We start from the raw sequence: 56,761 nt of genomic DNA on the forward strand, positions 1-56,761 counted from the left end.
GTGGTTGTGCGACTCGACCTTGAAGGTGACCGCGTAACCCTGGCCGACGTCGACCACACCGGCGTTCTCGCCGATGCCGACGAGCATCGCGTCGGTCTCCGGCTTCTTCTCGCCGAACTGCTTCAGGTGGACCTTGGAGCTCTTGTACGAACAGTGCTCGGACCACATGACCGAGTACATGGCGAGTTCCGCGCCGGTCGGACGGCGGCCCAGAATCTCCCGGATCCGCGCGTACTCGTCCTTCTTGAGGCCGAGTTCGGCCCAGGGCTGGCCGGCGTCCGGGGTCTGCTCGGCGTTCTTGACGGTGTCGAGGCTCATCAGGCGTTCACCAGCTGCTTCAGGACGGAAGTGAAGAAGCCCAGGCCCTCGGTGGTGGGACCGGTGAGCGGCTCCACGGCGTGCTCGGGGTGCGGCATCAGGCCGACGACATTGCCGGCGGCGTTGGTGATGCCCGCGATGTCGCGGTACGAACCGTTGGGGTTGACGTCCAGGTAACGGGCGACCACACGGCCCTCCGCCTCCAGTTCGTCGAGGACGCGCTCGTCGGCGACGAAGCGGCCCTCGCCGTTCTTCAGCGGCACGACGATTTCCTGGCCGACCGCGTAATCCCGGGTCCAGGCAGTGCCGTTGTTCTCGATCCGCAGCTTCTGGTCGCGGCAGACGAAGTGCAGCGAGTCGTTGCGGGTGAGGGCGCCCGGCAGCAGGTGCGATTCACAGAGCACCTGGAAGCCGTTGCAGATACCGAGAACCGGCATTCCCAGCTTCGCCTGCTCGATGACGGTGTCCATCACCGGCGAGAAGCGGGAGATGGCGCCGCAGCGCAGATAGTCGCCGTAACTGAATCCGCCCGGCAGGACGACCGCGTCGACCTGGTGGAGATCCTTGTCACGGTGCCAGAGGGCGACCGGCTCGGCGCCGGCCAGGCGGACCGCACGACGGGCGTCGCGATCGTCGAGCGAGCCGGGGAAAGTGACGACGCCGACGCGGGTGGTCACTTCGCCTCCTCCTCGACGCGGACGGTGAAGTCCTCGATCACGGTGTTGGCGAGAAAGGTCTCGGCGGCTTCGCGGATACGGGCGAGCACGGCGTCGTCGACCGGGCCCTCCAGCTCCAGCTCGAAGCGCTTGCCCTGGCGGACGTCGGCGATCCCGGTGAATCCGAGACGGGGCAGCGCACGCTGCACCGCCTGTCCCTGGGGGTCGAGGATCTCCGGCTTGAGCATGACGTCGACTACGACGCGTGCCACTGGCACTCCCGGTGGTGTCTTCGTGAGGCGGGGGAACTCCAGACTACCGGGGGTTTCGGGCGGGATTGCTGGCCGGGCGGCGCGACGCGCGTAGACCCGAGACCCTTACGTCACAAGGGCTCCGGACGCCGGGCGCCCCCCGCACACCGTCCCATTTCGCCGGATTCCCGGACCCCAGCGAGAACACCCGAAGAGCACCCGAATACCGCCACTCCGGGACAGATCCCCCAACCGCGTGCCCGGGTATCCGACGCGGCGGCGAAGACACGTGAATATCCGGAAAAGAAAGCCGGACTCTTCGATTTCTCCCCGCTTCGGGTGCAGAATAGGGCCACCTGCCGCGGCAAGTGCTGCGTATCCGGCATGCCATCGGGCCTGCCCGTATGCGCTTGCGCGAGGGGTGCACATCAGGCCCCGGAGCGCACCCGCGCCCGGTCGGCCGAATTGCCCGAGAGGATTGACACCCATGGCTCAGCGTGTAGTTGTCACGCTCTCCGACGACCTGGACGGCGGCGCAGCCGCGGAAACCGTCCACTTCGGCGTCGACGGGAAGTCGTACGAGATCGATTTGTCCGTGGACAACGCGGAAAAGCTGCGGGAGGCCCTCGCTCCGTTCGTCGCGGCCGGCCGCCGCCAGAGCCGCACCGGGAAGTCCTTCCGGCGCACCGCGCTCACCCCGGACCCCGCCGCCGTGCGTGCCTGGGCCCAGTCCCGCGGCATGGAGCTGCCCGCCCGCGGCCGCATCCCCAAGCACGTCTACGAGGCGTTCGCCGAGGCGAACTGACCACCGCGGTACCCGGTCGTCCCGCCCAAACCCAAAGGGTGGGGCGACCACCCCGACGGATGCTGTAGAGTATTCCTCGTCGCCGCAACGGAGAGATCCGAAGAGGCGGAAGGTGCCCCACCAGGTACCGTGCGGACGTGGCTCAGTTGGTAGAGCATCACCTTGCCAAGGTGAGGGTCGCGAGTTCGAATCTCGTCGTCCGCTCGCAGTGCGCGAGCACAGCACAACTTCATATCTTTATCCTGCGGACGTGGCTCAGTTGGTAGAGCATCACCTTGCCAAGGTGAGGGTCGCGAGTTCGAATCTCGTCGTCCGCTCCATGACGAAGGGTCCTCTCGGTCGAGAGGGCCCTTCGGCGTTTCCGGCATTCGCCGGCGACCGCCCGCAGTACCCGGGCCCACCGACCGATGACATATGTCATGGCCGACCCGTGGATCCGCACCCCGTTCCCGTGAGGCCGCGCACTGTCCGCGGTGCCCCGGCGACGGGAGGCTTGGGACATGGAAACCAGCCAGCCCCTCCACGGCGACCACGTGATCGAGGTCACCGACCTGCACCGTCACTACGGCACCGGCACCACCCGCTACCACGCGGTCCGCGGCGTCGACCTGACCGTCGGCCGCGGCGAGCTGTTCGCCCTGCTGGGCACCAACGGGGCCGGCAAGACCTCCACCATGGAGCTGATCGAGGGCCTCACCGCCCCGAGCGAGGGACGGGTCCGCGTCCTCGGCCACGACCCGCACGGCGAGCGCAGCGCCGTCCGGCCGCGCATCGGCATCATGCTCCAGGAGGGCGGTTTCCCCGGCGAGCTCACCGTCGCCGAGACCGGCCGTGCGTGGGCCGGGATGACCAGCAACGCCCGCCCGCTCGACGAGGCACTGGACCTGGTCGACCTCACCCACCGCCGCAACGTCCGGGTCAAGCAGCTCTCCGGCGGCGAGCGCCGCCGGCTCGACCTGGCGATGGCCCTGCTCGGCCGGCCCGAGGTGCTCTTCCTGGACGAGCCGAGCACCGGCCTCGACCCGGAGGCCCGCGTCGCCGTCTGGCGGCTGGTCCGCGAGCTGCGCGCCCAGGGCACCACGGTGCTGCTCACCACGCACTACCTGGAGGAGGCCGAGGAGCTCGCCGACCGGCTGGCCATCATGCACGGCGGCCGGGTCGTCACCACCGGCACGGTGGCCGAGGTGATCGCCGGCCGGCCGTCCCGGATCTCCTTCGAGCTCCCCGAGTTCACCGGCACCTCGCTGCCGCCGCTGGCCGGCGCCACGGTGACCGCCGACGGCCGGAAGATCACCGTCCAGACCCCGCGGCTCCAGGCCACCCTCACCGACCTGCTCGGCTGGGCCGCCCACCACGGCGTCGAACTCGGCGCGCTCGACGCCCGCAGCGCCTCCCTGGAGGAGGCCTTCCTGGCCATCGCCTCCGAGGCCGCCGACCGGCCCCCGGCCGGGACCCCCGCCGCTCCCACCGCCCGCCGCCGCCTGATCGGACTCGCCCGATGACCACCGCCACCGCCTCCGCCACCACCGCCGGTCCCCGGAGCACCACCGCCCGTCGGCTGCTGGCCCTCGGCCGGGCCGAGGGCATCCTGCTGCTGCGCAACCGGACCGCCCTGTTCACCGCCCTGCTGCTGCCGCTGCTGCTCATCGGCGGGCTGAAGAGCGTGCTCGACCAGCAGGCCGAGACCACCCCCGGCCTCGACGTCGACTCCCTGCTGGTCAACGGCGCCGTCGGGATGGTGCTGGCCTTCGTCGTCTACTACAACCTGACCGCCGCCTACGTGGCCCGCCGCGGCGAGCTGGTGCTCAAGCGGCTGCGCACCGGCGAGGCCCGGGACATCGAGATCCTGGCCGGCACCGCCGTCCCCTCCGTGGCCCTGGCCCTGCTGATGTGCGCCGTGATCGGCATCGCGGGGGCCTCGGTCCTGAACCTGACCGCGCCGGTCAACCCGCTGCTGCTGATCGTCGGCCTGGTCATGGCCGTCGGCACCCTGATGGCCCTGGCCGCCGTCTCCAGCGCCTTCACCAGGACCGTCGAGAGCGCCGGCATCACCACCATGCCGGTCCTGCTGATCTCCCAGTTCGGCTCCGGCCTGTTCTACCCGCTGGAGGTCATGCCGGACCGGCTCGCCGACTTCTGCCGCCTGCTGCCCACCACCCCGGCGTTCCAGCTGATCCGGGTCGGCTGGTTCGGCACCGACGGCTCGGCCGACGCCACCGGCTTCGCCGGCACCTGGTCCACCGCCGCGCCGCACCTGGTCACCGGCGCCGTCTGGCTGGCCCTCGCGGCCTGGGGCGCCGTCCGCTACTTCCGCTGGGAGCCGCGCCGCTGACCGGCCCGGACCGGGAACCGGTGGCCCGCACCCCGCTGCACCTCTGATAGGAAGGCAGCAGCACGATCATGGCCGGACGGGGAGCGGAGCAGATGGGTGTCGTGAATCCGGTGCGCAGGTGGCGAGGCTTCAGCAAGCCCCAGCGCTCCGAGCTCTACCTCCGCTGGTCGCTCTACCTGATGGCGCTCGCCCCGCTGCCGGCCGCCCTGCTGAGCAGCACCTCCGCCCCGGAGACCCGGCACTACCCGGCCTCCGTCCGGGTCAGCCTGGTCGTGGGCCTCGCCCTGGTCCTGGTCACCCTGCGCGCCTACCGCACCTCGCTGGACCACTACCTGAAGCGGCCCGCGGACCACCCCCGCTGGCTCCTGATCACCGGAGCCGTCGCGGTGGCCGGCTCCTGGGCGGTCATGCTGATCGGCCCCCGGACCGGCGACGGCCCGGACGGCGCGCCGTTCACCGCCTCGATCGTGATCGCCATGCTCTTCTCCTCCTTCGGTCCGGCCGCCGTGGGGCTGGCGCCGCGCACGGCGGCCCTCGCCGGACTCGGGGCGCTGCTGGCCGTCGCCCCCGCGATCATGCTGGCCGGCGTGGACCTCGCCACCACCTGCGGGATGCTGGTGTTCACCGCGTCCGCCATGACCTTCATGGGCTGCAGCTGCCGCAGCTTCGCCTGGCTCCAGTCGGTGGTCTGGGAGCTGGACTCGGCCCGCGAGGCCCAGGCGCAGCTGGCCGTCGCCGAGGAGCGCCTGCGGTTCTCCCGCGACCTGCACGACGTGATGGGCCGCAACCTCACCACCATCGCGCTCAAGAGCGAGCTGGCCTTCCAACTGGCCCGGCGCGGCCGGCCGGAGGCCGCCGACCAGATGGCCGAGGTGCAGCGGATCGCCCAGGAGTCGCAGCGCGAGGTCCGGGACGTGATCCGCGGCTACCGCACGGCGGACCTGCACGCGGAGGCGATCGGCGCCCGCGCGGTGCTCCGCTCGGCCGACGTGGCCTGCGAGATCGACCTCGGCGAGCACGCCCACGAGCTGCCGGCCCCGGTCCAGTCGGTGCTCGGCTGGGTGATCCGCGAGGCCACCACCAACGTGCTGCGGCACAGCGAGGCGGCCCGCTGCTCGATCCGGCTCCGCCGGGAGGACGACCGGGCGTTGCTGGAGCTGGAGAATGACGGGGTGCCGGCCGTCCCGCTGCCCTCCCAGGGCGGCGGTACCGGGCTGGGCGGCCTGCGCGAGCGGCTCGCCGTCCACGACGGCGAGCTGACCCTGCCGGTCGCCGCGCCGGGCAGCTTCCGGCTGCTCGCCAGCGTCCCGATCTGAACCGCTCCACCGGAAGGCACCCCCGATGACCGACTCCGCGCCCGTCCGCGTCCTGCTCGCCGACGACGAGCACCTGATCCGGGGCGCGCTGGCCGCGCTGCTCGCGCTGGAGGAGGACATCGTGGTGGTCGCCCAGGCCGCCTCGGGCCCGGAGGCCCTGGCGATGGCCGAGGCGCACCGGCCGGACGTCGCGGTGCTGGACCTGCAGATGCCCGGGCTGGACGGCATCGAGGTGGCCACCCGGCTGCGCACACTGCTGCCGGACTGCCGCTGCATGATCGTCACCGGCCACGGCCGGCCGGGCTACCTGAAGCGCGCGCTGGAGGTCGGGATCCGGGGCTTCCTGCCGAAGACCGTCTCGGCGGCCGACCTGGCCGGGATCATCCGCACCGTGCGGGCCGGCGGCCGGTACGTGGACCCGGAGCTGGCGGCGGACGCGATCGCCGCCGGGGAGACCCCGCTGACGCCGCGCGAGACGGACGTCCTGGAGCTGGCCGCCGACGGCACCTCGATCGCGGAGATCGCCGCGCGCGCGTCGCTCTCCCAGGGCACCGTCCGCAACTACCTCTCCTCGGCGGCCGCCAAGCTGGGCGCGGAGAACCGCCACGCGGCGGTGCGGATCGCCCGCGAGCACGGCTGGATCTGAGCCGGAACCGGCCCGCCCCGCCCCGCCCCGCCCGCCCTGCCCTGCCCGCGGACGCCGCCGGGTCCGCCCGGGCGGGCGGACCCGGACGGACCCGGACGGTGGCCTCAGACCCAGCTGAGGCCGGTCAGCCGCTCGTAGGCCTCGACGTACTTGGCGCTGACCCGCTCGACGACCTCGGCGGGCAGCTGCGGCGGCGGCTGCTCGCCCTTCCGGTCCCAGCCGGAGGCCGGGGAGGTCAGCCAGTCGCGGACGATCTGCTTGTCGAAGGAGGGCTGGGCGTGGCCCGGCTCCCACTGGTCGACCGGCCAGAACCGCGAGGAGTCGGGGGTGAGGACCTCGTCGCCGATCACCAGCTCGCCGTCCAGCAGGCCGAACTCGAACTTGGTGTCGGCCAGGATGATGCCGCGGTCGCGCGCGATGTCCCGGGCCCGGGAGTAGACGGCCAGGGTGGTCTGCCGCAGCTGCACCGCCAGGTCCGCGCCGATCCGGCGGGCGGTCTCCTCGTACGGGACGTTCTCGTCGTGCTCGCCGACCTCGGCCTTGAGCGCCGGGGTGTAGATCGGGGCGGGCAGCTCGGAGCCGTCCTCCAGGCCCTCGGGCAGGGCGATGCCGCAGACGGTGCGGGAGTCGCGGTACTCCTCCAGGCCGGAGCCGGCCAGGTAGCCGCGGGCGACGCACTCGACCGGGATCATGTCGAGGCTGCGGCAGACCAGCGTGCGGCCCTTCCAGTCGGCGGGGGCGCCGGCCGGGACCTCGGTGGAGATCACGTGGTTGGGCACCAGGTCGGCGATCCGGTCGAACCACCACAGCGAGAGCTGGGTCAGGATGCGGCCCTTGTCCGGGATCTCGTTGGGCAGCACCCAGTCGTAGGCCGAGGTGCGGTCGCTGGCGACCATCACCAGCTCGCCGGACTCGGTCCGGTAGAGGTCGCGCACCTTGCCGGTGTGCAGGTGGACCAGGCCGGGCACCTGGACCGGCTCGGGCTTGGTGACAAATCCGCTCAAGGTCGTCTCAGTCCTCAGGGGTCGTTCGCGGGCGTGGGGCGCGAAAGGGGAGGTCACTGGGGTCGAGTCTGTCATGGCTCCCACCCGGACCCCGGAGGGGTCGGCCGCTCAGCCGTTCTTGCAGAGGTGGTCGAGCAGGTTGGCGGTGGCCCGCTGGATCCGCTCGTCGGTGAGGCCCGGGCGGTCCAGCGCGGGCGACCAGGCGAAGGTCCCGGAGGCGAAGACGTACGCGCCGCTGGGCGCCCGGTAGAGCGAGGTCTCCTGGTAGCGGGTGCGGCCGGCCAGGTCCCGGTACGGGGAGTGCGAGAGCAGCACCCGGTCGGTGTGGGCGGGCAGCGCGACCTTCGGGTAGTACCGGTCGGCCTCGCCGGCCACCAGACCGGGCAGCTCGTCGCCCTCCTGGACGCCGGTGCCCTCCCAGAGCCAGTGGCCGGTGTGCCGGGCGACCATCGGGACGGGCGCGGCGACCCGGCCGGAGTACTGCAGGCCGAGCAGGTGCTGCTCGGGCTCGCCGGCGTCGCGCCAGAGCGCGCTGGCGGCGCCGGGGGCGCCCGTGGCGGGGCTGCCCGGCTGGACCTTCTGGCGCTTGCGGCAGTTGAGCAGCCGGTTGGGCTCGCCGGAGGGCGCGGCGCTCAGCTCGACCCGCCAGTACATGGTGTTGGCGGACAGGAAGACCAGCGAGGTGCCGCCGTCCCGGGCCCGTTCGGCGGCCCGGCGCATCGGCTCGGACCAGTACTCGTCGTGGCCGGGGAAGACCAGCGCCTTGTGCCGGGCGGGGTCGACCAGCCCCGCGTGCAGGTCGGTGGCGGTGGCGTAGGAGAGGTCGTAGCCGTACCGCTCGGCCCAGCGGATGAAGTCGTAGGCGTGGCCGACGTGCAGCGGCAGTCCGGCGGTGGCGTGCGGGCGGTCGAAGGAGACGGTGACGGCCGCCTCGGGCTCGCCGACCAGCCGGCCGCCGCCGTCCCAGGCGTGGTAGAGGCTGGCGCCGCTGCGGCCGTCCTCGGGAAAGAGGTTGTACGCCTGCCAGGTCACGTCGGGGACCACCAGCAGCAGCTCGGCGGCGCGCGCCTGGTCCTCGAAGTCCCGGACGGTGAAGGGGATGTGGCTGCGGTGCAGCATGTCGGCGGTGGTCAGCACGGCGACGTAGGCACCGGGCCTCCAGTGGGCCGGGATCTGCAGCCGCCAGGTGTGCCACCAGTGGTGGCAGGAGACGGTCCTCCCGGCGACCAGCGGGGCGGGCTGGACCATGCCGGCGATCAGCGGGCTGGACGTCATGTGGTGGGCGCCGTCACCGGCGTAGTGGCCGATCCGGTAGACGTCGACGGTGAACTCGCGCGGCGGGTTGACGGTGACCCGGAAGTCCACGGAGCCGCCGGGGCGGACCACGCCGGCCGAGGCGAAGCCCTTGATCTGCTGCTCCTCGTCGTTGGAGCTGAGCGGGGTGCCGACCGGCGGCTTGCCCCGGAGGCCGGCGGACAGCCGCCGCTGTCCGGGGGCGTCCACCGAGACGTACCAGGGGACGGCGCCCTCGGCGCCCGCGAGGTACTGGTCCGGGCTGCGCAGCCAGGGCAACGGGCCCTGGCCGAAGGGATCGGAGACGCTGTGCGCGTGCGTCCCGGACTCCCAGCGGCGGTTGAGTTCGGTCCCCACGCGCGCCCCTCCCAGGTGCACCTACGCGGTTGGCATGTGCCTCCCGGATGTGCGTGCGGTCTAATACACCACACAGTGCTGGCGCTGCGTCACCCTACGGTAGCAACTAGTGGTGACGAATCTCCCGGCCGGGGCCCCGGAGGGCCTCCGGCCTGCGAAGACCCGGGGCGGCCGGCCGTTCCGGGGGCGCACATTCCGGGAGCACGCGCCCCCGGGTGCCGGTCGTCAGAGCCGGACGGGCTTCTCCAGCCGGACGCCGGCGGCGTCCAGCCAGGCCCGCAGCGGGCCGTCCTGGCCCTGCTCGACGGCCTGCGCGACCGGCTCGGCGAGGTCGGTGCGGCGGACCCCGCCGAGCTGCAGGACCGGGCCGTCCAGCCAGTCCAGGCCGGGAACGGCCCCGGCGGTGTCCACGGAGGCGCAGCAGACCATCGCCGTGACGTGGTCGACCAGCACGTCCCGCCCGGAGCGGACCGGTTCGAGCAGCGGCGCGGGTGCGGTGGTGCGGGCCAGCTGGGCGGTGAGCGCGGCGGCCAGCCGCTCGCCGTCGCCCTCCGCGAGCCGGACCAGCAGGCGGGTCAGCGTCGGGGCGCCGGGGCGGGCCTGCGGGGCGAGCCGGTCCAGCGCGGACTGCAGCTCCGCGGCCCGGGCGCGCCAGCCGGCGTCCACCACCTCGACCGGGTAGTCGGCCCACTCCAGCTCGCGCCAGGCGCCGGAGGCGGGCCGGCCGAAGAACAGCTCGGCGGCGAGCCGGGAGACCGCCGCGTCCACCGCGCCGGGCTCCTCCAGGAGGTCGCAGGCGGGGCGGTCGCCGAGCCGGCTGCTGTAGCCGTCGGCCAGCCGGTCGCGCCGGGACAGCTCGGTCAGCGCGGCGACCACACCCGCGTTCAGGTGCGCGGGGTGGCGGCCCAGCCGCCAGGCGGGCAGCGCGACCCGGGTGAGCAGCCGGTCCCAGCCCGCGTAGGCGAGGCCGACCTGCTCCTGGGCGGCGATCCGCAGGCCGTAGTCGACTTCGCGGGCCTGCTCGGACGCCCAGCCGGCGACGGCGCGTTCCAGTTCGGCGGCGTGCCCGCGGCAGGCGCCGAGCAGCCGTCGGGTGATCCGGTCGGTGAGCCCGGCCGGGCCCCGGCGGGCGGGCCGCGGGCCTTCGGGCGGGGCGCAGACCAGACCGGAGGCCGGGGCGGCGTCCAGGCTGGCGTCCAGGGCGCGCAGGAAGCGGCGTGCCGCGGCGATCTCGGGGTCGGCGGCGGCCGCGGTGCCGGCCACCACCGGGGCGAGGAGGGCGCGCAGCTCGCCGGCCCGCATCCACCAGAGGAACGGCGAACCGATCACCAGGACCGGCGCGGGCTGCTCGTGGTGGTCGGCCCGGCGGGACCGGCGGGCCGGGCGGGGCGGCGGGACGTCCTCCAGCCAGCTGTCGCAGTCCGGGGTGAGCGCGATGGCGGAGGGCGCGGGGACCTCCAGGCGGTCGGCCAGCTCGTCGATCAGCCGGTACAGCTCGGGGGCCTGTCCCCGGGCGATCGGGACGGCCGGGGTCTGCGGCGGCACGGCCCGGCGGTACGTCCGGGCGGCCAGCCCGGCCACCAGCAGGGTGAGCGCGGCGACCGCGCAGAGCACCCAGCGGGCGGCGTCCCAGCCGGCGGCGTCCGGGGAACCGGGGGCGCCGAGCCGGCCGGTGAACCGGCCTGCGAGCAGCACCGCCGCAGCGGCGGCGGGCAGCGCGGCGGCGGCCAGGGCGAGACCCCGGATCCGCAGGACCGCCTGGGCATGAGCGCGCGCGGTGTCGACAACGGCCATACGGTGCGGCACCCCCTTCGGAGCCCTCGGGCACCCGGTGACGGGGGTCCGAGCCGACTCGAACGATCAGTTCCGACCGGGGGACGGTGACGTCCGGTCCCCGGTAGTGCATGCTGCGTGGCGCTTCTGACATTCTCGACGCCCGTGTCCGGGTGGGTGTTCCGGATCGCCCCGGTTTCCACTCGTCCCGGTGACGCCGTCCGAATTCCGGACGACCGCACCCGGGCGTCGCACGAAGCGGCCCGGGCGTCCGACCCGGCCGGACGCCGTCCAGCATCCCCCCGCAGGACCGCCGCTACCCGGCGGCGGCCGGGAACGGCGCGGCCCGGGGCGCTGCGATCCAGCGCACCATAAGGCCGGGCGCCCGGCTGCGTCAGCCGGATGCGGCCGCTGTCACTCGATGGGCTGGATTCCGGCCGCCGAACGGTGCGGCGGCCCCGGATCCGCTCCGGCCCCTCCCGCCCCCGAAACGCCGGTCCGCGCTGCGGCCATGGGGGTTGTCCCGCCGCCCCGCCGGCCCAGCCGTCCAGCCGTCCCGCTCCGCCGGCCGACGGGCCGGGGACCGCGGGCCCGGGTCGGCGGGCGGGGCGGCCGGCCGGGAACGGCCCGGGCCCCCGGCGATCGCTCGCCGGGGGCCCGGGGGTGCCTGAGGGGGGAGCCGTCAGCCCGCCGCCTTCAGCGCGATGTCGGTCCGGTGCTGGCCGCCCTTGAGGGAGATCCGGTCGAGCGCCCGGTACGCCCGGTCCCGCGCCTCGGCGAGGCCGGTCCCGGTGGCGGTGACCGACAGGACCCGGCCGCCGGCGCTGAGCACCCGGCCGTCCTCGTCCAGCTTCGTCCCCGCGTGCAGCACGTACGCGGTGCCGTCGGCGGCCTCCGCCTCGGCCAGACCCTCGATCGGGTCACCGGTGCGCGGCGCCGCCGGGTAGCCCTCGGAGGCGATCACCACGGTGACCGCGGCGCCCTCGTCCCAGCGCAGCGGCTCCAGCTGGTCCAGCGTGCCGGTGGCCGAGGCGTGCAGGACGCCCGCCAGCGGGGTCCGCAACCGGGCCAGCACGACCTGGGTCTCCGGGTCGCCGAAGCGGGCGTTGAACTCGATCACCCGGGTGCCGCGCGAGGTCAGCGCCAGGCCGGCGTAGAGCAGGCCGGAGAACGGGGTGCCCCGGCGGTGCAGCTCGTCCACGGTCGGCTGCAGGACGGTCTCCAGGACCTCCTCCACCAGGCCCTCGGGGGCCCACGGCAGCGGCGAGTAGGCGCCCATGCCGCCGGTGTTCGGACCCTCGTCGCCGTCCAGCGCGCGCTTGAAGTCCTGGGCCGGCTGGAGCGGGAGCACGGTGGTGCCGTCGGTGATCGCGAAGAGCGAGACCTCGGGGCCGTCCAGGTACTCCTCGATGACCACCCGATCGCAGGCGGTGGCGTGGGCCAGCGCGGCCTCGCGGTCGGGGGTGACCACGACGCCCTTGCCGGCGGCCAGGCCGTCGTCCTTGACCACGTAGGGCGGGCCGAAGGCGTCCAGCGCCTCGGCCGCCTCCTCGGCGGTGGTGCAGACGTAGGAGCGGGCGGTGGGCACGCCGGCGCCGGCCATCACGTCCTTGGCGAAGGCCTTGGACCCCTCCAGCAGGGCGGCCTCCCCGGACGGGCCGAAGACGGGGATGCCGGCCGCGCGCACGGCGTCGGAGACGCCCGCGACCAGCGGGGCCTCCGGGCCGACCACGACCAGGTCGGAGCCGAGCTGCCGGGCGAGCGCCGCGACCTGCGCGCCGTCCAGCTGGTCGACCGGGTGGACCGTCGCCACCTGCGCGATCCCGGCGTTGCCCGGGGCACAGTGCAGCTCGGTCACGGCGGGATCTTGGGACAGAGAGCGGCACAGGGCGTGTTCGCGGGCGCCGCCGCCGATGACGAGGACCTTCACGCTGCGCAAGGGTAGCCGGTGGCCGGTTCGGGCCGCTCTCCGGTCCCGTCGGAAGCCACGAACGGAGGGCTCCGGTACACGCACGGCCCCGGAGGATCGTCCGATCCCGGCGCCGGACGGTAGGCGCGCAGTGCCCGGGTCAGGACAGCGGGTCACCGGGGCCTCGCTCGGACGGGTGAAATCTCGCCGACCGCCGCAACCCTCCCACCTCGGGATCCGGTGGCCGAATCCGGTAACGATCATTGGCGAAGCGGCCACACGGTCAGCCATTTGGCGGTAAGAAGTGCTGTTGGACCACTACCGGCCGCAGCCGGTACCGCCGCCCCGGGGCATCCGCGTCCGCCCCGGACCCGGCACGTGTCCGACGGTTCGACCGGTGTTTCACGGGCCGTCAGGCCGATGTCACGTCAGTCGGCGCACAGTCAGACCCAGCAGTCCGCCCGCCACAGGGAGCCCCACAGGTGAGCCAGCCGGAAATGCAGCCCGAGGAGAGTGCCTGGGGCAAGGAGATCGGCGAGGAGGACCCGCCGGCCGCGACCGTCGCGCGCCCTGCCTCCACCCGCCGCCGGTCCGATCTGAGCACCCGCCAGTTCCCCCTCGGGGACTGGGGCGAGCCCGCCGAGCGGCTGGAGGAGCTCTACCGCTGGTCGGAGGAGCGCGCGGTCGAGGCGATCGAGTGGTACCGGCGGGACCGGGTCTGGAAGCGCCGCTGGGCCCGGCTGCTGCGGTTCGGCACGGCCGGCTTCGCGATCGGCGGGGTGACCGCCCCGCTGGTCGACCTGACCGGGGCGGTGGCGAACGGCACCAGCTGGGGCTACGTCGGGCTGGCCCTCGCCGCCGCCTGCCACGGCGTGGACCGGGTGTTCGGCCTCACCTCCGGCTGGATGCGGGACGTCTCCACCGGGCAGGCGCTGCAACGCCGTCTGGAGGCCTTCCAGTTCGACTGGGCGTCGGAGTGCGTGCGGGAGGTGCTCGGCCCCACGGAGGGCACCGCGGGCGAGGCCGCCGAGCGGTGCCTCGGGGTGCTGCGGCGGTTCTGCGAGGACATCTCGGACATGGTCCGCACCGAGACCTCGGAGTGGATGCTGGAGTTCCGCGCCGGGATGACCCAGCTGCCCACCCAGGCCCCCGGGAGCTGGGGCGGTCGCACCGAGCCGGGCATCGGCGCCCAGGTGCGGGTGCTGCCGCCGCCGGGCACCCGGCCGACCATGCCGCGCCAGCGGCCGCCGGAGGGGCCGCTGCGCTAGCGGAGGCCGTACGGGCGGTTCCCGGGCGCCGCGCCGTGCGGCGCGTGAGCCCTGGGCGGCGTGAGGCGTGGGCAGCGCGGGCGGCGGGTGCCGAGCCGCCCCGTCAGGCGAAGACGATCATCGAGCCCTGGTGCAGGCTGCGGGTCGCCGCCGCGTACAGGCCCGCCCAGGCGTGCCGCTCCCGGGCGAACGGGTGCAGGTCGTCCAGCGGCGGGCCGAACGGCTGCTCCAGCCCGGTCGGGCCGAGCGGCCGGGTCGGGGCCGGCGGGTCGAACGGGTCGATGCCCAGCGCCGGGGCGACGGCCTGCAGCTCGCGCAGCAGCCCGTGGCTGGAGCCGAGCGGGCCGCCCGAGGCGAGCAGGGCCTCGTCCACCAGCGGAACGGCGAACTCGATCGGCACGTACGCGCCGGCGTGGTCGAAGTGCCAGACCAGGTGCGACTGCTCGGCGCTGCTCTCGAACATCTCCAGCAACTGCTCGTAGTCGCCGCCGAGCTCGTCGACCGGCGTGATGTCCAGACCGGTCAGACCCAGCAGGTAGGCCCGGCGCAGGAAGTGCAGCGAGTCGTAGTCGAAGGCGGCTATCGGCTCGACCGCCCCGCTGAGACCCGGTACGTAGTGGTACACCGGCACCTCGGGCAGGCCGTACGAGGCCAGCACCTGGTTGTAGAGCGCGAGGTCGTCCCGGAAGGGATTGTCGGGGCTGTGGCTCAGCACGTCCACCAGCGGGACGAGCCAGAGGTCGCAGGCCATGGGACGGCTCTTCCTCTCCGGGCATCGGGGGCCGGCCGCGCGGGGCGGCGGACGGCGAACGGGCGGGTCGGCGCCCGGGGCAGTCGGTCCGAGGACCGGCCGGGGCGGACGACCGCCCACCCTACCGGCCCGGCGCGCGATGCGGATCGGGCCGCCCCTCCGGCAGTTGGCCGGGCTGCGGTTCGGGCAGCCGGCGGCCGAACCGCCCGTACGGGACGGAGCGGGGCTGCGGCACCAGACCGAGGCCCAGGCCCAGTTCACGGCCCAGCTCGTGCTCCCGGCCGCGGGCGCCGCCGGCCGGCCGGACCGGCCCGGGGTCCCGGCCCGCCCCGCCCGGTCCGAGTTCGGCGTCGGCGCGCGCCGCCTCGCCCGGGACGGCCGCGCCGTCGGACGGGCCCTCCACCGGCGCGGCGATCCCCGGAGCGTCCGGCACACCCGCTCCGGCACCGCCCGGCGGGGCGTCCCCGGGAGCCGTCGGGTCCGGGCCGGTGCCCGGCAGGGCGGCACCGCCCGGCGGGACGGCCGCCCGCTCCGGCACCGGCCGACCGGCCAGCAGCGCCAGCACCCCCACCGACTCCACCGACTGCCCGGACAGCTCGGCCAGCAGCCGGACGGTGAAGAGGTTGTACTCGCAGACGATCCGGTGGACGGCCGCGAGGTCCCGGGCCTCGATCGCGTCCACCAGCTCGACGTGGCTGTCCCAGCAGACCCCGGACAGCTCGGGCATCGCCCGCAGGTGCGGCGCGGCGAACATCCAGGACTGCACCCGCAGCCAGTCCAGGTAGTCGGCGATCCGGCGGTTGCCGAGCAGCCCGGCGACCTCCTGCCAGAACCGGCGGTCGCACCCCACCATCACGTCGAGGTTCCCGGCGCGGGCCGCCCGCACCGCCGCGTCCGCACGGCGGCGCAGCGAGGGCAGCCGGCTCTCGTCCGTCGGTCCGGGACGCGCGGCCAGCTGCCGGAAGTAGCTGTCGGTGATCAGCACCCGGGACTCGAAGATCTCCAGGAAGTCCTCCCAGCCGAACTCGGGCACCGTGAAGCCCCGGTGGTGCTCGGCCCGGAGCAGCCCCTGCGCGGACAGGTCGACCAGTGCCTCCCTGGCCGGGGTCGCCGAGACCCCGTACAGCTCGGCGATCTCCTTGACGGTGAAGTTGCGCCCGGCCGCCAGGCGGCCGGCCATCATCTCCTCGCGCAGCGCGCCGGCGATCTGTTCGCGCAGGCTGTTCCGGTGGATCACGGGGCGGGAGTCGCCTGGGCCGGTGCCGAACATGCGCGCGACCTCCTCGGCGGGCTGGACGGCCTGACGGGGACAGACCGGCGGTAGAACGGCTGGTAACACGACGAAGGCTCATCTTCTCAAAAAGGACACCGACGTGTACAAGCCCCCCATACGCCCCGGGCGCGCCCCGCGCGCTCCTCCGCCGCCGCTACCTCTGCACGGGCGCCGGAATGCCCAGCAGACGGTCCCGGTGCACCGGGAACTCGGCGCGCGCCCTGGCCACCTCCGCCGGATCGAACTCCACGGTCAGCACCTCCTCCCCGGACCCCGCCTCGGCCAGCACCCGGCCCCACGGGTCCACCACGATGCTGTGGCCCGCCTGCTCCACCCCGCCGTGCGTGCCCGCCGTGTTGCAGGCCAGGACGTACGCCTGCTCCTCCACCGCGCGGGCCCGGTTCAGCAGCGTCCAGTGCTCCCGCCGCCGCTCCGGCCACGCCGCCGGAATCACCAGCAGCTGCGCACCCGCGTCCAGCAGGGCCCGGAACAGCTCCGGGAACCGCAGGTCGTAGCAGGTCGCCAGGCCCAGCGTGCCGAGGTCCGTCGTGGCCGTGACGATCTCCTGGCCGGCGCCCATCGCCACCGCCTCCCCGCTGTCGAAACCGAAGCGGTGGATCTTGCGGTAGGTGTGCACCAGCTCGCCGTCCGGGGCGAAGAGCAGCGAGGTGTTGTAGATCGGCCCGTCCGGATCGCGCTCGACGATCGAACCGGCGTGCAGCCAGACACCGGCCGCCTTCGCGGCCGCCGCCATCGCGTCCGAGGTCGGCCCGTCCAGGGCCTCCGCGCCGTCCGACCAGAGGTCGTGGGCGAAACCGCCGAGCGGCCACAGCTCCGGCAGGACGACCAGATCGGCCCCCTGTTGCGCCCGGACCAGCGCGGCCGCGCGGGCCCGCCGCTCGGCGGGCGGCTCGGCGTCGGATACCCCGAGTTGGATCAATGAAGCGCGCACAGTACCACCGTCCACGGCAAGAGTCCTACGATCGTCACCCGAAAGCGCTGCCCTGCTATCACCCGGCAGCGTAACGTGCGGTTAGCGTGTGTGCCCGGAAGCCGGACCTTTCCCGGCCGACCCCGAACCCGGGGCACGCGTGGCAAGGCAGCTGACGGAGGGCCGGAGATTCCCGTGACGGACAACCAGACCGTGCAGGCTTACACCGAGGCGTGGACGCAGGCCATCGAGGCGATATCCGAGCTGGTGACGCCACTGCCGGAGAACTCCTGGAACCGGGCCACCGAATGCCCCGGCTGGTCCGTCCGCGACGTCGTCTCGCACGTCATCGCCGTCGAGTCCGAACTGCTCGGTGACCCCCGCCCGATCCACTCGCTCCCCCGCGACCTCCGCCACGTCGCCAGCGACTACGCCCGCTACATCGAGCTGCCGGTCGACAAGCGCCGCTGCCACACCGCGCTGGAGATGACCAGCGAGCTGGAGTACACGATCATCCGCCGCTCCCGCGCGCTGCGGAACGCCAAGCAGACCCCCACCGAACCGGTCCGCCGGCCGGGCGGCCCGCACGGCCGCGACGTGCCGTACCACGAGCTGCTGCGCCTGCGGGCCTTCGACGTCTGGGTGCACCAGCAGGACCTCCGCCGCGCCCTCGGGCTGCCCGGCGACCTCGACTCCCCGGCCGCGCTGATCGCCCGCGACGTCCTGCTGGAGGCGCTGCCGAAGGCGGTCGCCCACCAGGCCGGCGCCCCGGCCGGCACCGCCCTGGTCGTCGACGTCACCGGACGCGTCGAGTTCCTGCGCACCGTCCGGGTCGACTCCGCCGGCCGCGGCACCGTCGACGAGTCCATCAGCCTCGCGCCCGACGTGCAGCTCACCCTCGACTGGGAGACCTACGTCCGCCTCGCCTGCGGCCGGGGCCGCCCCGGCCCGGTCGCCGTCGAGGGCGACAAGGAGCTCGCCGACCGCGTCCTCACCAACTTCGCCGTCACCCCGTAGCCCTCCGTGCGGCCTCAGGAGGCGCAACCGTCGACCTCCGCCCGGTAGGCGTCAGAAGTTCTGAGGGCTCCGAGGTTTCCGCAGGTGAGAGACCCTACGGCGTCGCCGGTGCCAGCTTCCGGCGGAGCCGGAGGATCATCAGCGTGCCCACCGCGAGGGGGACGTACTGCCAGCAGAACGCCCAGCGGAAGGCGGTCGCGGAGTAGGTGTCGGCGCCGGCGGGGCTGAGGGTGTCGAGCAGGACGCCGATGCCGAGGAGCGTGATCATCGTGCCGATGAAGCCGCCCATGTTGACGATGCCGGAGGCCGTCCCGAGGCGTTCGACGGGGTTGCGGGCGCGGGCGTAGTCGAGGCCGACCAGGGAGGCCGGGCCGTTGCTGCCCATCACCAGGATGACCGCGACCAGCAGCCAGAGCGGGGGGTGGCCGCCGGGCCAGGCCAGGACGGCGGCCCAGAGCGCGGCGGTGGCGCCGATGGCGGTGAACACGATCGGCATCCGGACGCGGGCGGTGCGGGAGAGCAGCCGGCCGAAGAGGAAGCCGAAGCTCATGTTGGCGAGCACCAGCAGGGTGAGCAGCCCGCCGGCCTCGGTGCGGGACATGCCCTGCGCCTCGACCAGGTAGGGCAGGCCCCAGAGCAGGCCGAAGGCGTTGCCGGGGAACTGGGTGGTGAAGTGCACCCAGAGCCCGAGCCGGGTGCCCGGCTCCCGCCAGGCCTCCCGCACCTGCCCCCCGACGCCGGGCCGGGGCCCGGCGGGCCCTGCGGGCCCGACAGGTACGGTGCCCGGCGCCTCCCGGAGGAACAGCGCGACCAGGGCGAACACCCCGATGCCGAGCAGGGCGATGGCGGTGAAGGTGGGCGTCCAGCCCTCGCTGTGCAGGGCCTGGGCGAGGACCACGGTGGTGACGAGGTTGCCGCCCATCCCGGCGAGGCCGGTCAGCTGCGCGACGAACGGGTTCCTGGCCGCCGGGAACCAGCGGGCGGCGATCCGCAGCACGCTGATGAAGGTCATGGCGTCGCCGCAGCCCAGCACCGCCCGGGAGGCGAGCGCGGGGGCGAACGCGTCGGAGAAGGCGAAGGCGAGCTGCCCGGTGCTGAGCAGCAGGATGCCGAGCAGCAGGACCCGGCGCGGTCCGAACCGGTCGACCAGCAGCCCGACGGGTATCTGCATGGCCGCGTAGACCAGGACCTGGAGGATCGAGAACGTGGAGAGCGCGGAGGCGCCGATGCCGAAGCGGTCGGCGGCGTCGAGTCCGGCCACGCCGAGGCTGGTGCGGTGGATGACGGCGAGGACGTAGACGCTGACGCCGATGGACCAGGCCAGCCAGGCGGCCCGCCCGCCCGGCGGGTGGGCCACGACCGGGGGCGCGGACACCGCGGCGGTGGCACCGGGAGCGACGGCCGGCAGGGGGCTGGCTGGACGGGCTGGCTCCACGGTCATAGTGCGCCCAGCGTAGTCATCCCATCATTGGACGCCCAGACCGGGGTGACCGAGGACGGACACCGGCCGTCCCGATCCGGCCACTCCCGGTCCTGCCCGCCCTGCCCCTGCCCCCTGCCCCCTTTCCGCCCGCCCCGTGCTCCCCTACCCCACCACCGTCCAGGAGACCGACCGCGTCATGTACCGGTCCCGGAAGGCCTCGTCGCGGACCCAGTCGGTGGTGTCCCGGACCGTGGCGGTGACGGTGGCGCTGTGCCCGGGCGCGAGCCCCAGCAGCGCGGTGTCGAGCCAGCTGCGGTCCGCCGCCTGCGGCTCCACCGGGACGCCGTCCACCGTCCAGTCGACCCGCAGCTGCCGGGCGCCGGCCAGCGGCAGCGGCCGGGCCTCCAGCCGGGGCCGGCCGGTGACCTCACCGGGGGGCGGGACCGGGGTGTCGGTCGGCCGGACCCGCCGGTAGATCTCCTCGATGATCGCCTCCCGCGACGGCAGGTTGTACGCGCCGCCGAGGGTTCGCATCACCGAGTCCGGGGTGGGCCGGTAGACGCCGTTGGCGCTGCGGTACGCCCCGATCGTCCCGGCGCCGTCCGGGGACTCCGCGCCGAGCCAGCGCCACCACTTGACCTGCTTGCGGCGCATCTCGTCGGCGTTCTCGACGGCGAGGTTGGGGTAGTCGGCGTCGTCCGGCGCGCTGTCGTACTCGTCGCCGAGGTCGCCGACGGTGTGCCCTATCTCGTGCTGGATGATCCGGCCCGCGTCCGGGCTGCCGCCCGCCAGGGTGGTCACCCCGGTCCCGCCGGCACCGCCGTACTCCCCGGAGTTGGCGAGGGCGATCAGGTACTGCGGGCCGTCGCCCCGGCCGGCGAAACGGGCCGTCTCGTCCTCGTCGGCGCAGAGCAGCCGGGCGGTGCCCTCGCACCAGAAGTGCATGCCGAGCGGGGTGGCCGCCTGGCGTCCGCGACTCTCGGTCTCGGCGATGCCCGAGACCGGGGAGACCACCTCGACACGCCTTATGTTGAAGAACCCCTGGTAGCTGCGGAACGGCTCGATCTCCATCAGGGCGTGCCAGGCCCGGTCCGCCTGCTCGCGGAACAGCTCCTGCTCGGCCTCGGTGTACCCGTCGCCGAGCAGGACGAGGGTGATCCGGTTGGCCGGGTCGCCGGTCCGCCGTATGTCGACGGTCGGCGCGGTGCCGGCGACGCGCACGTCGGCCCGGAGCGCGGCGTGCGGCGGCACCGCCCGGTCGGCGGGGGCGCCGGGACCGATCACCCCGAACGGTGACGGGCCGGCCAGTTCGAGCGCGGCCGGGAGTACGGCGGTGGACACCAGCACGAGCGCGGCCAGACTCCGGACGAGCCGGCCAGGGTTGCCAGGCGGCATACGGGTGCGTCCTCGACGTTCCGGTCACCCGGTGTCGCCCGGGTGGTGGACGCGAAGACGTACCCGGCCCGGTGTGTCGGCCTCACCGGTCGACGAAAATGTCACCGACCTGGCCGAACGACAGGCACCTCACCAGTCATACCTATGAGTCCTGTCAGGTGGATGATCACCCCGGGCCGTGACCTCAGCGGCCCCGGTCCCGCCGGGCCTCCAGCACCAGATGGGTGACGAGGCCGAACAGCAGGCCCCAGAAGGCCGCGCCGATGCCGAACAGGCTCATCCCGGAGGCGGTCGCCAGGAAGGTCACCACCGCCGCGTCCCGGCCGCGCTCCTCGGCGACCGCCGCGGCCAGGCTGCCCTGCAGCGAGGCCAGCAGCGCCACCCCGGCGATCACCGCGATCAGTTCCTTCGGCAGTCCGGTGAACAGGCTCACCAGGACCCCTCCGAAACTGCCCACCACCAGGTAGAGCAGGCCCGCCGACATCCCGGCCACATAACGACGGCGCGGGTCGGGGTGGCTCTCCGGGCCGGCGCAGATGGCGGCGGTGATCGCGGCCAGGTTGACGCCGGGCGAGCCGAACGGCGCCAGCAGGACGGAGACCCCGCCCGTGGATCCGATCAGCAGCCGGTCGTCCGGCCGGTAGCCGAAGGCCCGCATCACGCCGAGGCCGGGCGCGTTCTGCGAGGCCAGCGCGACGATGGTGAGGGGCAGCGCCAGACCCACCATGGCCGGCCCGGTGAACGCGGGCACGGTGAACACCGGCCGGGTCGGCCCGCCGGATCCGAGGTCCAGCGGCAGACCGACGGTGACGGCCGCCAGCACCCCGCCGACCAGCAGCGCGGCCGGCACGGCGTACCGGGGGGCCGTCCGCCTGGCGAGCAGGAAGGCCGCGAAGCTGCCGAGCACCAGGACGGGCGCCCCCTTCACCGCGCCGAAGATCCCGGCGCCGAAGGAGAAGAGGATGCCCGCCAGCATCGCGTTGACGATCCCGGCCGGGACGGCGGCGATCAGCCGGCCGAACAGCCCGGTGACCCCGAACAGCGCCACCACCACCCCGCTCACCAGGAAGGCGCCGATCGCCTCCCGGTAGGGGTAGTCGCCGAGGCTGGTCACCAGCAGGGCGGCGCCGGGGGTGGACCAGGCGGTGATCACCGGCGTCCTGGTCCACCAGCTGAGCAGCAGGCAGGTCAGCCCGCTGCCGACCGCGACCGCCCAGATCCAGGAGGCGGTCTGCGCCTGGTCCAGCCGCCCGGCGGCGGCCGCCGCGAGCACCACGACCAGCGGACCGGAGAACGACACCACGATGCACACCAGTCCGGCCAGCAGCGCCGGGACGGAGGCGTCCCGCCGCAGCGAGCGGCGTTCCTCGGGGTGGTCGGAAGGACCCTCGGCCGCACGGGTTATCAGCTCCTCTGCCATCCCGGCAGTATCGCGGAGCAGCCCCCACCGCGGGCGGTTCGAGGATTCCCGGAAAAACTTCCGAACCCACCTGCAACCCCCGGCGGGGACGGACGTCTATACGGATGAAGGCACGGAGAGCGAGACCGGCGAGGGCCGGGGGGCGCTACCGCTCGCGAGCAGCGGACGCCGGTCACCTTCACCTCACACACCCGCACCACCATGACCCTGGGGAGACACGTCATGAGCAAGTCCGTTATGCCCGCATTCGCGAAGAACATCCGCCCGCTCTCCGGCCGCCGCCTCGCCACCGTCGCCGCCACCGCCGTCCTCGTCGGCTCCGTCCAGCTCATGACCGCCGACACCTCCTGGGCCTGCGGGGACGACCGGATCGGCGGCCCGCACCCGGCCACCGGCACCGAGCACCACGCCCCCGGAACCCTGGTCTCCCCGGACGCCGCCCTCACCTCCGCCAAGTCCTCGGTCGTCGCGGACGGCGGCTGGAACGAGGTCTCCCTGAAGGTCACCAACAAGACCGGCACCGAGGCCCACGGGATGGAGCCCCAGTTCGCCGTCTACACGCCGGGTGAGCGCGCGGCGGTGCGTTCGAAGGATGTCCGGATCCAGTTCCTGGACTACACCGGCGCGTGGAAGAACGTCCCGGCGACCGAAGGCTGCTACCGCATCATCGACGCCGGCGACGCCCAGCGCCAGAGGATGTCCGACAACACGTCGGTCACCTTCAAGTTCCGCTTCTCCCTCGCCCCGACCACTCCCGAGGACGTCACCACGATCAACCTGCTGGCCTCGGTCGGCCGCGCCGGCGCGGGCGCCCCGGGTGCGACCGACCTGAAGGCGGTCAAGGTGACGCGGCCCCAGGGCACGGGCGCCGCCCAGCCCACCGCGAAGCCCACCGCGAAGCCCTCCGCCACGGCCAAGCCCGCCACCCCGAAGCCCGCCGCCAAGCCGACCGGCACCGCCAAGCCCGCTCCCGCCGAGCCGGTCGCCGCGCAGACTCCGGCCGCCTCCCCCGGCACCGCGGCCACCGGGGCCCCCGCGGCCACGCCCACCACCGCACCGGCCACCACCGCGCCCGCCGGCACCCCGGAGCTCGCCCAGACCGGCGCCGGCACCCCCAACGGCCTCCTCGCCGCCCTCGCCGGCACCCTCGCCACCGCCGGCGCAGCCGTCCTGGTCGCCGTGCGCCGCCTGCGCGGCGCCCGCCACTGAGCCAGGGCGGTAGCGGCCGACGCACGGGGTAGACGAAGGGCCCTGCCTCCGCACGGCGGTGCGGAGGCAGGGCCCTTTCGGCAGCCGGGGCTCAGCCCCAGGTGATCAGACGCTTCGGGTACTCCAGGATGCCCGCCACGTCGGCCAGCACCCGCGAGCCCAGCTCCCCGTCCACCAGGCGGTGGTCGAAGGAGAGCGCCAGTGTGGTCACCTGTCGCGGGACCACCTTGCCCTTGTGCACCCACGGCAGTTCCCGGACCGCGCCGAAGGCCAGGATCGCGGCCTCGCCCGGGTTGAGGATCGGGGTGCCGGTGTCGACGCCGAAGACGCCGACGTTGGTGATGGTGACCGTGCCGCCCTGCATGTCGTTCGGCGAGGTCCTGCCCTGGCGGGCGGTGTCGATCAGCTCCCCGAGCGACACCGCCAGGCCCCCGAGGGTCTTGCCGCCCGCGTCCTTGATGTTGGGGACGATCAGGCCGCGCGGGGTGGCCGCGGCGATGCCGAGGTTCACCTGACCCTTGATGACGATCTCCTGGGCCGCCTCGTCCCACTGGGCGTTGATCTCCGGGTGGCGCTTGATCGCGGTGAGCAGCGCCTTGGCGACCAGCAGCAGCGGGCTGACCCGGACGTCCCGGCCCAGCTCGCCGCTCTCCTTGAGCCGGCGGACGAACTTCATCGTGCGGGTGACGTCGACCTGGACGAACTCGGTGACGTGCGGGGCGGTGAAGGCCGAGGCCACCATCGCCTGCGCGATCGCCTTGCGGACGCCCTTGATCGGCACCCGGACGTCGCCCGCGACCGGAACGGCCGCCTGGGCGGCGACCGTCGGCTCGGCGGCCGGGGCCGGGGCCGGGCCCTCGACCGCGGCGGGCACCGGAGCGGTGGACGCTGCCGCGTGGGCGTGCAGGTCCTCGCGGGTGACGACGCCGTCGGGGCCGGTCGGGGTGACGGCCCGCAGGTCGATCCCGAGGTCCTTGGCGAGCTTGCGCACCGGCGGCTTGGCCAGCGGGCGGTCACCGGTGACGGCGGCGGGCGCCACCGCCGGTGCGGGCACCGCCGCGGGAGCGGGAGCCACGACGGGGGCCGGGGCCACGACCGGGGCCGGAACCGGAGCCACGGCCGGAGCCGGGGCCACCGGGGCCGAGGTGGAGGCGGTCGCCACCACGGTCGTGCGGCGGGCCCGGCGCTGGGCGACACCGGTCCGCGGGCCGTAGCCGACCAGCACCTCGCGCCGCTCGGGCTCGACCTCGGCGGCCGGGGCCGGCGGAGCCGCCGGGGCCGCGACGGCGGGGGCGGGAGCCCCTGCCTCGCCGGCCACCGCGACCGAGATGATCACGGCGCCGACGTCGACCGTCGCGCCCTCCGGGAAGAACAGCTGCTCGACGACCCCGTTGAACGGGATCGGCAGCTCCACGGCGGCCTTGGCGGTCTCCACCTCGCAGACGATCTGGCCGTCCGTCACGGTGTCACCGGGCTTGACGTGCCAGCTGAGGATCTCGGCCTCGGTGAGGCCCTCGCCCACGTCGGGCATCTTGAACTCGCGGAGCGAGCGAACTTCGGTGGTCATCTTCGCTCCCCGCTCAGTAGGCGAACGCGCGGTCGACGGCGTCGAGCACGCGGTCCAGGTCGGGCAGGAACGCCTCCTCGACCCGGGACGGCGGATAGGGCGCGTGGTAGCCGCCGACCCGCAGGATCGGCGCCTCCAGGTGGTAGAAGCAGCGCTCGGTGAGGCGGGCGGCCAGCTCGGCGCCCATGCCCAGGAAGACCGGCGCCTCGTGCACCACGATGCCGCGGCCGGTGCGCTTGACCGACTCCTCCAGGGCGGCGAAGTCCACCGGGGAGAGCGAACGCAGGTCGACCACCTCCAGCCGGCGGCCGTCCTCCTCGGCGGCCGCGGCGGCCTCCAGGCAGACCTTGACCATCGGGCCGTAGGCGATCAGCGTGGCGTCGGTGCCGGGGCGGACGATCCGGGCGTCGTGCAGCCCCAGGTCGGCGGCGTCGCCGATCTCGCCCTTGTCCCAGTAGCGGCGCTTGGGCTCCAGGAAGATCACCGGGTCGTCCGACTCGATGGCCTGGCGCAGCATCCAGTGCGCGTCGTGCGCGTTGGAGGGGGCGACCACGCGCAGACCGGCGGTGTGCGCGAAGTAGGCCTCGTGCGACTCGCTGTGGTGCTCGACCGCGCCGATGCCGCCCGCGAACGGGATGCGGACGGTGACCGGCATCTTCACGTGACCGAGCGCGCGGGCGTGCATCTTCGCCAGCTGGGAGACGATCTGGTCGAAGGCCGGGTAGACGAAGCCGTCGAACTGGATCTCCACCACCGGGCGGTAGCCGCGCAGGGCCAGGCCGATCGCGGTGCCGACGATGCCGGACTCGGCGAGCGGCGTGTCGATCACCCGGTCCTCGCCGAAGTCCTTCTGCAGGCCGTCGGTGATCCGGAAGACGCCACCGAGCTTGCCGATGTCCTCGCCCATCAGGACGGTCTTCGGGTCGTTCTCCAGCGACTTCCGCAGCGCGTCGTTGAGCGCCTTGGCGATGCTGAGCTGACCGGCCATCAGAGGTTCTCCCCCGCCTCGAAGGAGGCCGCGTACTCGACGTACCCGGCCCGTTCCTCATCGACCAGCGTGTGCGGCTCGGCGTAGACGTGGTCGAAGATCAGGGTCGGGTCCGGGTCCGGCATGCCGCGCACGCCCTCGCGCACCCGCAGCCCCAGCTGCTCGCTCTCGGCGTCGATCGAGGCGAAGAACTCCTCGTCGGCCAGGCCCTCCTTCTCCAGGAGGACCTTGAGCCGGCTGATCGGGTCCTTGGCCTTCCAGGCCTCGGTCTCCTCGGCGAGCCGGTAGCGGGTGGGGTCGTCGGAGGTGGTGTGCGCACCCATCCGGTAGGTGAAGGCCTCGATCAGGACGGGGCCGTTGCCGCTGCGCGCGTGCTCCAGCGCCCAGCGGGTGACGGCCAGGCACGCCAGCACGTCGTTGCCGTCGACCCGGACGCCCGGGAAGCCGAAGCCGGAGGCGCGGCGGTACAGCGGGATCTTGGTCTGGGTGGTGGTGGGCTCGGAGATCGCCCACTGGTTGTTCTGGCAGAAGAACACCACGGGCGCGTTGTAGACCGAGGCGAAGGTGAAGGCCTCGTTGACGTCGCCCTGGCTGGAGGCACCGTCGCCGAAGTACGCGATGACCGCGTCGTCGGAGCCGTCCTTGGTGATGCCCATCGCGTAGCCGGTGGCGTGCAGGGTCTGCGCGCCGATCACGATGGTGTAGAGGTGGAAGTTCTTCTCGTTCGGGTCCCAGCCGCCGTGGTTCACGCCGCGGAACATGCCGAGCAGGTTCAGCGGGTCCACGTCACGGCACCAGGCGACACCGTGCTCGCGGTAGGTCGGGAAGGCGTAGTCGCCGGGGCGCAGCGCGCGCCCGGAGCCGACCTGCGCGGCCTCCTGGCCGAGCAGCGAGGCCCAGAGGCCCAGCTCCCCCTGTCGCTGCAGGGAGGTCGCCTCGGCGTCGAACCGGCGCACCAGCACCAGGTCACGGTAGAGGGCGCGAAGCTCGTCGGGCTCCACCGTGAGCGGGTAGTCCGGGTGCTCGACCCGCTCGCCTTCCGGGGTGAGCAGTTGCACGAGCTCCGGCTGGGCGTCCGTACCCGTGGCGCGGAGGGTGTCAGGGACGCCGGGGGCCGCCTTCTTGCGGGCCCTCGCCGTGCTTTTGACGGTCACGTTCACTCCTCGGTCTGTCCGGCCGCCCGGGGTCGCCGGTGACCGGTCCGGTCACCGCCTCGCGGGGCGCGCGTGGGTGTGCGCACCTACTGCGGGGCAGGTGGTGATCCTCTTCCGACGTCGCCCTCACGAGAACGTTACCCAGCGTCCGCCCCGGGCGCGTCTGCGCTAGGACGTCCTAGTTGTTGGATGCCGACAACTACGGGTGTGGCGCAGCTCTCAATTCGGTCGCCATCAGGACACCTGCGCACGTTATCCGGGCGGGGGCTCCCGCGTAAGGGGGTTACCGGCATCGCTTTCTCCCGCTCTGGCCGGATCGCGCCCCCGCCCTGGTGCGGGCGATAGGTCTTTCGTAGGGTGATATGGGAGGCTTTGCGCGTGACTGATATTGGACAAATCAGGGTATTCCTGCTCGACGACCACGAAGTGGTCCGGCGGGGCGTCCACGAACTCCTCTCGGTCGAGGACGACATCGAGGTGGTCGGCGAGGCCGGCACCGCCGCCGAGGCGCTCACCAGGATCCCGGCCGTCCACCCCGACGTCGCGGTGCTCGACGTCCGCCTGCCGGACGGCAACGGCGTCGAGGTCTGCCGGGAGATCCGCTCCCGGCTGCCGGAGATCAAGTGCCTGATGCTGACCTCCTTCTCCGACGACGAGGCGCTGTTCGACTCGATCATGGCGGGTGCCTCCGGTTACGTGCTGAAGGCGATCCGCGGCACCGACCTGATCACCGCCGTGCGGGACGTCGCCGCCGGGAAGTCGCTGCTCGACCCGGTGGCCACCAGCCGGGTGCTCGCCCGGCTGCGCGACGGCGGCGAGAAGGAGGACGAACGACTGTCCCAGCTCACCAAGCAGGAGCGCCGCATCCTCGACCTGATCGGCGAAGGGATGACCAATCGTCAGATCGGGAACGAGTTGCACCTCGCCGAAAAGACGGTCAAGAACTACGTCTCCAGTCTGCTCGCCAAGATGGGGATGGAGCGACGGACCCAGGCGGCCGCCTTCGTGGCACGGCACCAGGCGGACCACCAGCACTGACTCGCGAGCTGCACACATCTGACGCCCTGTCAAGGGCCCCCGCCGGGGGGCCCTAACCTCTGGCTGTGACTTTCAGCCAGACCCTTGCCTGTGCACCAGCCCGTCCCGACCTCACGGCCCCCCCGATAGGAACGCTCAGCCCGCCCGTCCCGCACGCCGCCCTCGCCGAGATCCTCCGCCGCTACCGGGTGGGCCGCCTGCTCACCGCCGAACCCGTCGCCGAAGGCCTGCTGAACCGGGGCTACCGCGTCACCACCGAAGCCGGCACCTACTTCCTGAAGTGCTACGTCGACGCCGCGACCGCCGGGCGCGAGGCCGTCGCCGGCCACCACCGCGCGATGGCCGCGCTCTCCGCCCTGGGGCTGCCCGTCGCCCCTCCGCTCGCCCTCGCCGAACGGACCGGCACCGTCGCCGCCTTCGGCGGCCGGCTGTTCGCCCTCTTCCCCTGGGTGGACGGCCGGCACCGGCACGGTACGGACCTCTCCCTGCCGCAGTGCGACGACCTCGGCACGCTGCTCGGCCGACTGCACGGCGCCCTCGACGACGTCTGCGCCCCCGTCGCCCAGCCCTCCGGCTACCGGAGCGCCGACGCGCGCGACAGCTCCGTACTCGCCCGTGAACTGCGCTCGCACGCCCGCGAGCACCGCCCGTTCGACGACCTGGACGCCCTGGTCGAACGGCGTCTCTCCGAGCGGCTGGAGCTGCTCGCCGACCACGCGCACCGGCGTCCCGCCCCGCAGACCGCCCCGCCCACCGGCTGGACCCACGGCGACTTCCACGGGCTCAACCTGCTGCACGACGGCAGCCGGATCTCGGCGGTCCTGGACTGGGACAAGCTCGGGCCCCAGCCGCGCGCCGAGGAGGCCGTGCGCGCGGCCACCCTGGTCTTCAACGACCGGGCCACGGGGGTGCTGGACCTCGTCCGCGTCCGGCACTACTCGCAGTCGTACCGGGCCACCGGGGCCGCCACCGCCGAACACCTGGCCGCCGCCGTGCACCGGGTCTGGTGGGAGCGGCTGAACGACTTCTGGATGCTCCAGTGGCGCTACCAGCGGGCCGACCACCGGGCCGACCCGCTCTACCCCGCCTCGGCGGGCCAGTTGGCGTGGTGGTGCCAGGAGTACGAGCAGGTCCTGGACGCCTTCGCCAACTGACCCCTCGGGTCAGCCCGCGGTCGCCGGCGGGGAGACCGGCGGCTTCGGCGAGGTGTTGCCCCCGGGCGGTGCCGTCGTCGCCGGCGGCGGCTGGGTCGCCGTCGACGTCGCCGGCGGCGCGGTCGTCGCGCCGCCGCCCGCGGTGGTCGGGGCGGTGGTGGGCGGCGCGGTCGGCGTCCCGGTCGCCGGCGGAGCCGTCGTCGCGGGCTTGCTGCCGGTCGTGCTCGGGGTCGACGACATGGTGTGCTTGCCGCCCGAGGTGGCAGGCGGCTGGCTCTGGTTGCCGCCGTTGCCGCCGTTCCCGTTGCCGGTGTCGGTCGGCTGCTGCGGGCGCCGGGTGTTCTGGGTGGTCGGGGCCGTGGTCACGGCGCCGCCCGTGGTGGGCGTGGTGGCCTCCGGCGCCGTCGACACCACACCGGGCGGCGGGGTGGTCGGCTGGATCTTCCCGCCGGAGCCTTCGTCGTTGCCACTGAGCGCCAGGGCGATCCCGGCGCCGGACGCGACGATCACCGCCACGATGCCGGCCACCCAGCGCCACGGCCCGCGGCCCCCCCGGTCGCGTCCGTGGCCGCCGCCGCCGGAGCCGTCGCCGCCGTCACCGCCGCCGTACGGTCCGCCGGCCGCCGGGTAGGGCGAGGACGGGGTGTGCGGGCCGCCCGGCACCTGGTACGGCAGCATCGCCGTCGGGTCCCCCGGGACGCCGGCCCCGAGCACCGCGGTCTCGTCCGCGCCGGGCACCGGCATGCCGCCGTAGCCCTGCCCGGCCGCGGCCAGGCCGGAGGCCGCGGAACCGGCCGCCCAGGCACCCGTGCCGCCCTGCAGTTCGCGCAACGCGTGTTCGAGGTGCGCGCGGAACTCGTCGGCGTCCTGGAAGCGGTCGTCCGGGTTCTTCGCGAGCGAGCGCAGCACCAGCGGGTCGAGCGCCGCCGGTACCCGCGGGTTGGCCTGCGAGGGCGGCACCGGCATGTCCTGGACGTGCTGGTAGACCACCGAGAGCGGCGTGTCGCCGGTGAACGGCGGGCGCAGGGTCAGCAGCTCGTAGAGCATGCAGCCGGCCGCGTACAGGTCGGAGCGGTGGTCGACCGGCTTGCCGAGCGCCTGCTCGGGCGAGAGGTACTGCGGGGTGCCCATGACCATGCCGGTCTGGGTCATGGTGGAGGCGGTCCCGGTCAGCGCGCGGGCGATGCCGAAGTCCATCACCTTGACCGCGCCGGTGGTCGTGATGATGACGTTGGCCGGCTTGATGTCCCGGTGCACGATGCCGTGCCGGTGGCTGTAGGCGAGCGCCTCCAGCACCCCGGCGATGATCAGCAGCGCCTGGTCGACCGGCGGCTCCGACTCGTCCACCAGCAGCTCGCGGACGGTCCGGCCCTCGACCAGCTCCATCACGATGTACGGCGTCGACTCCTCACCGACGTACTCCTCGCCGGTGTCGTACACCGCGACGATCGCGTGGTGGTTGAGCGCCGCGACGGCGTGCGCCTCCCGGGTGAAGCGGAGCCGGGCGATCTCGTCCTGGGCCAGCTCGCCGCGGAGCAGCTTGACCGCGACGGTCCGGCCGAGCCGGACGTCCTGGGCGGCGAGCACCTCGGCCATGCCGCCCCGGCCGAGCCGGTGGGTCAGCCGGTAGCGGCCGTCGCCGACCGTGCCCAGCGGGGCGGCGGTGCCACGGCCCGGCGTCTGCGGGCCGCCGAACGGCGGGAGCGCGGTGGTGGCGGCGTCGCTACCGGTTCCGGGCGTCCTCGGGGCACCACCGGCCGAACCGGTCGCCCAGGCGCCCTCGTCGTCGTCCGGCTGCTGCGTCTGTGCCATCGCTCCTCGCCCCGGGCCTTCGCTCGGATCGCGGTGCCCTGTCGCCTCGTTTGCCCGAACGCTACCGCCTCCGGCCTGCCCCCGTGGCACGCCCGATCCGGACGGAATGCGTCAGAGCAGGCCATTCCGGTCGGCCGGACCGTCCAGGTGGAGCACGGTGGCCGTCCGCTCCGAGACCCGCGAGGTCGACCCGCCGGCGGTCTCGTTCTTGGCTCGGTTGACCACGATCGCAATGATGATGACGGCCAGCACGATCACGCCGACGATGATGCCGACGATCACCAGGGCCGTGGAGCAGCCACCGCTGTTCGACGCGGGGGCCGGCTGGAACGGCGCCGGCATCGGCTGCGGCGGCGGGGTGTGCGCCTGCGGGAAGTGCGGCGGCGGCGTCTGGAACGCCGGCGGCGGGGTCTGGTAGGCCTGCGGCTGCGGCGGCGGGGTGTGCGCCTGCTGCGGGAAGTGCGGCGGCGGCGTCTGGAACGCCGGCGGCGGGGTCTGGTAGGCCGGCGGCCGGTGGAACGGCTGCGGCGTCTGCGGGGCCTGCGGGACGGACGGGACCGGCGGGGCGGCGTGCACCGAACGCGGGCCGTCGGTGATCACCAGCGGGGAGCTGGCCGCCAGGGGGCTGCCGCCGCCCTTGGCCACCGCGATCAGCCGCTCGGCCTCGTCCCGCATCGCCGCCGCGCTCGCGAACCGGTGCGCCGGGTCCTTCCGCAGCGCCGTGGCGACGAACTCGTCGACCGCCGGGTCGAGCGCCCGGTTGAGCGTGGACGGCGCCGGCGGCTCCTCCTGGACGTGCTTGTAGGCGATCGAGAAGGCCGAGTCGCCGTCGAAGACCAGCTGGCCGGTGATCATCTCGAAGAGCATCACGCCGACCGAGTACAGGTCGGAGCGCGCGTCCACCGGCTTGCCCAGCGCCTGCTCGGGCGAGAGGTACTGCGGCGTGCCGACCACCATGCCGGTCTGGGTCATCGAGGTGACCCCGCTCTCCAGCGCGCGGGCGATGCCGAAGTCCATGACCTTGACGACGCCCTTGCGGTCGAACATGACGTTGCCGGGCTTGATGTCACGGTGCACCAGGCCCTGGTCGTGCGAGGCCTCCAGCGCGTTCAGCACGCCGACGGTGACCCGCAGCGCCTCCTCGACGGGCATCGCGCCGTGCTGGGCGACCGCCTCGTTGATCGCGTCCCGCAGGCCCTTGCCGTCGACCAGCTGCATCACGATGTACGGCGTGGTGGAGCCGTCGGGGGCCACGTCCTCGCCGGTGTCGTAGACCCGGACGATGTTCTCGTGCTCCAGACGGGCCACGGCCTGCGCCTCACGGCGGAACCGCTCCTTGAACGACGCGTCCCGGCCGAGCTCGGCGTGCATGCTCTTCAGCGCCACCGGCCGCTTCAGGACGTTGTCGTACGCGAGGTGCACGGAGGCCATGCCGCCCTCGCCCAGCACCCGCTGCAGCACGTACCGGCCGTTGCCCAGGGAGTAGCCCTCGACCTCCGCGTTGCCGTGCTCGCTCATGGTCCTCTGCTCCCCCTCGTCGCGGCAGTGCCGCCGCGACCGTGACGTTCGGTCTCGTCCGTGCGTGTCCGGGCCCGGCCCGACGGCCTGCCCGACCCCTGTCGCGGCGCTCGCCCGGCCTGCGACAGGGGCCCAGGGTATCGGCTCGCGGCGCCGGTGATCGGCTCAGGGCCGACACTGTGTCCGGTCCGCGACCCGGTACCGGTCGGTAGTGCGTTCGACACCGGGTCGTCGTGGTACGCCCGATGCCGTGACGGCCGCCGCGGTGCGGCGGCGCGCCGTCCCGCGGTGTCCCGCCGGGCCTACAGGTACGGGCCGGAACGGATGCCGCGGCCCTCGCCCGGGTCGTCGCCCTCCGGCTCGCCGCCGTGCAGACCGGGCGGCAGCGCCCGCCGCATCTGCTCCAGCTGCGCCCGCGCCGCCATCTGCTGCGCGAACAGGGCGGTCTGGATGCCGTGGAACAGGCCCTCCAGCCACCCCACCAGCTGCGCCTGCGCGATCCGCAGCTCGGCCTCGGTCGGGATCGAGTCCTCGGTGAACGGCAGCGAGAGCCGTTCCAGCTCCGCGACCAGCTCGGGCGCCAGGCCGAGCTCCAGCTCCTTGATCGAACTGGCGTGGATGTCCTTCAGCCGGGCCCGGCTGGCCTCGTCGAGGGGGGCCGCCCGGACCTCCTCCAGCAGCTGCTTGATCATGCTGCCGATCCGCATCACCTTGGCCGGCTGCTCGACCATCTCGGTCACCGGCAGTTCACGCGGGCCGTCACCGTCGTCGTTCCCCGGCGAACCGGGGAACCCGTGGCCCACCGGCAGGCCGTCCGGTCCGACGATCAGCACCTTCTGGCCGTCCTGCGACTGCCCGCCCATGCCCTGGTAGAGCTCCTGCGACGAGCGCTCGTTCATCGGATTCGTCATGAATCACATTCTCCCTCACTGGGGTTGGTCGGGTGGAGGCCCCCGACCGCACCGCCCCGGACCGGCATCGGCCGCCGCACGCGTACCGCCGCCTGCCCGGACACGACGCTACGCCCCCCGGGCGGGCCGCCGGTATCCGTACGGATACTCAGTTCGCCCGGGGCCGGGGCACGCCCGCCACCGCGGGTGCCGACCGACCTCCCCGGCCCGGGCGCCGCTCAGTTCCTGCGCAGCCGGAGGCCGATCAGCCCCAGGCCGCAGCCGATCAGGCCGAGGCCGGCGCCGAGCGGCAGCTGGAGGGTGGAGGCGTCGTGCCAGCGGGCGGGCAGCACGACCGGGGCCGCCACGGCCTGCGCGTCGGGCCGGCCGAGCGCCACCACCGCGCTCCCCGTGGTGTCGGCGGAGTCGGTCGGCCCCCCGGCACCGGCGGGGTCCGCCCCGGGGGCGGCGGTCGCGGAGGGCTGCTCCGGCGGCTGCTCGACGGAGTGCTCCCGGCCGCGCTCCGGCGCGGACCGCACACGTTCGGGCGCCGAGCCCGGGCGGTGCCGGAACCACTTCTGGTCCCGATCGGCCCGGAGCCCGCCGGCGCCGGGCCGGGGGTGAGCGCTCTGGACCCGCGGCGGCGTGACGGCGGTCGGGGTCGCCGCGGTGGCGACGGCGGTCGCCGACACGGCCGGGACGGGAGACGTGACCGGCGGCGTGTCCGGCGCGGCCGAGGGCTCCGGCTCCGGCTCCGGCTCCGGGGCGGGAACGGGCCCCGGCGCGGCCGGCCCCGTGGCGGCGGGTCGCGGGGTGGACGGCTCCGAGGTCACCGGCCCGGTGGCGGCGGGCCCGGAGACCGGGGCCGGCGAGGCGGCGGGCCCGGTGGCGGCTCCACCGGACGGCCCGGACGGCCCCGCCGGGGCCGGGGAGGGCGAGCCGGAACGCACCACCCCGCCCGCCGCGGCAGGTTCGTCCGCCGCGGGGGGTTCGTCCGCCCCGGCGGTCCCGGACAGCGTGCCGGACCCGGTCGAGGGGGGCGGGGCGAGGGAGGCGGGCCGGACGGCGGCGCCGGGTCCGACCGGGGCGGCGACCGTCACCGGGACCGTCAGCGGCACCGCGAGACCGAGCACCGCCACCGCCAGCAGGCGCCGCGAGCACCGCTCGGCGCGCCGGGCGAGGACACGCCCGGCGCGGCGGGAACGGCGGTGCGACAACGCTGCGGGCAGCGGCCCGAGGAACGCGTACGAAGGTGCGGCCACGATCGAGGTCCTTCCGCGACGGCCGACCGCGCAGGGCGGGTCGGCGGCGGGACAGCTCCCGAACAGCCTCACACAATCCGACATTCAGGGCATTTCGAACCACCCTGGGCCGTTCACCCCCCGGTTCCCGCCCGCCCTCGGACCCGGCCCCGTCAGGCCCGCAGCACCACCTTGCCGACCTGCTCGCCGGCTTCCAGTGCCCGGTGCGCGGCGGCCGCGTCGGCCAGCGGCACCACCCGGTCGATCACGGGCTTCACCACGCCCGACTCCACCAGCGGCCAGACGTGCTCGCGCACCGCCGCCACGATCGCCGCCTTCTCGGCGAGCGGCCGGCCGCGCAGGTTGGTGGCGATCACCGCGCCGCGCTTGCGCAGCAGGGTGTTCAGGTTGAGCTCGCCCTGCACGCCGCCCTGCAGCCCGATGATCACCAGCCGCCCGTTGACCGCCAGCGCGTCCACGTTCCGCTGCAGGTACCGGGCGCCCATGATGTCCAGGATCACGTCCGCCCCGGCCCCGTCGGTGGCCTCCCGCAGCACCTCGACGAAGTCCTGCTCCCGGTAGTCGATCAGGACGTCGGCGCCCAGCTCCGCGCACCGGGCGAGCTTCCCGGTGCTGCCCGCCGTCACCGCCACCCGGGCGCCGACCGCCTTGGCCAGCTGGATCGCCATCGTCCCGATGCCGCTGGCGCCGCCGTGCACCAGCACGGTCTCGCCCGGACGCAGGTTGGCGGTGAGGAACACGTTGGACCAGACGGTGCAGGCGACCTCCGGCAGCGCGGCGGCCTCCTCCGGGGTCAGCCCCTTCGGTACCGGCAGCAGCTGCCCGACCGGGACCGCCACCCGCTCCGCGTACCCGCCGCCGACCAGCAGCGCGCAGACCTCGTCGCCGACCGCCCAGCCGGCCACCCCGGGACCCAGGGCGGTGATCCGGCCCGCGCACTCCAGACCGGGGTAGGGCGAGCTGCCGGGCGGCGGGTTGTAGAGGCCCTGCCGCTGGAGCAGGTCGGCGCGGTTGACGGCGGTCGCCGCCACCTCGACCAGGACCTCGCCCTCACCGGGCACCGGATCCGGCACCTCGGCCCAGACCAGCGCCTCGGGCCCACCGGGTTCAGGAATCGTCATCGCATGCATGATCCCGACGCTACTCCGCGGCACCCCGGTCGGGACCGCTCCCGGTGCCCGCCCGACCGGATCCGGTCGGGCCCGGCCGGGACCGGTCGCGTCAGCCCGCCAGATCCGGCAGCACCACGGCGCCCGGCAGCCCGGCCAGCACCCGGCCCGGCAGGATCAGCTTGCCCCGCCGCCGCCCGCTGCCCACCAGCACGTACGGCGTCGCGGCCACCGCCTCGTCGACCAGCAGCGGCCAGTCCGCGGGCAGACCGACCGGGGTGATGCCGCCGTACTCCATGCCGCTCGCGGCGACGGCCGTGTCCATCGGCGCGAACGACGCCTTGCGGGCCTCCAGGTGCCGGCGGACCGCGCGGTTGACGTCCACCCGGGTGGTCGCCAGTGCCAGGCAGGTGGCCAGGGTCGTCCCGCCGCCGCGCTTGGCGGCGACCACCACGCAGTTCGCCGAGGCCTCCGGCGGGACGCCGTAGGTCTCGCAGAAGACGGCGGTGTCGGCCTTCTCCGGGTCGGTGTCCACGTACAGCACGGACCGGGCGGCCTCCCGGTCGTCCCAGTTCTTGAGGGCGTCCGCCACCGGCCCGGCCAGCTGGTCGACCACGTCCAGCGCGGGTCCGAAGGCGTCGAAGGTGCCGAAGGGGAGCTGCGGTTGATCGGTCATGGTGCCCGACCCTACGGGCAACCGGATCACTTGATGACGATCACCCGGTCGGTCAGCTGCAGCGTCTGCGCCTCCTGCTCGGTGTAGTTGATCACCCGGCGGCCGCGGACCACCGCCACCACCAGGTCCTCGCACTCCCGCGGGCTGTGCCCGGCCTCGGCCCGGGTGACCGGGCGCTCGATCACGTCCAGGCCGTTGCCGTAGGTCAGCAGGTCCTCCATGACCTCGCCGGCGTGCGGACTGAGCATCGACATGCCGAGCAGCCGGCCGGCCGAACTGGAGCTGGTGACCACGACGTCCGCGCCGCTCTGCCGGAGCAGCGGGGCGTTCTCGTCCTCGCGGACGGCGGCGACGATGGTGGCCGCCCTGGTGAGCTGGCGTGCCGTCAGGGTGACCAGTGCGGCGGTGTCGTCCCGCTCGGGCGCGACCACCACCCGGGCGGCGGTGGGCAGTCCGGCACGGATCAGGGTGTCGGTCCGGGTGGCGTCGCCGACCACGCCGACCAGGCCGTGCTGGGCGGCCTGGTCGACCACCTTGCGCTGCGGGTCGACCACCACGATCTCGTCCTTGCGCACTCCCTGGCCGAGCAGCGTGTCGACGGCACTGCGGCCCTTGGTGCCGTAGCCGATCACGACGGTGTGCTCGCGCACGGTGGACCTCCAGCGGTTCAACCGCCACTGTTGACGGGTGCGTTCGGTGAGCACCTCAAGGGTGGTGCCGACCAGGATGATCAGGAAGACCACCCGGAGCGGCGTGATCACGAAGATGTTGGTGAGGCGGGCACCCTCGCTGTACGGGGTGATGTCGCCGTACCCGGTGGTGGAGAGCGTCACGGTGGCGTAGTACGCCGCGTCGAGGAAGCTCAGCCCGCCGCCGGCGTTGTCGTTGTAGCCGTCGCGGTCCAGCCAGACGACCAACGTGGTGGCCAGCAGCACGGCGAGCGCGATCAGCAGCCGGACGCCGACCTGCCGGACGGCGGGCGCCGACCGCCGGGCCGGCAGCACGATCCCGGCGTCCGCCCAGGGCTCGGTCCCGGGGGTGAGCGGGCCGGGGAACCGCTCGCGCCTGCGTCGGGTGCTCACGGGGCCTCCACCAGTTCGATCAGGTCGCCGGCCGCCGCGCCGCCGGGCGGTACCACCGCCAGTGCGTCGGCCCGGGCCAGACCCCGGAGCATCGCCGGTCCGTCGTACCGGAGCTGGACGATCCCTTGGTCGGTGCGCAGGACCGGGAGCAGCCGGGTGTCCGCCGGGTGCCCGGGCAGGTCGTCGACGGCCGCCGCCCGGACCGGGCGGGCGGTGGAGCGGCCGGCCAGCCCGTGCAGCAGCGGCAGTGCGAGCGTGACCGCCCCCGCCACGGCGGCCAGCGGATTGCCGGGCAGGCCCACCAGGTGGCGACCGCCGGGCAGTTCGGCGAGCAGCATCGGATGGCCGGGGCGCACGGCGACCCCGTCCACCAGCAGCCGGGCGCCGACCTCGGCGAGCGCCCGGTGCAGGTAGTCCACCGGTCCGGCGGCCGTGCCGCCGGTGGTGACCACCACGTCGGCGGTGGAGTGCCGCAGGGCGTCCCGCAGTAGACCGAAGTCGTCCCGGACGGCGCGCGGTTCGCCGGTCGTGGCCCCGGCGGCGCACAGCCACGGCGGCAGCAGCGGGCCGAGCGCGTCCCGGACCAGGCCGGGCCGGGGCAGGCCGGAGCCGAGCAGTTCGTCGCCGAGGACCAGCAGCTCGACCACCGGGCGGCGGCGGACGGTCAGCAGGTCGTGGCCGCAGGCGGCCGCCAGGCCCAGCACGGCCGGACCGACCGGGGTGCCGGCCGGGAGCAGCGGCTCGCCGAGCCGGCACTCCTGGCCGCGCGGGCGGACGTCCTGGCCGGTGGTCAGCGAGCCGGGCGTGCGGTCGTACAGCAACGGGCCGGCCGGCTCGCCGTGCTCCCGGCGGAGTACGGCGGTGGCGCCGGGCGGCAGTTGGGCGCCGGTGGCGATCTCCACGGCGGCGCCGTCGGCGAGCGCCCCGGTGGCCGGCCGACCGGCCAGCTGCCGTCCGGCCACCCGCCAGGGGCCGGGGCCGGCGACCGCCCAGCCGTCCATGGCCGAGGTGTCGAAGGCGGGCAGGTCCGTGAGCGCGGCGAGCGGCTCGGCGAGGGTGTGGCCGAGCGCCCCGGCCAGCGGCAGGCGCAGCGGCGGCAGCGGCGTCCGGCCGGCCCGGCGGGCGGTGTCCCTGGCCCGCGCCCAGCTCGTCGGTCGGGCAGGGGCCGGCGGCTGGTCGAGCACGGCGAGCTCCTCCACCGTGCTCACGTCCGCCCCGGCTCGGCGTCCGCCGCCCACCGCTCGGCGAGTGCGGCGGTCCGCCGGGCCGCCTCGGCGACGGCCTCGGGGCCGCCGCCCTGCCGGGCGGCCGCGTAGCCGATCAGAAAGGCGGTCAGCGGCGCGGCGGGCCGGGCCACCCCGTGGGCGACCACCCGGGCCAGGTCGAGCAGTCCGTGGACGTCGACGTCCAGGTCGATGTCCAGCTCGGCCCGGACCTCGGCGATCCAGTCATCCAGCGTGCGCTCCATGCGCCCATGCTGCCCGATCGGTGGTTTCCCCGGCATGTTTGCCCGGTGAGCGGCGCGCGTCGTTTCGCTCACGCCCAGGCGCCGGCGCACGTGAGCGGGCCGGAGGTGGGGGCCGGGGGTGGGCCGGGCGGCGGGCTAGGCGGTGGGTCCGGTGGTGTCGCGTTCGCGGGCCCGGGCCAGGTCCTCCCAGGTGTCGCAGTCGTACGTGACGTCGTCGGTGTCGGCCAGCCGGAGGGTGCGCAGCCCGCCGGTCAGGCGGCGCAGCGGCAGCCCCGCGGGGTCTCCGGCGGCGGCCAGCGCGGCCCGCAGGGCGGCGGCGCGGTAGGCGGCGGCCAGCGGCTGGTCACGTCCGCCGGCGTCGACCAGGACGGCCGCCTCGGTGTCCGGCGCGGCGGCGTCGAGGGCGGCGGCCAGCCGGTGGACGGTCCGCTCGTCGAGGAACGGCAGGTCGGCGGCGAACAGCAGCACCAGGTCGGCGGTCACCTCGGCCAGGCCGGCGGCCACGGCAGCCACCGGCCCGCCGCCGGGCGGCCGTTCACGGGTCCACCGGACGCCGGGGCGGACGGTGGGCCGGGCCGGGCCGACCACGACGGTGGTGCGGGCTCCGGCGCAGGCCGCGAGCACCCGGTCCAGCAGGGTGGCCTCACCCACGGTCAGGCCGGGCTTGTCCGCCCCGCCGAGCCGCCGGGCGGCGCCGCCGGCCGGGACGATCACGTCGTACGGGGTCATGCCGCCAGTATCCGCCGGACGGGTCAGGACCCGTCCGACCCGGCCCCCGGCTCCTTCGCGGGCCCGTCCGGCCCGGCGGCGGTCTCCCCCGGCGCGTCCGGCTCCGCGGACTCCTCCGGGCCACCCGGCTCCGCGGACTCCTCCGCAGGTTCCGACGGCCCTGCCGCCCGCGCCGTGTTGGCGGCGGCGCTCAGCTCCAGCACCGCCGGGAGGGTCAGCTCCCCGTACCGCTCGTTCACCGCCGCGGCCAGCGCCTCCGGGTCGTCCAGGTGCTCGGCCAGCAGACGGTCGAAGTCCTGCAGGTACTCGCCGGTGAAGGCGAGCACCCGGGCCGCCTCGTCGCCCTGCTCCGGCGCCCGGTGCCCGGCGATCACCCGCTCGACCCCGAGGTCGGCGATCCGGCCGAGGTTGCGGGTCCACGCGGTGCGCTGCTCCGGCGTGGTGTCGGCGGTCCAGACGTGGGTGCCGTTGTAGACGAAGTCCCCGGCGATCACGGTGCGGATGCTCGGCACGTGGACCACCGTGGAGCCGTCGCAGTCGCCTTGGCCGAGCAGCAGCACCGGGATCACCTGCCGGTCGAGCATCAGCGGCTGGGGCAGCAGCGGGGCCGGCACCAGCGGGTGGTCCGGGATGTCGTCCCCGAAGACCGGCTTCCACTGGGCGACCTTGGCGGCGGCGGTGCGCAGGATGCCGTCCACCACCGGCGGAGCGGCCAGCAGCTGTGCCTCGGGGAAGAGCCGGAGCACCTCCTCGGCACCGAAGTAGTGGTCCGGGTGGTGGTGGGTGACCACGATGGCGAGCAGCCGGCGGCCCTTGCCGGCGACCCACTCGGCCAGCTCGCGGCCAGCGCTGCGGGTCAGCTGGGCGTCGACCAGGATCGCGGTGCGCTCGCCGAGGATCAGCGTGGAGGTGGCGAAGAAGGCCGACTCGGGGCCGGTGAAGACGGCGGTCTCCAGCGGTCGGACCGGCGGTTCGGCGGCGGCTCCGTCGGCCGCGTCCACCGGGGCCGCCGCGTCCACCGGGGCGGCGTTCTCCTCGGGCGAGGACGACGTCACTGGCTGCTCCCTCTGGTCTGCGGTCCTGTTCGGCGGTCCGGCCTGCGGTCCGGTCGGCCGGTTGCCCGGTCGGCCCGGTCGGCCGGTTGCCCGGCGCTCCCGCACCTCGGACCCGGCGGGGGCCGGGCCGCGGTCCGGCCTGCGGTACGGCCGGGCGGGTGGCGGGTCGGACGGCCGTCGTCCGGGTCCCCGCGCCCTACAGCATGGGAGTACGGCGCGCCGAAAGCGCGGAAGGCGCGCCCGACGGGGCACGCCTTCCCACTCGCGGTTCCGGGCCCGGCCCGGAACCCGGCCGCTCCGGCCGGCTCAGGCCTTCCGGCCGGTCAGCCGGGCCACCCGGTCGGCGACACCCCAGGAGGTGACCTTCCAGAGCGCCTCGACCACGATGTGCCGGCTCATCTTGGACGCGCCCAGCTCCCGCTCGACGAAGGTGATCGGCACCTCGGCCACCTTGAAGCCGGCCTTCACCGTCCGCCACGCCAGGTCGACCTGGAAGCAGTACCCGGCGGAGGCGACCTCGTCCATGCCCAGGCCCAGCAGGGTCTCCTTGCGGAACGCCCGGTAGCCGCCGGTGACGTCCCGGATCGGCACGCCGAGCATGAGCCGCGAGTAGGTCGAGCCGCCGCGGGAGAGCAGCAGGCGGGACTTCGGCCAGTTCACCACCCGGCCGCCCGGCACCCAGCGCGAGCCCAGCACCAGGTCGGCGCCGCGCAGCGCGGTCAGCAGCCGGTCCAGTTCCTCGGGGCGGTGCGAGCCGTCGGCGTCCATCTCGACCAGCACGTCGTAGCCCTGGTCGATGCCCCAGCGGAAGCCCGCCAGGTAGGCGGCGCCCAGGCCCTCCTTGCCCTTGCGGTGCAGGACGTGGACGTGCGGGTCCTCGGCGGCCAGCTTGTCGGCCAGCTCACCGGTGCCGTCCGGGCTGTTGTCGTCGGCGACCAGGACGTGGACCTCGGGAACGGCGGCGCGGACCCTGCCGACGATCGACTCGACGTTCTCCGCCTCGTTGAAGGTCGGGATGATCACCAGCACCCTGCCGAGATCAGCAAAACTCTGCTGGTTGACGGTCACGTACTAACCTCTCGGCCGGTGGCGGGAAGTGCCAGTCACCGTTGCCCGCACTCATCAGAAGACGCGGTCCCCGGCGGCGTCCCGCCGACCTGGAGACCACTGTGGAAAACACTGGGTCCTGGCATCCTACTACCGCGTCATCGGACTGCCCCGCCGCCCGAGGCACTCCCGGTCGGTACCGGCCGTTTCCCCCGGGGAGGGGCCGGTCGGCTAGGGTCGATGCCCGGCCTTTGCCCGGATCGCCCGCCCGTCCGGGGACCGCCGCCCGGCGGCAGGGACCCGTCAGCCACTGCAGCAAAGGAGCAGGACCGCGCCCATGGACAAGCTCGTCAACACCGTCCGCCCGTACGCCTGGGGATCGGTCACCGCACTCCCCGAGCTGCTCGGACAGGAGCCGACCGGCGAACCGCAGGCCGAGCTCTGGATGGGCGCCCACCCCGGCGACCCCTCCCGGGCCGACCGGGGCGACGGGCCGCGCCGGCTGGACGAGCTGATCGCCGCCGACCCGGAACGCGAGCTGGGCGCCGCCTCGGTGGCCAGGTTCGGGCCCACGCTGCCGTTCCTGCTCAAGGTGCTCGCGCCCGGCATCCCGATCTCCATCCAGGCCCACCCCTCGCTCGACCAGGCGCGGGCCGGGTACGCCGCCGAGAACGCGCGGGGCATCCCGCTGGACGCCCCGCACCGGAACTACCGCGACGACAACCACAAGCCCGAACTCATCTGCGCGCTCGGTGACTTCGACGGCCTCTGCGGCTTCCGCCGGCCCGCCGGGGCGGCCGCGCTGCTGGCCGGGCTGCGGGTGCCCGCGCTGGAGCCGCTGATCGCCCTGCTGGGGGCCGGCGACGAGGCCGAGGCGCTCAGCCGTGCCCTGGCCGCCGCCCTCGACCTGGACGGTCCGGCCGCCGGGGCCGCGGTCCGGGACACCGCCGAGGCGGTCGACAAGGCCGCCGCCGAGGACCCGGACGGCCCGTACGCCCCGTACACCCGGATCACCCGCGACTTCCCGGGGGACCGCGGGCTGATCGCCGGCCTGCTGCTCAACCACGTCCGGCTCCGGGCCGGTCAGGCGCTCTACCTCGGCGCCGGTGTGCCGCACGCCTACCTGCACGGCGTCTGCGTGGAACTGCAGGCCAACTCGGACAACGTGCTGCGGGCGGGGCTCACCCCCAAGCACATCGACGTGCCGGAGCTGCTCGAAGTGGTGGAGTTCGCCGCCTGCTCGCCGGCGCCGCTGCTGCCGGTACCGGTCGACGGGACGCCCGGCGAGGAGCTCTACCCCGTGCCGATCGACGAGTTCCGGCTCTCCCGGTTCGCCCTGGACGGCCGTGACCGGGAGGTGGACGGCCGGGCCCCGCAGATCCTGCTCTGCACCGCCGGGACCGCCCGGCTCACCGCCGCCGACGGCACCGCCCTGGACCTCGCCCGCGGCGAGTCCGCCTTCCTGCCGGCTACCGGCACCACCACCCGCCTCACCGGCACCGGCGCCACCGTCTTCCGCGCGACCGTCACGCTCTGACGCCGGCGGGCCCGGGCGGCGTCCGCCCCGGCCCGTCCGGGTCCGCCCCTTCCGGGTCTGCCCCTCCCCCGTGCGACGGCTCCGGCCGTCAGTCCCGGGTCATGTCGACGAAGCGGGAGTAGTGGCCCTGGAAGGCCACGGTGATGGTGGCGGTGGGGCCGTTTCGGTGCTTGGCGACGATCAGGTCGGCCTCGCCCGCCCGCGGTGACTCCTTCTCGTAGGCGTCCTCGCGGTGGAGCAGGATGACCATGTCGGCGTCCTGCTCGATCGAGCCGGACTCACGCAGGTCGGAGACCATCGGCCGCTTGTCGGTGCGCTGCTCGGGGCCACGGTTCAGCTGGGAGAGCGCGATCACCGGCACCTCCAGCTCCTTGGCCAGCAGCTTCAGGTTTCGCGACATGTCGGAGACCTCCTGCTGGCGGTTCTCGGCCCGGCGGGAGCCGCCGGACTGCATCAGCTGGAGGTAGTCGATGACGACGAGCTTGATGTCGTTGCGCTGCTTGAGCCGGCGGCACTTCGCGCGGATCTCCATCATCGACAGGTTCGGCGAGTCGTCGATGAAGAGCGGTGCCTCGCTGACGTCCGGCATCCGGCGGGCGACCCGGGTCCAGTCGTCGTCGGTCATGGACCCGGAGCGCATGTGGTGCAGCGCCACCCGGGCCTCCGCGGAGAGCAGGCGCATGGCGATCTCGTTGCGGCCCATTTCGAGCGAGAAGATCACGCTCGGCAGCTTGTGCTGGATCGAGCAGGCCCGGGCGAAGTCCAGCGCCAGGGTGGACTTTCCCATGGCGGGACGCGCCGCGATGACGATCATCTGACCGGGGTGCAGGCCGTTGGTCAGGGCGTCGAAGTCGGCGAAGCCGGTCGGGACGCCGGACATCTGGCCGTTGCGGGAGCCGATCGACTCGATCTCGTCGAGGGCGCCCTCCATGATGTCGGCGAGCGGTGCGTAGTCCTCGTTGGTGCGCTGCTCGGTGACGGCGTAGATCTCCGCCTGGGCCGCGTTGACGATCTCGTCGACGTCGCCCTCGGCGGCGTAGCCCATGCCGGCGATCCGGGTACCGGCCTCGACCAGCCGGCGCAGCACCGCGCGCTCGTGGACGATCTGGGCGTAGTACTCGGCGTTGGCCGCGGTGGGGACGGAGTTGACCAGGGTGTGCAGGTAGCCCGGGCCGCCGACCCGCTGGAGCTCGCCGCGCTTGGTCAGCTCGCCGGCCACGGTGATCGGGTCGGCCGGCTCGCCGCGGGCGTAGAGGTCGAGGATGGCGCCGTGGACCAGCTCGTGCGCGGGCCGGTAGTAGTCGGCCGGCTTGAGCACCTCGACCACGTCGGCGATGGCGTCCTTGGACAGCAGCATGCCGCCGAGGACGGACTGCTCGGCGGCGAGGTCCTGCGGGGGGACGCGTTCGAAGCCGTCGAGGCCGCCCTCGGCGCGCTCCTCCTCGCCGCCCTGGCGCCGCTTGCCGCCGCCGTCCCGCTGGAAGCCCCCGGAACCCCCGGAGCCTCCGGAACCGCCCTTGCCGCCCTTCTGGAAGCCGCCCCCGGAACCGCCCCCCGAGCCGCCCTGCCCCGCTCCGCCGCCGCGTCCGCGCGAGACCGGCAGCCGGTCGCCGGGGCCGTCCGGGAACGGGGCGTCGGCGAAGGCGCCGACCGGGAACGGGTCGTCGGCGGTCTGCCAGTCGTCCTCGGGCGGCGGGGCGTCGTGGTCGTCGTACTGGGGGCCGGTCACGCGTGTTCCCCGATCAGCGAGTGGTGCGAGTTGGAGCGGTCCTTGCCGGTGGCCGGCTGCGGCGGAGCCTCGTTCCGCGCCACCGCATTTCTACGCCACCGCACCGACAAATCGGACGCCGGAGCGGGTGGGAGTGTCGGGCGGAGGGCCCACGCTAAGGTGCCGGGAGCCCTTCAGCCAAGGCGGTTATCCACAGGGGGTGTGGACGAGCGGCCCACGACTGTGGAGAAGTACCGCAAACCTGTGGACGCCCCTGTGGAAAGCCCTGTGGATAACCAGACCATCGATCCACCGTCAACCCGCTGACCTGCAATTCCCTCGTCCCGGGGCTGTGCATGAGAAATACTTCACACACAGCCGGGTGGCGGTGGCCACAGACGTCGGCGAGCCGGTCGCTCACACTTCCGAGTAAGCGACGAAATGCCCTGGCGGCTGTTACCTGTGGATGAGTAGCCTGGACCCCATGACCCTCCTCACGGACCGCCGCCGGCACGACCGGGAAATCCTCGCCCTGGCCGTCCCGGCCTTCGGCGCCCTGGTCGCCGAGCCGCTCTTCCTGATGGCCGACTCGGCCGTCGTGGGCCACCTCGGCACCGCGCAGCTGGCCGGTGTCGGCGTGGCCTCGGCCGCGCTCACCACCGCCACCGGGGTCTTCGTCTTCCTCGCCTACGCCACCACCGCCGCGGTCGCCCGCCGGATCGGCGCCGGGGACCGCCGGGCCGCCGTCCAGCAGGGCATCGACGGCATCTGGCTCGCCCTGGCCCTGTCGGCCGGAGTGGTCGTCCTGACCCTGCTCCTCGCCCCCTGGGCGGCCGGGGTGCTGGGCGCCTCGCCGACGGCCGCCCCGTACGCCGTGACCTACCTGCGGATCAGTGCGCTGGGCATACCGGCGGTCCTGATGGTGATGGCGGCCACCGGTGTGCTGCGCGGTCTCCAGGACACCCGGACGCCGCTGGTGGTGGCGGTCGCCGGCTTCACCGCCAACCTCGGCCTGAACGCCGGGCTGGTGTACGGCGCCGGACTCGGCGTGGCCGGTTCGGCCTGGGGCACCGTCCTGGCACAGACCGGGATGGCCGGCGCCTACCTGTACGTGGTGGTGCGCGGTGCCCGCCGCGAGCAGGCCTCGCTGCGGCCGGACGCGGCCGGGATCCGGGCGAGCGCGAAGGCCGGCGGCCCGCTGATGGTCCGCACCCTGAGCCTGCGCGCCATCCTGATGATCGCCACCGCGGTGGCCGCCGGGCTGGGCGACGACCGGATGGCGGCGCACCAGATCGCCATGACGGTCTTCCTCTTCATCGCCTTCGCGCTGGACGCGATCGCGATCGCGGGCCAGGCCATCATCGGCCGCTACCTGGGTGCCGGGGACGTCCCGGGGGCCAGGGCCGCCACCCGGCGGATGATCGAGTGGGGCGTCGGTGCCGGTGTGCTGCTGGGCCTGCTGGTGGTGGTCGCCCGGCCGCTGTACGTCCCGCTCTTCACCCCGGACCCGGCGGTCCAGGCCCAGCTGAACACCGTCCTGCTGCTGCTCGCGCTCTGCCAGCCGGTCTCCGGGCTGGTCTTCGTCCTGGACGGGGTGCTGATGGGCGCCGGGGACGGCCCGTACCTGGCCTGGGCGATGCTCGCCACCCTCGCGGTGTTCGCGCCGGCCGCCCTCGCGGTGCCCGCGAGCGGCACCGGCCTGGCCGGGCTCTGGTGGGCGATGAACCTCTTCATGCTGGTCCGCGGCGGCTTCCTGGTCCGCCGGGCGCTGGGCGGCCGGTGGCTGGTCACCGGGGCGGTCCGGAGCTGAGGCCCGGACCGGCGGTCCCGCCCGGGAACGACCGAGGGCCGGCCTCCCCGCACGGGGGAGGCCGGCCCTCGGGCCACTGCTTCGGCGCTTCAGCTACCGGGTTCAGGCAGCCACGACGGCGACGTCGAGGTTGGCCTGGACGTCGGAGTGCAGCTTGACCGAGACCTTGTGGGTGCCCACGGTCTTGATCGGCGAGGAGATCGCGACGGCGCGCTTGTCCACGGCCGGGCCGCCGGCGGCCTTGATGGCCTCGACGACGTCGGCCTGGGTCACCGAGCCGAACAGACGGCCGGCCTCGCCGGAGCGAACGGCCAGCTTGACCTGGACGCCCTCGAGCTTGCCCTTGACCTCGTTGGCAGCCTCAAGGGTCTGGATCTCGTGGATCTTGCGGGCGCGACGGATCGCGTCCACGTCCTTCTGGCCGCCCTTGGTCCAGCGGATGGCGAAGCCACGCGGGACCAGGTAGTTGCGGGCGTAGCCGTCCTTGACCTCGACGACCTCGCCGGCGGAGCCGAGACCCGGCACCTCGTGCGTGAGGATGATCTTCATTACTTGGTCACCCTCTCTTAGCGCGCGGTGCTGGTGTAGGGCAGCAGCGCCATCTCACGGCTGTTCTTCACGGCCGTGGCGACGTCACGCTGGTGCTGGGTGCAGTTGCCGGTGACCCGGCGGGCACGGATCTTGCCACGGTCGGAGATGAACTTCCGCAGCAGGTTCGTGTCCTTGTAGTCAACGTAGTTGACCTTGTCCTTGCAGAAGACGCAAACCTTCTTCTTCGGCTTGCGAGCAGGCGGCTTCGCCATTGTGCGCTCCATTTGGGGTTCACGGCCGGGCGGGCGTCCGAGGACGCCGGCGGCCCGTCCGCACGAAATCTGTCAGCTCTTAGAACGGGGGCTCTTCCGAGAAGCCGCCACCGGCCGGGGCACCCCAACCGCCGCCGCCACCCTGGTTGCTGTTGCCACCGGATGAGGGGGTGCTGGAAGCCCACGGGTCGTCGGAGGGACCGGACTGGCCACCGGAGTTGCCACCCCAGTTGCCGCCCTGCTGCCCGCCGCTGCCGCCGCCCCAGTTGCCACCGCTCTGGCCGCCGCCCTGCGGGCCGCCGCCGAAGCCGCCGCCGCCGGGAGCACCGGACCGGTTGGCCCGGGTGACCTTCGCGGTCGCCGAGCGCAGGCTCGGACCGACCTCGTCGACCTCAACCTCGAAGACCGTCCGCTTCTCGCCTTCCTTGGTCTCGTAAGACCGCTGGCGCAGTCGGCCCTGCACGATGACGCGCATGCCGCGCTGCAGCGACTCGGCCACGTTCTCCGCCGGCTGCCGCCAGACGTTGCACGTGAGGAAGAGGCTCTCGCCGTCCTTCCACTCGTTCGTCTGACGGTCGAAGGTGCGGGGGGTGGACGCGATACGGAACTTCGCGACCGCCGCACCCGACGGGGTGAAGCGCAGCTCGGGGTCGTCGACGAGATTGCCGACGAGGGTGATGACGGTCTCGCCTGCCATGGTGGTGATGACCTCTCGGGAAGATGTCCGTTCACCGCTGTTTCACGTGAAACAACGGTCGCGAGCTACCCGAGACCCGAAGGCCTCAGAGGTGGCTCAGTGGGTGTCCGGGCGCAGGACCTTGGTCCGCAGAACCGACTCGCTCAGGCCAAGCTGGCGGTCGAGCTCCTTGACGACCTCAGGCGTGGCCTGGAGGTCGATGACCGAGTAGATGCCCTCGGACTGCTTGTTGATCTCGTAAGCCAGACGGCGGCGACCCCAGGTGTCGACCTTCTCGACCTTGCCACCGCCGTTGCGGACGACAGCGAGGAAGCTCTCGATCAGGGGGGAGACAGCGCGCTCCTCGACCGACGGGTCGAGGATGACCATCAGCTCGTAGTGACGCATGAGTAACCCACCTCCTTTGGACTCAGCGGCCACGGTCTTTCCGTGGCAGGAGGGTTGTGCAGCGTCGGCACCGGAGCAGTGTCGACTCCGGCCCACCGTAGCGGCCGGGTCCGACAGCCTGACTCCGCTCACCCGGAAGAGGGCAGAGGAAGGCACAACTACACCAGTGCAGACGGCACAGCCTACCTGCACCCGGACGGCCGAACAAAACGCATAGGGGTTGTGAGACCGGTCCAACCGCCGCAATCTGGACGGAACGGGTTTCCTGCCCGTTCGTCTCCTCGCCAGGAGGTGGGACTCATGGCCCAGACCATCCACCGGATGCCCCCTCTCACCCTGAACACCGACGGCCACCCGCACCCGCGGGAGAACGCCCTGGTGGGCGTCACGGTCGTCCTCGGCGTCATCGCCTTCGTCACCTCGTTCTTCCACAACCTGCACCTGCTGACCTCGTGGACCGGCCTGTTCGGGATCGCCGCGGGCCTGCTGGGGGTGTTCCTCTCCGTGACCACCGCGGAGCGGTTCATCCTCATGATCACGCTCGGCGCCTCGGCGATCGGCTTCTACCTCGGAATGGCGCGCGGAGGCCTGTGGGGTTAGCCACCCCGCGCAAGGAACCCCCGGCGCCCCCCTCGCGTACCTACCTAGGACAGGCCGGTGCGCGACGGGGGCGTCGCCGCGCCCGCAGCCCCGGGGGGCCCGGACGATAAGGTCACCCCGAGATACCGGGGCCCACTGCAGCCCGACCGACGAGGAGCACCGAGCATGAGCCTGCGCCTGAGGACGATCACCCGCGAGGAGCACCTCGCCTTCATCAGGAGCCGCGCCTCGGCCAGCCACATGCAGGTGCCGTCCTGGGGCGATGTGAAGGCCGAGTGGCGCACCGAGTCGATCGGCTGGTTCGACCAGACCAACCAGATCGTCGGCGCCGGGCTGGTGCTCTACCGCCAGCTGCCCAAGGTCAAGCGGTACCTGGCCTACCTGCCCGAGGGCCCGGTGATCGACTGGTTCGACCGCGACCTCGACCGCTGGCTGCAGCCGATGCTGGCGCACCTGAAGTCGCAGGGCGCGTTCTCGGTGAAGATGGGCCCGCCGGTGGTCATCCGCCGCTGGAACGCGCCGACCATCAAGGAGGCCATCGCCGCCAAGCAGGCCAAGCGCCTGCGCGACGTCGAGGCCGACTGGTACGAGCCCCGCGCCTTCGAGGTGGCCGACCGGCTGCGCAAGGCCGGCTGGCTCCAGGGCGAGGACGGCGGCGCCGGCTTCGGCGACGTCCAGCCGCGCTACGTCTTCCAGGTCCCGCTGGCCAACCGCTCGCTGGACGACATCCAGAAGGGCTTCAACCAGCTCTGGCGCCGGAACATCAAGAAGGCCGAGAAGAGCGGCGTCGAGGTGATCCAGGGCGGCTACGACGAGCTGCCGATCTTCCACCAGCTGTACCTGGTGACCGCCGAGCGCGACCGGTTCACCCCGCGCCCGCTGTCCTACTTCCAGCGGATGTGGAAGGCCCTCACCGCCGAGGACCCGAACCGGATGCGGCTCTACATCGCCTACCACGAGGGCGAGCCGCTGGCCGCGACCACGATGCTGGTGGTCGGCGAGCACGTCTGGTACTCCTACGGCGCCTCCGCCAACCACAAGCGCGAGGTCAAGCCGTCCAACGCGATCCAGTGGCGGATGATGCGCGACTCGTACGCGCTCGGCGGCGGGGTGTACGACCTCCGCGGCATCTCCGACACGCTGGACGAGAACGACCACCTGTTCGGCCTGATCCAGTTCAAGGTCGGCACCGGCGGCCAGGCCGCCGAGTACCTCGGCGAGTGGGACTACCCGCTCAACAAGCTGCTGCACAAGGCGCTCGACCTGTACATGTCGCGCCGCTGAGCAACAGCGCCGTAGCCGCCGAGCCGCCCGTGCCCCACACCCTCTGGGAGATGACCCGATGACGCTGTCGCTCTACCTCGACACCGAACGCTGGCGTACCCACCAGCGCTCCGTCCTGGCCGAGTTCCCCGGCCTGGTGCCGGTGGCGAAGGGCAACGGCTACGGGCTGGGCAACCACCGCCTGGCCGAGGAGGCCACCCTGCTGGGCACCGGCATGCTGGCGGTCGGCACCGCCTACGAGGCGGCCGACGCGGCCGACTGGTACGGCGGCGAGCTGCTGGTGCTCACCCCGTACCGGGTCGGCGAGGAGGCCCTGCCGCTGCCGCACGCCCGGGTGATCCGGACGGTGGCCAGCCTCGACGGGGTGCGCGCGCTGCACGGCGCCCGGGTGGTCGTGGAGTGCATGACCACCATGCGCCGGCACGGCGTCTCGGCGGCCGACCTCCCGGCGGTCGCCGCCGAGCTGGACGGCGTCTCCTTCGAGGGCCTCGCGCTGCACCTGCCGATGGACCGGCCGGACGGCTCCAGCCCGGTCGAGGAGGTCGCGTACTGGGTGGACACCGCCCGGGCCGCCGGGGTGCCGGTGCACACCGTCTTCGTCAGCCACCTCGGTGCGGCGGGCCTGGAGCAGCTGGCCGGGCGCTACCCGGACACCGTGTTCCGGGCCCGGATCGGCACCCGGCTCTGGCTCGGCGACCACGGCGCGCTGGAGGTCCGGGCGACGGTGCTGGACGTCACCCCCGTCGCCAAGGGCGACCGCTACGGCTACCGCCAGCACCCGGCGCCGGCCGACGGCCACCTGCTGGTGGTCGCCGGCGGCACCGCGCACGGCATCGGGCTGGAGGCGCCCAAGTACGTGCAGGGCATGTCCTCGCGGGCCAAGGGCATCGCCCGGGCCGGCCTGGCGACCGTCAACAAGACCAAGTCGCCGTACAACTGGACCGGCAAGCAGCTCTGGTTCGCCGAGCCGCCGCACATGCAGGTCTCGCTGCTCCTCCTGGACGGCGAGACCAAGCCGCCGGCGGTCGGCGACGAGCTCGGTCTCCAGGTGCGGCACACCACCACGCACTTCGACCGCGTGGTGGACCGCTGACCGGTCGCCGGCCGGTCGCCGCCGGCCGGCCCCGGAGTGCCGCCGGCGACCGGCCGCCGGCGGCCGTCAGGACTTCTCGGCCGGCTCCTGGGCACGGGCGGGCGGCTCGATGAGCCACCCCTCGGAGCCGGCCGGCGCGTACCCGGCGTAGCTCGCCTCCTCGCGCAGCTGCCGGGCGGCGCCGAGCACGAAGACGTCCGGGGCCTGGTCGAGCACCCCGCCGGAGGGGTCGTCGCTGCCGTCCCAGCGCACCGGGTCGCGGTCCGGCAGCAGGATGTCCCGGATCACCACGCCGACCAGGTAGAGCGTGCCGAGCAGGTGCAGCACGATCGCGAAGTGGTACCAGGACTCGCCGATCCCGTGCTGCTTGGGCCCGGTGACGAAGCCCAGGTGGGACCAGATGCCCAGGGTGTAGAGCACCTCGCAGGCCTGCCAGATCAGGAAGTCCCGCCAGCGCGGCCGGGCCAGCACCGCGAGCGGCAGCAGCCAGAGCACGTACTGCGGCGAGTACACCTTGTTGAACACCACGAACGCGGCCACCACCAGGAAGGCCAGCTGGACGACCCGCGGGCGGCGGGGCGCCGAGAGGCCGAGCCACGCTATCCCCGCACAGCTCAGCACCATCAGGATCGCGATGAAGGTGTCGAGGTTCTCCAGCCCGACGCCGCGGGTCTGCATCAGGATCAGCCAGAGCGAGCCGTAGTCCTCGTTGCGGTGCTTGCTGAAGACGTAGAAGGTCGACCAGCCCTGCCAGTTGGCCATCATGATCGGCAGGTTGACCAGCACCCACGCGCCGACCGCGCCGCCCAGCAGCCCGCGCAGGTCGCGCCACCGGCCGGCCCGCCAGCAGAGCACCAGCAGCGGGCCCAGCAGCAGGAGCGGATAGAGCTTGGCGGCGGTGGCCAGGCCGATGAACACCCCGGCCAGGACCGGCCGCGAGCCGGCCCACCAGGCCAGGGCGACGGCGGCCAGCGCGACCGCCAGCAGGTCCCAGTTGACGGTGGCGTTGAGCAGCAGGACGGGCGCCAGCGCGAACATCAGGGCGTCCCAGGGGCGGCGCCGGTGGGTGCGGGAGAGCGCCACCACGGCGACCACCGCGCAGGCCATCAGCAGGCCCGCGTTGATCACCCAGAACCACCGCTCCTGGTCCTGGAGCGTGCCGCCGCCGGGCGTCAGCCAGGCCGAGATCTGCATGAACAGACCGGTCAGCACCGGGTATTCGAGGAACTGCAGATCCCCGGTGGTGCCCGGGATCCGGTCCACGTAGGGGTGCAGTCCGGCCGCGAAGCCCCGCCCGGAGAACAGGTGCGGGACGTCGCTGTAGCAGGCGTGCACGTACTGCGGCGAACCCGGCTGGAACCAGGCCGCGTTGTAGCAGGGCAGCTTCTGCGCCATGCCGAGCACCGAGACCACGATGACCACCAGCGCGAGGAAGCGTGCCGGGACCCACCAGGAGACGCCGAGCAGCGCGCGCTTCCCGGGCGGGCCGCCGATCACCTCGCTGCCGGCCGCCGCCACCGGGTCCTCGTCCGCCGGCACGACCACGGTGTTGGTCACGACCTGGTCGACCCCGGTCACCGGTACCTCGGGGGCAGGCCCGGCGGCGTCGGGGAGCCCGGTCTGGCCGACGGATTCGTCATGAGCGCTGGACGTCATGGCGGACATCCTGCCGCACCTCTCCCGCCCGGACGAGGAGGCCCCCGCCACGGCCCCGCCACCGGGCCGCCGGGGCGTGACGAATCGCGCCGAATACGGCGAAACGGCGGTGGCGGCCCTCCGAGGAGGACCGCCACCGCCGCTTCACCGTTTCCGTGTCCGCATCCGATGACCTGTCCGCGGTCCGGTTCCGTCCCGGCCGCGCTACGGCACGAGCGCGTTGCCGCTCGGCGGCGCCGACGGCGAGGTCGGCGGTTTGGTCGACGGCTTGGGAGTCGTCCCGCCGGTGGCACCGCCGGCACCGCCGCCCGGGTCGGTGGTCGGGCTCGGCCCCGGCACCGTCGGCGTGGTGCAGCCGATGTTGCCGATGATGCAGGTCGGCGAGACGCCGCCGCCGCCGGTGTTGCCACCGTTGCCGTTGCCGCCGGTGTTGCCACCGCCTCCGTTGCCGCCGCCGGTGTTGCCGCCGCCGGTGGTCGCCGGGCTGCTCCTGGTCGGGACCGGGGGTACCGGCACCGTCCCCGGGCAGTCCACGCCGGGGACGCAGACCGGGCCCTGGGTGACCGGGGGCTGGGTCGGCTGCTGGGCGTTCGGGTCCGGCGGCACGGTCGGCATGGTCTCGGTCGTGGTGGGCGTCGGCGTGGCGCTCGCCGTGCTCGGCGCACCGGAGGAGTCGACCTGGGAGCCGACCGGCTGCGGTGTCGGGAAGTCCAGCTTCTTCTCGTTGGCCAGCGCCGCCTTCATGTACCGCGTGAAGACGTCGGTCGGGGTGTCACCACCGTGCACCGAGTCCTTGCCGCCGGTGCCGTTCAGCGAGAGCCGCTCGTGCTGGGTCGGGTCCTCGCGCCACATCGCCACGCTGGTGGACAGCTGCGGGGTGTAGCCGACCCACCAGGCCGACTTGTTCTGGTCGGTGGTACCGGTCTTGCCGGCCACCGGGCGGCCCAGCGCGTTGGAGTTCTTGCCGGTACCGTTCTTCGCCACGTTCACCAGCACGTCGGTGACGTTGTCGGCGACGGCCGGCTCCAGCGCCTGCCTGGGCTCGTGCTTGCCGCCGAAGCCGGGGCGCTCCTTGCCGTCCACCAGGACCTTGGTCACCGAGTACGGGTCCGCCTGCTTCCCGCTGGCGGCCAGGGTCGCGTAGGCGTCGGCCATCCTGATCGGGCTGATGGTGGAGACACCGAGCGGGAAGGTCGTGGTGTTGGCCTCGGCGGCGAGGTTCTCCTTGCGGACGCCCATCGCCTCGGCGACGGCGGCCACGTTCTGCCCGCCGACGTCCTGGTTCAGCTGGACGAAGGGCACGTTCCACGACCACTGCATCGCGAGCCGCAGGGAGACGTAGCCGCGCTTGCCCTTCTCCTCGTTCTTCTGCCGGTACGGCTTGCCCTTGTCGTCGAGCACCAGCGAGCCGTCCGCCTTGCGGATCTCCGAGAGGTCGTCGGACAGGTAGCGGCTGTCGGCGTTGATCCGCTTCGGCTTGCCCTTGTCGTCGGTCTGGGTCAGCACACCGCTCTGCATGGCGGCCGCCAGCACGAAGGGCTTGAAGGTCGAGCCGACCTGGACGCCCTGGGCGTCGGCGTTGTTGTCGTGGTGCCCGTTCTCCACGCCGTCGCCGCCGTAGATGGCGACGAGCGCGCCGTCACCGGGGCGGATGCTCGCCGCGCCGAACTGGACGAAGTTGTCGTTGTCGGGGCGCTTCTGCGGGTTCAGCGTCTCGGCCCTGACGTCGTCCACGGCCTTCTTGAGGGCTTCGACCTTGTCCTTCTCGAAGGTCGTGTAGATCTTGAAGCCGCCCTTCTCGATCGCCCGCTGGTCGATCGTCGGGTCCTTGACCATGACGAACTTGTTGGCGGTCTCGACCAGGTAGCTGATCTGGCCGTTCATGTTGGCCGGCGGCACCTGCTTGATCGGGTCCGGGAAGGCCGTGCACTTGGCCCGCTCCTCGGCGGTGGCGTTCTTGGTCTCCACCATCCGGTCCAGGATCCACTTCCAGCGCTCCTCGGCGCGCGGGCGGTTCGCCTTGATCGTCGGGTCGTAGTACGCGGCGCCCTTGAGCAGCCCGGCCAGCATCGCGCTCTGGCAGAGGTTCAGGTCCTTGGCGTTGACGCCGTAGTAGGCCTGGGCCCCCGCCTGCGCACCGGTCGCACCGCGGCCGAACCAGCTGGTGTTGAGGTAGCCCTTGAGGATCTCCTCCTTGGACTGGTCCTGATTGATCTTCAGCGTGATGAAGAACTCCCTGACCTTGCGGGAGAGGGTCTGCTCCTGCGTCAGGTAGGCGTTCTTGACGTACTGCTGGGTGATCGTGGACGCGCCCTGCGTCTCGCCGCCCTTGGCCATGTTGATGACCGCGCGCGTCATGCCCTTGGGGTCGATGCCGCTGTCGGTGCGGAAGGTCTCGTTCTCCGCCGCGATGACCGCGTTCTGCAGGGTGGGCGAGATGTCCGCGAGCTCGACGATCTGGCGGTTGGTCTCGCCCTTGCGGACCATCTCGGTGCCGTCGGCCCAGTAGTAGATGTTGTTCTGGTCGTTCACCAGGGCGTTGAGCGGCGGGATCTTCGTCGACTGGTAGACGAAGTAGATCCCGCCGACGCCGGTGGCGAAGACGAGCAGGAACGCACTGAGCCAGAGCCGCCAGGACGGCAGCCAGCGGCGGAAGCCCTGCTTGCCGAAACGGGGGTAGTCGATGAACCGTTTCTTGCCGGGTGCACCGCCGGAGGCGCCGGGTCCACCGACGGCACCCGGGCCGCCGGGACCGCCCGCGGCAGGGCCGGTACCGGCCGCACCGCCGCGCCGGCCACCCTTCTGGGACGCCTTGCGCATCTCGGCACGGGTCATCCGGGGCTGCTGGGCGGTCTCCCGCATGCCGGGCGGGCGCCGGCGGCCGAGGCCCTCCGAGGCGACCTCGTCGCTCCCCGCTCCGTCCGGGCGTCCGCTGTCGCCGCCCGGAGGCTGCCCGCCGCCACCAGGCGACCTCCGCCGTCGTTCACTCATGTTCCAGGTACTCCTCGCCAGGCCGGTCGAGCCTGAAGGCAGGGTTCACGTCCGATGCCCGCAACCGCCCTAACCCCGGAGGTGGTCCTCGTGCACACGCGACAGCGTACGCAGCACTGAATCAGAACTAATCGGGCATCAATCCCCAATACCCATAAAACGACTGCAGATCATTACACGGCCGTTGCCAAGGACACCCGCGCGCCGCCTTGTGATCACATTCACGCGCGCCCCCCTTGCCCGTTCGGGGACCCAGGTTTACTGTTCTCGATATATCGAGCCGATACATCGGAGCGGCA

At 73.6% G+C, this 56,761-nt stretch carries 48 protein-coding genes, 2 tRNA genes and 2 pseudogenes (1 of these 52 only partly in view); 17 read left to right on the forward strand and 35 right to left on the reverse strand.

What is annotated here, in order from left to right; all coding sequences use genetic code 11:
• The 3 genes in view from purL to purS are tightly spaced (each overlapping or abutting the next) and all read right to left on the reverse strand, a layout consistent with a single transcriptional unit that may run on beyond the window.
• Positions 1-318, reverse strand: the beginning of a protein-coding gene (gene purL / locus PUR56_RS07735) for a phosphoribosylformylglycinamidine synthase subunit PurL (RefSeq protein WP_329884866.1). The gene continues 1,938 nt to the left of window position 1, outside the view; only the first 318 of its 2,256 coding nucleotides appear in the window; it begins with the start codon at positions 316-318; its stop codon lies off the left edge, out of view.
• Positions 318-995, reverse strand: coding sequence for a phosphoribosylformylglycinamidine synthase subunit PurQ (gene purQ / locus PUR56_RS07740; protein WP_329948354.1), 678 nt, complete (start codon positions 993-995; stop codon positions 318-320). Before purQ ends, purL begins: the two co-directional genes overlap by 1 nt.
• Positions 992-1,246 (reverse strand): phosphoribosylformylglycinamidine synthase subunit PurS, encoded by a 255-nt coding sequence (purS, locus tag PUR56_RS07745; protein ID WP_329884864.1) that lies wholly within the window; start codon positions 1,244-1,246, stop codon positions 992-994. Before purS ends, purQ begins: the two co-directional genes overlap by 4 nt.
• 466 nt (positions 1,247-1,712) lie before the next feature.
• Between purS and PUR56_RS07750 the strand changes: the two genes are divergently transcribed.
• The 7 genes from PUR56_RS07750 (at position 1,713) to PUR56_RS07780 (ending at position 6,324) form a co-directional block, all read left to right on the forward strand.
• The gene (locus tag PUR56_RS07750; RefSeq protein ID WP_030304494.1) at positions 1,713-2,030 is read left to right on the forward strand and encodes a histone-like nucleoid-structuring protein Lsr2; all 318 of its coding nucleotides are present in this window, start codon (positions 1,713-1,715) and stop codon (positions 2,028-2,030) included.
• A gap of 131 nt (positions 2,031-2,161) precedes the next feature.
• Positions 2,162-2,234 (forward strand) — tRNA-Gly (locus tag PUR56_RS07755).
• Positions 2,235-2,274: 40 nt separating this feature from the next.
• Positions 2,275-2,350, forward strand: a tRNA-Gly gene (locus tag PUR56_RS07760).
• A gap of 180 nt (positions 2,351-2,530) precedes the next feature.
• Positions 2,531-3,532 (forward strand): ABC transporter ATP-binding protein, encoded by a 1,002-nt coding sequence (locus tag PUR56_RS07765; protein ID WP_329948355.1) that lies wholly within the window; start codon positions 2,531-2,533, stop codon positions 3,530-3,532.
• The gene (locus PUR56_RS07770; RefSeq protein WP_329948356.1) at positions 3,529-4,362 is read left to right on the forward strand and encodes an ABC transporter permease; all 834 of its coding nucleotides are present in this window, start codon (positions 3,529-3,531) and stop codon (positions 4,360-4,362) included. Before PUR56_RS07765 ends, PUR56_RS07770 begins: the two co-directional genes overlap by 4 nt.
• 92 nt (positions 4,363-4,454) lie before the next feature.
• Entirely contained in the window at positions 4,455-5,678 is a 1,224-nt protein-coding gene (locus tag PUR56_RS07775) for a sensor histidine kinase (protein WP_329948357.1), read from the forward strand.
• Positions 5,679-5,703: 25 nt separating this feature from the next.
• Positions 5,704-6,324, forward strand: a complete 621-nt coding sequence (locus PUR56_RS07780; protein ID WP_329884860.1) for a response regulator transcription factor — start codon at positions 5,704-5,706, stop codon at positions 6,322-6,324.
• Between the two features lie 104 nt (positions 6,325-6,428).
• Here the strand turns inward: PUR56_RS07780 and PUR56_RS07785 are convergent, their stop codons facing one another.
• From PUR56_RS07785 to purD, 4 genes are all read right to left on the reverse strand, one after another.
• Positions 6,429-7,328 carry a phosphoribosylaminoimidazolesuccinocarboxamide synthase gene (locus PUR56_RS07785; RefSeq protein WP_329948358.1) on the reverse strand — a complete coding sequence of 300 codons (900 nt, stop codon included), beginning with the start codon at positions 7,326-7,328 and terminating at the stop codon, positions 6,429-6,431.
• A 108-nt stretch (positions 7,329-7,436) separates the two neighbouring features.
• The gene (locus PUR56_RS07790) at positions 7,437-8,978 is read right to left on the reverse strand and encodes a N,N-dimethylformamidase beta subunit family domain-containing protein (protein ID WP_329884858.1); all 1,542 of its coding nucleotides are present in this window, start codon (positions 8,976-8,978) and stop codon (positions 7,437-7,439) included.
• A 225-nt stretch (positions 8,979-9,203) separates the two neighbouring features.
• The gene (locus PUR56_RS07795; protein WP_329948359.1) at positions 9,204-10,772 is read right to left on the reverse strand and encodes a hypothetical protein; all 1,569 of its coding nucleotides are present in this window, start codon (positions 10,770-10,772) and stop codon (positions 9,204-9,206) included.
• Between the two features lie 661 nt (positions 10,773-11,433).
• Positions 11,434-12,681, reverse strand: coding sequence for a phosphoribosylamine--glycine ligase (purD, locus tag PUR56_RS07800; RefSeq protein ID WP_329948360.1), 1,248 nt, complete (start codon positions 12,679-12,681; stop codon positions 11,434-11,436).
• Positions 12,682-13,142: 461 nt separating this feature from the next.
• Between purD and PUR56_RS07805 the strand changes: the two genes are divergently transcribed.
• On the forward strand, positions 13,143-13,928 hold the full coding sequence (locus PUR56_RS07805) for an SLATT domain-containing protein (RefSeq protein ID WP_329884855.1): 786 nt from the start codon (positions 13,143-13,145) through the stop codon (positions 13,926-13,928).
• A gap of 103 nt (positions 13,929-14,031) precedes the next feature.
• On the opposite strand, the gene PUR56_RS07810 is transcribed toward PUR56_RS07805, so the two are convergent.
• From PUR56_RS07810 to PUR56_RS07820, 3 genes are all read right to left on the reverse strand, one after another.
• A complete protein-coding gene (locus PUR56_RS07810; protein ID WP_329884854.1) occupies positions 14,032-14,679 on the reverse strand; it encodes a hypothetical protein in 648 nt (215 codons plus the stop codon).
• 121 nt (positions 14,680-14,800) lie between these two features.
• Entirely contained in the window at positions 14,801-15,949 is a 1,149-nt protein-coding gene (locus tag PUR56_RS07815; protein WP_329948361.1) for a GntR family transcriptional regulator, read from the reverse strand.
• Between the two features lie 157 nt (positions 15,950-16,106).
• Complete coding sequence (locus PUR56_RS07820; RefSeq protein WP_329948362.1) at positions 16,107-16,904, reverse strand: carbon-nitrogen family hydrolase; 798 nt, start codon at positions 16,902-16,904, stop codon at positions 16,107-16,109.
• A 174-nt stretch (positions 16,905-17,078) separates the two neighbouring features.
• Here PUR56_RS07820 and PUR56_RS07825 point away from each other — a divergent pair, with 174 nt between their 5' ends.
• Positions 17,079-17,900, forward strand: coding sequence for a maleylpyruvate isomerase family mycothiol-dependent enzyme (locus PUR56_RS07825; protein WP_329884851.1), 822 nt, complete (start codon positions 17,079-17,081; stop codon positions 17,898-17,900).
• Positions 17,901-17,994: 94 nt separating this feature from the next.
• Here PUR56_RS07825 and PUR56_RS07830 read toward each other — a convergent pair whose 3' ends face one another.
• From PUR56_RS07830 to PUR56_RS07840, 3 genes are all read right to left on the reverse strand, one after another.
• Positions 17,995-19,341: an MFS transporter gene (locus tag PUR56_RS07830; protein ID WP_329948363.1), complete on the reverse strand. Its 1,347-nt coding sequence runs from the start codon at positions 19,339-19,341 to the stop codon at positions 17,995-17,997.
• A gap of 144 nt (positions 19,342-19,485) precedes the next feature.
• Positions 19,486-20,718 (reverse strand): M64 family metallopeptidase, encoded by a 1,233-nt coding sequence (locus tag PUR56_RS07835; protein WP_329884849.1) that lies wholly within the window; start codon positions 20,716-20,718, stop codon positions 19,486-19,488.
• A gap of 184 nt (positions 20,719-20,902) precedes the next feature.
• Positions 20,903-22,138, reverse strand: coding sequence for a benzoate/H(+) symporter BenE family transporter (locus PUR56_RS07840; protein ID WP_329948364.1), 1,236 nt, complete (start codon positions 22,136-22,138; stop codon positions 20,903-20,905).
• A gap of 222 nt (positions 22,139-22,360) precedes the next feature.
• On the opposite strand from PUR56_RS07840, the gene PUR56_RS07845 reads away from it, so the two are divergent.
• On the forward strand, positions 22,361-23,347 hold the full coding sequence (locus tag PUR56_RS07845; RefSeq protein WP_329948365.1) for a hypothetical protein: 987 nt from the start codon (positions 22,361-22,363) through the stop codon (positions 23,345-23,347).
• A gap of 91 nt (positions 23,348-23,438) precedes the next feature.
• Here the strand turns inward: PUR56_RS07845 and PUR56_RS07850 are convergent, their stop codons facing one another.
• Genes PUR56_RS07850 through pdhA form a run of 3 tightly spaced genes read right to left on the reverse strand, consistent with a single transcriptional unit; the run spans position 23,439 to position 27,056 of the window.
• The gene (locus tag PUR56_RS07850) at positions 23,439-24,914 is read right to left on the reverse strand and encodes a dihydrolipoamide acetyltransferase family protein (RefSeq protein ID WP_329948366.1); all 1,476 of its coding nucleotides are present in this window, start codon (positions 24,912-24,914) and stop codon (positions 23,439-23,441) included.
• A 13-nt stretch (positions 24,915-24,927) separates the two neighbouring features.
• Positions 24,928-25,902 carry an alpha-ketoacid dehydrogenase subunit beta gene (locus PUR56_RS07855; RefSeq protein ID WP_380355158.1) on the reverse strand — a complete coding sequence of 325 codons (975 nt, stop codon included), beginning with the start codon at positions 25,900-25,902 and terminating at the stop codon, positions 24,928-24,930.
• Positions 25,902-27,056, reverse strand: coding sequence for a pyruvate dehydrogenase (acetyl-transferring) E1 component subunit alpha (gene pdhA / locus PUR56_RS07860; protein WP_380355161.1), 1,155 nt, complete (start codon positions 27,054-27,056; stop codon positions 25,902-25,904). The genes PUR56_RS07855 and pdhA overlap by 1 nt, the downstream gene beginning before the upstream one ends.
• A 378-nt stretch (positions 27,057-27,434) precedes the next feature.
• On the opposite strand from pdhA, the gene PUR56_RS07865 reads away from it, so the two are divergent.
• Both PUR56_RS07865 and PUR56_RS07870 read left to right on the forward strand, forming a co-directional pair.
• Entirely contained in the window at positions 27,435-28,094 is a 660-nt protein-coding gene (locus tag PUR56_RS07865) for a response regulator transcription factor (RefSeq protein WP_329884844.1), read from the forward strand.
• A 65-nt stretch (positions 28,095-28,159) separates the two neighbouring features.
• Positions 28,160-29,248, forward strand: coding sequence for a phosphotransferase enzyme family protein (locus tag PUR56_RS07870; protein WP_329884843.1), 1,089 nt, complete (start codon positions 28,160-28,162; stop codon positions 29,246-29,248).
• 9 nt (positions 29,249-29,257) lie between these two features.
• Here PUR56_RS07870 and PUR56_RS07875 read toward each other — a convergent pair whose 3' ends face one another.
• The 12 genes and pseudogenes from PUR56_RS07875 to PUR56_RS07925 form a co-directional block, all read right to left on the reverse strand.
• On the reverse strand, positions 29,258-31,060 hold the full coding sequence (locus tag PUR56_RS07875; protein ID WP_329948367.1) for a protein kinase domain-containing protein: 1,803 nt from the start codon (positions 31,058-31,060) through the stop codon (positions 29,258-29,260).
• 111 nt (positions 31,061-31,171) lie between these two features.
• Positions 31,172-32,578 carry a protein kinase domain-containing protein gene (locus tag PUR56_RS07880; RefSeq protein ID WP_329948368.1) on the reverse strand — a complete coding sequence of 469 codons (1,407 nt, stop codon included), beginning with the start codon at positions 32,576-32,578 and terminating at the stop codon, positions 31,172-31,174.
• Positions 32,579-32,880: 302 nt separating this feature from the next.
• Entirely contained in the window at positions 32,881-33,489 is a 609-nt protein-coding gene (locus PUR56_RS07885) for a bacterial proteasome activator family protein (protein ID WP_380355166.1), read from the reverse strand.
• A 218-nt stretch (positions 33,490-33,707) separates the two neighbouring features.
• Positions 33,708-34,730: a hypothetical protein gene (locus PUR56_RS07890; protein WP_329948369.1), complete on the reverse strand. Its 1,023-nt coding sequence runs from the start codon at positions 34,728-34,730 to the stop codon at positions 33,708-33,710.
• Positions 34,731-34,882: 152 nt separating this feature from the next.
• Entirely contained in the window at positions 34,883-35,860 is a 978-nt protein-coding gene (locus PUR56_RS07895; RefSeq protein WP_329948370.1) for an NAD(P)H-quinone oxidoreductase, read from the reverse strand.
• Positions 35,861-35,951: 91 nt separating this feature from the next.
• On the reverse strand, positions 35,952-36,515 hold the full coding sequence (locus PUR56_RS07900) for a YbaK/EbsC family protein (protein WP_329948371.1): 564 nt from the start codon (positions 36,513-36,515) through the stop codon (positions 35,952-35,954).
• 26 nt (positions 36,516-36,541) lie between these two features.
• Positions 36,542-37,522 carry a potassium channel family protein gene (locus tag PUR56_RS07905; protein ID WP_329885004.1) on the reverse strand — a complete coding sequence of 327 codons (981 nt, stop codon included), beginning with the start codon at positions 37,520-37,522 and terminating at the stop codon, positions 36,542-36,544.
• Positions 37,523-37,593: 71 nt separating this feature from the next.
• The gene (locus PUR56_RS07910) at positions 37,594-38,805 is read right to left on the reverse strand and encodes a molybdopterin molybdotransferase MoeA (protein ID WP_329948372.1); all 1,212 of its coding nucleotides are present in this window, start codon (positions 38,803-38,805) and stop codon (positions 37,594-37,596) included.
• Positions 38,802-39,053, reverse strand: a pseudogene (locus PUR56_RS43310) (DUF6457 domain-containing protein); the annotation flags it as partial. The gene PUR56_RS07910 and the pseudogene PUR56_RS43310, both read right to left, overlap by 4 nt.
• Positions 39,054-39,224: 171 nt before the next feature.
• Positions 39,225-39,794 (reverse strand): annotated as a pseudogene (mobA, locus tag PUR56_RS43315) (molybdenum cofactor guanylyltransferase); the annotation flags it as partial.
• Between the two features lie 23 nt (positions 39,795-39,817).
• Complete coding sequence (locus PUR56_RS07920; protein WP_329948373.1) at positions 39,818-40,849, reverse strand: MBL fold metallo-hydrolase; 1,032 nt, start codon at positions 40,847-40,849, stop codon at positions 39,818-39,820.
• A gap of 306 nt (positions 40,850-41,155) precedes the next feature.
• Positions 41,156-41,917: a polyprenol monophosphomannose synthase gene (locus tag PUR56_RS07925; RefSeq protein ID WP_329884835.1), complete on the reverse strand. Its 762-nt coding sequence runs from the start codon at positions 41,915-41,917 to the stop codon at positions 41,156-41,158.
• Positions 41,918-42,233: 316 nt separating this feature from the next.
• Between PUR56_RS07925 and manA the strand changes: the two genes are divergently transcribed.
• Positions 42,234-43,433 carry a mannose-6-phosphate isomerase, class I gene (manA, locus tag PUR56_RS07930; RefSeq protein ID WP_329948374.1) on the forward strand — a complete coding sequence of 400 codons (1,200 nt, stop codon included), beginning with the start codon at positions 42,234-42,236 and terminating at the stop codon, positions 43,431-43,433.
• An 88-nt stretch (positions 43,434-43,521) separates the two neighbouring features.
• Here the strand turns inward: manA and dnaB are convergent, their stop codons facing one another.
• The gene (gene dnaB, locus PUR56_RS07935; RefSeq protein ID WP_329948397.1) at positions 43,522-45,036 is read right to left on the reverse strand and encodes a replicative DNA helicase; all 1,515 of its coding nucleotides are present in this window, start codon (positions 45,034-45,036) and stop codon (positions 43,522-43,524) included.
• 589 nt (positions 45,037-45,625) lie between these two features.
• On the opposite strand from dnaB, the gene PUR56_RS07940 reads away from it, so the two are divergent.
• Positions 45,626-46,951, forward strand: a complete 1,326-nt coding sequence (locus tag PUR56_RS07940; RefSeq protein WP_329948375.1) for an MATE family efflux transporter — start codon at positions 45,626-45,628, stop codon at positions 46,949-46,951.
• Positions 46,952-47,053: 102 nt separating this feature from the next.
• On the opposite strand, the gene rplI is transcribed toward PUR56_RS07940, so the two are convergent.
• The 4 genes from rplI to rpsF all read right to left on the reverse strand — a co-directional run bounded on the left by rplI (position 47,054) and on the right by rpsF (position 48,838).
• The gene (gene rplI, locus PUR56_RS07945) at positions 47,054-47,500 is read right to left on the reverse strand and encodes a 50S ribosomal protein L9 (RefSeq protein WP_329884832.1); all 447 of its coding nucleotides are present in this window, start codon (positions 47,498-47,500) and stop codon (positions 47,054-47,056) included.
• Between the two features lie 17 nt (positions 47,501-47,517).
• Positions 47,518-47,754, reverse strand: a complete 237-nt coding sequence (rpsR, locus tag PUR56_RS07950; RefSeq protein ID WP_030304537.1) for a 30S ribosomal protein S18 — start codon at positions 47,752-47,754, stop codon at positions 47,518-47,520.
• 79 nt (positions 47,755-47,833) lie between these two features.
• Positions 47,834-48,451: a single-stranded DNA-binding protein gene (locus PUR56_RS07955; protein WP_329884830.1), complete on the reverse strand. Its 618-nt coding sequence runs from the start codon at positions 48,449-48,451 to the stop codon at positions 47,834-47,836.
• A 96-nt stretch (positions 48,452-48,547) separates the two neighbouring features.
• Positions 48,548-48,838 carry a 30S ribosomal protein S6 gene (gene rpsF, locus PUR56_RS07960; RefSeq protein WP_329884829.1) on the reverse strand — a complete coding sequence of 97 codons (291 nt, stop codon included), beginning with the start codon at positions 48,836-48,838 and terminating at the stop codon, positions 48,548-48,550.
• A gap of 300 nt (positions 48,839-49,138) precedes the next feature.
• Here rpsF and PUR56_RS07965 point away from each other — a divergent pair, with 300 nt between their 5' ends.
• The 3 genes from PUR56_RS07965 (at position 49,139) to PUR56_RS07975 (ending at position 51,815) form a co-directional block, all read left to right on the forward strand.
• A complete protein-coding gene (locus tag PUR56_RS07965; protein ID WP_329948376.1) occupies positions 49,139-49,438 on the forward strand; it encodes a hypothetical protein in 300 nt (99 codons plus the stop codon).
• A gap of 165 nt (positions 49,439-49,603) precedes the next feature.
• A complete protein-coding gene (locus PUR56_RS07970; RefSeq protein ID WP_329884827.1) occupies positions 49,604-50,722 on the forward strand; it encodes a lipid II:glycine glycyltransferase FemX in 1,119 nt (372 codons plus the stop codon).
• Between the two features lie 58 nt (positions 50,723-50,780).
• The gene (locus PUR56_RS07975; RefSeq protein ID WP_329884826.1) at positions 50,781-51,815 is read left to right on the forward strand and encodes an alanine racemase; all 1,035 of its coding nucleotides are present in this window, start codon (positions 50,781-50,783) and stop codon (positions 51,813-51,815) included.
• A gap of 66 nt (positions 51,816-51,881) precedes the next feature.
• On the opposite strand, the gene PUR56_RS07980 is transcribed toward PUR56_RS07975, so the two are convergent.
• Positions 51,882-53,471, reverse strand: a complete 1,590-nt coding sequence (locus PUR56_RS07980) for a glycosyltransferase family 87 protein (protein ID WP_329948377.1) — start codon at positions 53,469-53,471, stop codon at positions 51,882-51,884.
• A 204-nt stretch (positions 53,472-53,675) separates the two neighbouring features.
• Positions 53,676-56,462 carry a transglycosylase domain-containing protein gene (locus PUR56_RS07985; RefSeq protein ID WP_329948378.1) on the reverse strand — a complete coding sequence of 929 codons (2,787 nt, stop codon included), beginning with the start codon at positions 56,460-56,462 and terminating at the stop codon, positions 53,676-53,678.
• Positions 56,463-56,761: the final 299 nt, after the last annotated feature.

The organism is Streptomyces sp. BE303, from assembly GCF_036290945.1.
GTDB lineage: Bacteria > Actinomycetota > Actinomycetes > Streptomycetales > Streptomycetaceae > Kitasatospora.

Bases quoted from the DNA above. Each gene is read 5' to 3' on its own strand.
- PUR56_RS07750 (WP_030304494.1), top strand. From the start codon at position 1,713: ATGGCTCAGCGTGTAGTTGTCACGCTCTCCGACGACCTGGACGGCGGC.
- PUR56_RS07765 (WP_329948355.1), top strand. From the start codon at position 2,531: ATGGAAACCAGCCAGCCCCTCCACGGCGACCACGTGATCGAGGTCACC.
- PUR56_RS07770 (WP_329948356.1), top strand. From the start codon at position 3,529: ATGACCACCGCCACCGCCTCCGCCACCACCGCCGGTCCCCGGAGCACC.
- PUR56_RS07775 (WP_329948357.1), top strand. From the start codon at position 4,455: ATGGGTGTCGTGAATCCGGTGCGCAGGTGGCGAGGCTTCAGCAAGCCC.
- PUR56_RS07780 (WP_329884860.1), top strand. From the start codon at position 5,704: ATGACCGACTCCGCGCCCGTCCGCGTCCTGCTCGCCGACGACGAGCAC.
- PUR56_RS07795 (WP_329948359.1), bottom strand. From the start codon at position 10,772: ATGGCCGTTGTCGACACCGCGCGCGCTCATGCCCAGGCGGTCCTGCGG.
- PUR56_RS07810 (WP_329884854.1), bottom strand. From the start codon at position 14,679: ATGGCCTGCGACCTCTGGCTCGTCCCGCTGGTGGACGTGCTGAGCCAC.
- PUR56_RS07815 (WP_329948361.1), bottom strand. From the start codon at position 15,949: ATGTTCGGCACCGGCCCAGGCGACTCCCGCCCCGTGATCCACCGGAAC.
- PUR56_RS07830 (WP_329948363.1), bottom strand. From the start codon at position 19,341: ATGACCGTGGAGCCAGCCCGTCCAGCCAGCCCCCTGCCGGCCGTCGCT.
- PUR56_RS07835 (WP_329884849.1), bottom strand. From the start codon at position 20,718: ATGCCGCCTGGCAACCCTGGCCGGCTCGTCCGGAGTCTGGCCGCGCTC.
- PUR56_RS07840 (WP_329948364.1), bottom strand. From the start codon at position 22,138: ATGGCAGAGGAGCTGATAACCCGTGCGGCCGAGGGTCCTTCCGACCAC.
- PUR56_RS07845 (WP_329948365.1), top strand. From the start codon at position 22,361: ATGAGCAAGTCCGTTATGCCCGCATTCGCGAAGAACATCCGCCCGCTC.
- PUR56_RS07850 (WP_329948366.1), bottom strand. From the start codon at position 24,914: ATGACCACCGAAGTTCGCTCGCTCCGCGAGTTCAAGATGCCCGACGTG.
- PUR56_RS07855 (WP_380355158.1), bottom strand. From the start codon at position 25,902: ATGGCCGGTCAGCTCAGCATCGCCAAGGCGCTCAACGACGCGCTGCGG.
- PUR56_RS07875 (WP_329948367.1), bottom strand. From the start codon at position 31,060: ATGGCACAGACGCAGCAGCCGGACGACGACGAGGGCGCCTGGGCGACC.
- PUR56_RS07880 (WP_329948368.1), bottom strand. From the start codon at position 32,578: ATGAGCGAGCACGGCAACGCGGAGGTCGAGGGCTACTCCCTGGGCAAC.
- PUR56_RS07885 (WP_380355166.1), bottom strand. From the start codon at position 33,489: ATGACGAATCCGATGAACGAGCGCTCGTCGCAGGAGCTCTACCAGGGC.
- PUR56_RS07895 (WP_329948370.1), bottom strand. From the start codon at position 35,860: ATGCATGCGATGACGATTCCTGAACCCGGTGGGCCCGAGGCGCTGGTC.
- PUR56_RS07900 (WP_329948371.1), bottom strand. From the start codon at position 36,515: ATGACCGATCAACCGCAGCTCCCCTTCGGCACCTTCGACGCCTTCGGA.
- manA (WP_329948374.1), top strand. From the start codon at position 42,234: ATGGACAAGCTCGTCAACACCGTCCGCCCGTACGCCTGGGGATCGGTC.
- PUR56_RS07940 (WP_329948375.1), top strand. From the start codon at position 45,626: ATGACCCTCCTCACGGACCGCCGCCGGCACGACCGGGAAATCCTCGCC.
- rplI (WP_329884832.1), bottom strand. From the start codon at position 47,500: ATGAAGATCATCCTCACGCACGAGGTGCCGGGTCTCGGCTCCGCCGGC.
- rpsR (WP_030304537.1), bottom strand. From the start codon at position 47,754: ATGGCGAAGCCGCCTGCTCGCAAGCCGAAGAAGAAGGTTTGCGTCTTC.
- PUR56_RS07955 (WP_329884830.1), bottom strand. From the start codon at position 48,451: ATGGCAGGCGAGACCGTCATCACCCTCGTCGGCAATCTCGTCGACGAC.
- rpsF (WP_329884829.1), bottom strand. From the start codon at position 48,838: ATGCGTCACTACGAGCTGATGGTCATCCTCGACCCGTCGGTCGAGGAG.
- PUR56_RS07965 (WP_329948376.1), top strand. From the start codon at position 49,139: ATGGCCCAGACCATCCACCGGATGCCCCCTCTCACCCTGAACACCGAC.
- PUR56_RS07970 (WP_329884827.1), top strand. From the start codon at position 49,604: ATGAGCCTGCGCCTGAGGACGATCACCCGCGAGGAGCACCTCGCCTTC.
- PUR56_RS07975 (WP_329884826.1), top strand. From the start codon at position 50,781: ATGACGCTGTCGCTCTACCTCGACACCGAACGCTGGCGTACCCACCAG.
- PUR56_RS07980 (WP_329948377.1), bottom strand. From the start codon at position 53,471: ATGACGTCCAGCGCTCATGACGAATCCGTCGGCCAGACCGGGCTCCCC.
- PUR56_RS07985 (WP_329948378.1), bottom strand. From the start codon at position 56,462: ATGAGTGAACGACGGCGGAGGTCGCCTGGTGGCGGCGGGCAGCCTCCG.